The organism is Variovorax sp. 05T418, from assembly GCF_056396385.1.
This window is the reverse complement of record NZ_JBFTLJ010000003.1, coordinates 333,898-390,085: the sequence shown is the minus strand read 5'-3', so window position 1 is coordinate 390,085 and position 56,188 is coordinate 333,898. Positions and strand designations below refer to the sequence as shown.

Here is a 56,188-nt window from a genome sequence, read left to right as displayed (position 1 = left end):
GGCCGCGCCGAGCAGCGGATGGCCCGCATGGCGGCCCCAGCGCGCGCGGTCGATCAGGCCCTGCGGATGCTCGACGCGAAAGCCGATGGAAAAGGGCTTGGCCTCGATGTGCACGCCGCGCGCGTGCAGCATGGAAAAAGTGTCGCGCGAGCTGTGGCCGAGCGCCATCACCACGTGGTCGGCGCGCAGCTCGCTCGTTTGGCCGGTGGCCTGGTCGAGCACGGTGAGGCCGCGAATCTGGCCGTCTTCGATCTGCACGTCGGTCACGCGCTGCTCGAAGCGGATCTCGCCGCCGAGCGAGACGATCTGCTCGCGGATGTTCTCCACCACCTTCACCAGCTTGAAGGTGCCGATGTGCGGATGCGCGACGTAAAGGATCTCCGGCGGTGCGCCGGCCTTGACGAACTCTTCCATCACCTTGCGGCCGAGGAAGCGCGGGTCCTTGATCTGGCTGTAGAGCTTGCCGTCCGAGAAGGTGCCGGCACCGCCTTCGCCGAACTGCACATTCGACTCGGGGTCGAGCACGCTCTTGCGCCACAGGCCCCAGGTGTCGCGGGTGCGCTGGCGCACGGTCTTGCCGCGTTCGAGCACGATGGGCTTGAACCCCATCTTCGCAAGCATCAGCGCCGCGAAGATGCCGCAGGGGCCGAAGCCGATCACCACCGGCCGGGGCGCGCCTTCGGGTGCCTGCGCGGGCGGCGTGTAGCGCATGTCGGGCGCGGCCTGGATGTGCGGATGCGCAGCGTGCTTCGCGAGCAGTGCGGCTTCGAGCCCGGCGTCGGCCAGCTGCACGTCGGCGATGTAGACCGTGAGCAGGTCGGCCTTGCGCGCGTCGAAGCTGCGCTTGAAGACGGTGTGGGAAGCGATCGCTTCGAGCGGGACGTCCAGCGTCCGGGCGATCAGGGCGGCCAGCGCCTCGGGGGCGTGGTCCAGCGGGAGTTTGAGTTCGGAGATTCTCAGCATGTCATGGGGCTTGTGGTTATCAAGCAGGCCACGGATTTTACGCGCCGAGGCGCTATGAAAGAGATAGCTGGGTCAGGCCGGCAAAAAGCCTTCGACCGAGAGATAGCGCTCGCCCGTGTCGTAGTTGAAACCCAGCACCACCGCATCGGGTGCCAGCGAGGGCAGCTTCTGCGCGATGGCCGCGAGCGTGGCGCCCGAGGAAATGCCCACCAGCATGCCTTCCTCGACCGCGCAGCGGCGGGCCATTTCGCGCGCCGGTTCGGCGTCGACCTGCAGCACGCCGTCGAGCAGCGAGGTGTCGAGGTTCTTCGGGATGAAGCCCGCGCCAATGCCCTGGATCGGGTGCGGCGAGGGCTGGCCGCCCGAGATCACCGGCGAGGCCACCGGCTCCACCGCGAACACCTGCAGCTTCGGCCACTTCTTCTTGAGCACCCGCGCCACGCCCGTGATGTGGCCGCCGGTGCCCACGCCGGTGATCAGCACGTCGATGCCGTCGGGGAAGTCGGCCGCGATTTCCTCGGCCGTGGTGCGCACGTGCACGTCGATGTTGGCGGGGTTGTTGAACTGCTGCGGCATCCACGCGCCCGGCGTGCCGGCCACGATTTCCTCGGCGCGCGCAATGGAGGCCTTCATGCCGCCCGCGCGCGGCGTGAGGTCGAAGGTGGCGCCGTAGGCCAGCATGAGGCGGCGGCGCTCCACCGACATGCTGTCGGGCATCACGAGGATCAGCTTGTAGCCCTTGACGGCCGCGACCATGGCCAGGCCGATGCCGGTGTTGCCCGAGGTGGGCTCCACGATGGTGCCGCCGGGCTTCAGCGCGCCGGACTTCTCGGCGTCTTCCACCATCGACAGCGCGATGCGGTCCTTGATGGAGCCGCCGGGGTTGGCGCGCTCGGACTTGATCCACACCTGCTGCTTCGCATTGCCGAACAGGCGGTTGATGCGGATGTGCGGCGTGTTGCCGATGGTCTGGAGGATGTTCTGGGACTTCATGGGATCTCCTTGGGCTTTTGTCGGGGCAGTCGAAGCGCCATTGTGGAGCGGACGGCCGGCGCCCGCGAGGTATCGAGCGATAATCCCCGGCGTGAAGCACGCCAGACCGCCGCTGGTGCAAGCCCGCAAGGGGCGACGCCGCAAGGCGCCGCGTCGAAAGACCGCACTGGAGGAACGTCCGGACTGCACAGGACAGCGCAGGAGTTAACGACTCTCCACCGTGAGGTGAGGATCAGAGCAACAGAGACGAGCCGATTCAGTTCGGGTGAAACGGGCAATCTCTGCGCGCAGCAACACCAAGTAGGCCAGTATCGAGGTGGTTCCGCTGAGCTGGCGGGTAGGTGGCATCGAGCCGTTTGGCGACAAGCGGCCCAGAGTAATGGCGGTCACGTTGGGGGCAACTCCAACGCACAGAATCCGGCTTATCGGCGGGCTTCACACTTTTCTTCTTTCTTGATTTCCCCCTGGGGTTCTTCCATGGGGCGCTGCAGTGCTGCGGCTTTTCTCCTAAAATAGATAGCAAGCTAACTAATTTGAGAGAGCCATGGCCCACGTCTCGAAGACCCGCGAAGCCGCGCTGATGTCGCTCGGCATGGCGCTGTCGCCGCTGCAGCGCGGCTACCGGGCCGCGGCCGACAAGGCGGTGGCGCATGTCGGGCTTTCGCAGTCGCTGGCGTGGCCGATCGTGATGATCGGCCGCCTGCACGGCGGCGTGCGCCAGGGCGTGCTTGCCGAGGCGCTGGGCATCGAGGGGCCTTCGCTGGTGCGCTCGATCGACCAGCTGGTGGAGGCCGGCTTCGTGGAGCGCCGCGAAGACCCGGCCGACCGCCGCGCCAAGACGCTGCATCTCACGCCGGCCGGCGAGGCCGCCTGCCAGCCCATCGAGGCCGCGCTGCGCGGCATGCGCGCCACGCTGTTCGAAGGCGTGGCCGACGAGGACATCGCCGCCTGCCTGCGCGTGTTCGCGGTGCTGGGCGAGCGGCTCGGCCGCGCTGCGCCGGGGCCGCAGGAAGGACGCAGGTAGATGGCCGCCTTCCGGCTGCCGCGCTTCAGCCGCGCGGAGCTTCTCTTTTCTGCCAAGAGCTTTGCCGCCGCGATGCTGGCCATGTACCTGGCCAGCCGCGCCGGCCTGCCGCGTCCGTTCTGGGCCTTGATGACCACCTACGTGGTGGCCCATCCGCTGGCCGGCGCGGTGCGCTCCAAGGCGCTCTACCGCTTCTGCGGCACCTTGATCGGCTGCGTGGCCACGGTGCTGCTGGTGCCTGCCTTGTCGAACGCGCCGGAGCTGCTCACGCTGGTGCTCGCGCTGTGGGTGGGCCTGTGCCTGTGCATTTCGCTGTTCGACCGCACGCCGCGTTCCTATGTCTTCATGCTGGCGGGCTACACCGCCGCGCTGATCGGCTTTCCTTCGGTGCAGACGCCGCTCGCGCTGTTCGACACCGCGGTGGCGCGGGTGGAGGAAATCGGCCTGGGCATCCTGTGCGCCACGCTGGTCCACAGCATTGCGTGGCCCACGGGCCTGGCGCCGACCGTGCTGGGCCTGCTCGACCGCACGCTGCAGGACGCGCGCCAGTGGCTCGGCGACCTGCTGCAGTCCGCCGGACGCCGCGCCGATGCCGATCCGCAAACGCTCGCGGCCGACCGCCGCCGCCTGGCCGGCGACATCACCCAGCTGCGGCTGCTGTCCACCCACGTGCCGTTCGACACCACGCACCTGCGCTGGACCGCCGGCGCGATCCGCGCCATGCAGGACCGCGTGGCCGCGCTCACGCCCGCGCTGTCGGCCGTGGAGGACCGGCTGCTGGCGCTGGAACAGGCCGAAGGCGCGCTGGCGCCGGACGTCGCCGCGGTGCTCGCGCAGGCCGCGCAATGGCTGCAGGAAGACGATGCAGCGAGCGCGCAGTCGCTGCAGCTGCTGCGCCGCTCGATCCAGGCGCTGGGCGCGACGCCGCAGCACAGTCCCTGGAGCCGCGCCTTGCGCATCGGGCTCGCGGGCCGGCTTGAGGAACTGGTCGAGGGATGGCGTGCCTGCGCGCGGCTGCGCATGGACATCGACGAGGGCCTCCAGGGCGCGCTTGCGCCGCGCCGCACGGCCGCGCTCGGCAGCCGCGTGCTGCACCGCGACCACGGCATGGCGCTGCTGTCGGCGCTGGCCGCGGTGCTTGCCATCTGCCTGTGCGGCGCCTTCTGGATCGTGACGGGCTGGCCCATGGGCTCGGCCGCCACCATGATGGCCGCGGTCTTCTGCTGCTTCTTCGCGACCATGGACGACCCGGTGCCCGCGATCCACGGCTTCCTGAAGTACACGCTGTGGTCGATTCCTGTCTCCGCGCTCTATGTGCTGGTGCTGATGCCGCTGGTGCAGGACTTCGGCATGCTGGTGGCGGTGTGCGCGCCGGCCTTCCTGCTGCTGGGCGTCTACATGGCGCGGCCGGCGCATTTCATGGCGGCCATGGCGCTGCTGTTCGGCGTGGCCGGCACGCTGGCCATGCACGACACCGCCAATGCCGACCTGGTGAGCTTCATCAACAGCATGCTCGGGCAGGTCATCGGCGTGGTGGTTGCCGCGCGCGTCACGCGGCTGGTGCGCTCGGTCGGCGCCGACTGGAGCGCGCGGCGCATCCAGCGCGCCACCTGGCGCGAGCTCGGCGAGATGGCCGGCGCTGCGCAGCGCCAGGGCGCGCAGGGCGACGCCTACGCCGTGCGCATGCTCGACCGCATCGGCCTGCTCGCACCGCGCATCGCGCAGGCCGGCGGCAGCATCGAGGGCGTGGCCGCCAACGACGCGCTGCGCGACCTGCGCACCGGCGCCGACATCGACGTGCTGCAGCGGGTGCGCACGCAGCTGCCGCCGGCCTCGGCCTCGGCGCTCCTGGGCGGCATCTCGCAGTTCTTCCGCCAGCGCGGCAGGGGCCGCATGCAAGCGCGCCCCGCCAGCCTGCTGCCGCAGATCGACGAGGCGCTGTCGGCCGTGCTTGGCGCGCAGCATGCGCCGTCATCCGCATCGCGCAGCGCAGTGACCGCGCTGGTGGGCCTGCGCCGCAATCTCTTTCCCGATGCACCGCCGCGCCTGGCCGCGGCCGGACAAGGAGCCTCCAGATGATTGGCGAAGCAAGTTTCTACGGCCTCTACCTGCCATGGCTGCTGGTGCTGGCCGGCGTTGCGCTGGCCGCCCTCTGGGGCGTGCGCCATCTGCTGGCCCTGGCCGGCCTCTACCGCTGGGTGTGGCACCCCGCGCTGTTCGACATGGCGCTTTATCTGCTGCTGCTCTACGGCATCAGCCGTGCGGCGTCCTTCCTTCAATGACGAGATCCAGATGAAAGCCCCTCTTTCCACCGACAGCTCCTGGCCGATGCGCCTCGGGCGCATTCTTCTCACCGCGGCCGTGGTGGCGGCCGCCGCATGGGCCGGCTTGCAGCTCTGGGACCACTACGAGCTCGCTCCCTGGACGCGCGACGGCCGCGTGCGCGCCAACGTGGTCCAGATCGCGCCGGACGTTTCCGGCCTGGTCACCGCGGTGCCTGTGCGGGACAACCAGGCCGTGCAGGCCGGGGCCCTGCTGTTCGAGGTGGACCGCGCGCGCTACGACCTTGCCGTGCGCCAGGCCCAGGCCGCGCTGGCGGCGCAGCGTGCCGCCAGCGCGCAGGCGCAGCGCGAGAACGCGCGCAACACGGGGCTGGACGCGCTGGTGTCGCAGGAGACCCGTGAACAGACCCGCGCCCGCGCGGAGCAGGCGCGCGCCGCCGTCGCGCAGGCCGAGGTGGCGCTCGATGCGGCGCGCCTCAACCTGCAGCGCGCCGAGGTGCGCGCGCCGGCCGACGGCCTGGTGACCAATCTCGACCTGCGCACCGGCAGCTATGCATCGGCCGGACGGCCGGTGCTGGCGCTGGTCGATGCGCATTCGTTCTTCGTCGAGGGCTACTTCGAGGAAACCAAGCTGCCGCGCATCCACCTGGGCGACCGCGTGCGCGTGACGCCGATGGGCGGTGGCGCGGTGCTCGAAGGCGCGGTCGACAGCGTGGCCGCCGGCATTGCCGACCATGACCGCTCGACCAGCGCCAACCTGCTGCCCAGCGTGAACCCGACCTTCAACTGGGTGCGGCTCGCGCAGCGCATTCCGGTGCGCATCAGGCTCGATCCGCTGCCGCAGGGCGCACGGCTCGTGGCCGGCCAGACCGTGACCGTGCAGGTGCTCGAGCATCCGCCGGCGCGCAACGCCGGTGCACCGGCCGCCGAGCCGAAGAAGGGATGAGCGCCATGTGCCGTCTTGCATTTCGCATGGCTTCGCTCGCGGTTGCGGCGGGGCTCGCGGCTTGCGCGGCCGTCGGCCCCGACTACCGCCAGCCGCCCGAGGCACTGGCCAGCCAGCCCGGCGCCACGCGCCCGTTCGCCGAGGTGCCCGCCAACGCCGCGCCGCTGCCCGCGCACTGGTGGCGGCTGTACCACGACCCGCTGCTGGACCGGCTCGTCACGCAGGCCCTCGCGCACAACACCGACCTGCGGCAGGCGGTCGCAAACCTGGAGCGCGAGCGCGCCATCGAGGCCGAGGTTGCCGGCGGCCAGCGCCCCACGCTCGGCGTGAGCGGCGGCCCTTCGTTCGGCCATGCGTCGGGCCTGTCGATGCTGCAGAAGGGCTATGAGCCGCCGAGCCGCTTCAACTACAGCGCGGCTGCCTCCCTGTCCTACCAGGTCGACCTGTTCGGCCAGATACGCCGCAGCATCGAAGCCGCGGGCGCCAACGCCGAGGCCGCCGCGGCCGCGCTCGACCTCGTGCGCGTGAACGTGGCCGCGGGCACCGCGCGCGCCTACGCGCAGGCCTGCTCGACCGGACTGCGCCTGCAGATCGCGCAGAAATCCGTCGCGCTGCAGCAGGACGCCCTGAACGTCACCGAGCGCCTGCAGCGCGCGGGCCGCGCCGGTGCCATCGACGCCAACCGAGCGCGTGCGCAGCTGGAGCAGCTGAATGCCGCGCTGCCGCCGCTGCAGGCCGAGCGCCAGGGCGCGCTCTACCGCCTGGCCACGCTGACCGGCGCCCTGCCGCAGGACTTCCCGCGCGAGGTGGCCGGCTGCACCGTGCCCCCGCGCGTGGCCGGCACGCTGCCGGTGGGCGATGGCGCGGCCCTGCTGCGGCGCCGCCCGGACATCCGCCAGGCCGAGCGCAGCCTGGCGGCCTCCACCGCACGCATCGGCGTGGCCACGGCCGATCTCTATCCGAAGGTGACGCTGGGGCTCTCGGCCTCGTCGGCCGGGCCAGCCAGCGATTTCGGCCGCAAGGACACCATTGGCTGGAGCATGGGCCCGCTGATCTCCTGGACCCTCCCCAACACCGGCATCGCGCAGGCCCGCATCGCCCAGGCCGAGGCCGGCACGCGCGCCGCGCTCGCGAAGTTCGACGGCACCGTGCTGACCGCATTGCGCGAAACCGAGACCGCGCTCGGCACCTATGCGCGCGAGCTCGACCGCCGCGCCGCGCTGCAGGCTTCGCGCGACGAAAGCGCCAAGGTGGCCGCGCAGGCGCGCCAGCTCTACCAGGGCGGCCGCACCGCGTACCTCGAGGCGCTCGATGCCGAACGTTCGCTGGCCGCGAGCGACGCGGCGCTCGCGGCCAGCGAGGCGCAACTGGCCGACGACCAGGTGGTGCTGTTCATGGCGCTTGGCGGCGGCTGGGAGCCGGACGATGGCACCGGCCTTGCGGCCAACGAAGCCGCGCCCGCGTCCACCTCCGTCAAGGCCCGCTGACCATGGCCGCTGCCGCACTTTCCTCCACGCCGCGCCGGCATGCGCCGCTGTGGCTGCTGGCGCTCGTCACCTTCAGCGGCACGCTCGCCATGCACATCTTCGTGCCCGCGCTGCCCGTTGCTGCGCAGGGCCTGGGCGCCGGCATGGGCGCGATGCAGATGACCGTGAGCCTCTACATCCTCGGCCTGGCCGTGGGGCAGCTCGCCTACGGCCCGCTGGCCGACCGCTACGGCCGCCGCCCGGTGCTGCTGTGCGGGCTTGCGCTCTATTCGGCCGCGGGGCTTGCTGCGGCGCTCGCACCCGATGTCCATGCGCTCATCGCCGCGCGGCTGTTCCAGGCCATGGGCGGCTGCGCGGGGCTGGTGCTGGGGCGCAGCATGGTGCGCGACACCGCCGAGCCGCAGGAAGCCACGAAGCGCCTCGCGCTCATGAACCTCATGGTCACGGTCGGCCCGAGCATTGCACCGCTGCTCGGCGGCGCGCTGGCCAGCGCTTTCGGCTGGCGCTCGATCTTCCATGCGCTGTTCGCGCTCGGCCTCACGGGCCTCGTGTTCGCATGGAGGCTGCTGCCCGAGACCGGCATGCCGGGCATGCGCGTCGAAGGCCGGGTGTTGGCGCGCAACTACCGCCTGCTGCTCGCGTCGCCCGCGTTCCTCGGCTTTTCGATCGGCGGCGGCTGCGCCACCACGTCGATGTATGCCTTCATCGCGTCGGCACCCTTCATCTTCGTCGACCAGCTGCATCGCCCTGCGCACGAGGCCGGCATCTACCTTGCGATATTGGTGTCGGGCGTGTGGCTTGGCAGCTTTCTCACCAGCCGCCTGATCGTGCACGCGAACCTCGACCGGCTCATGACGCGCGCCAACCTGCTGAGCTGCGCTGCGGCCTTCGTTCTGCTGGGCGCAGCGCTCGCGCAGCGGCTGTCGGTGCCGCTCATCGTGGCGGCGATGTTCCTCTACACCGTGGGCGCGGGCATGGCTTCGCCGGCCGCGCTCACGCGCGCCATCGGCGTCAATCCGCTCGTGATCGGCTCGGCTTCAGGGCTCTATGGCGCCACGCAGATGGCGGTGGGCGCCGCATGCACCGCGCTGGCGGGGCTGGGGCACCGCAACCCCGCGATGGCGGCGGCGCTGGTGCTGGCCGGTGCCAGCATCGTGGCGCAGGCCTCATTCGCGGTGGCGCTGCGCGCGCAGAAGAGGGCGGAGGCGGCTGCGTAGCCTGCGCGCGTCAGCGCGTGAAGAGCCAGCCGCCCCTGGGCTGGCGCGTCAGCTCATGCCGCCGGACCGAGCGCTCCTCGCCGTCGTCGCCCACGTACACCACTTCGAAGCGCAGCCGCTTCGGCGACACCATCTTCCAGTTCTGGATGCGCTTGACCGTCACGCAGGCGGTCTTGTCGTGGTACTGCATATCGGCCATCGGCCCGCCCTGGAAGCCGGTGCCGTCGAACAGCCGGCCCGGCGCCGCGAACGGGCTGAGCACGGCGCCGTTGCGCGCGGTGATGCAGCCTTCGGTCCGCACGAAGGATTCGATGGTGGGCGCCGCGCTTTGCACCACCTTGGCCACGGCCGGCGTGGGCGGCTTGGTCACGATGGCTTCGCGGATGCGTTCCACCTGCTCCTCGGTGATCGGCGCGAGCCCGCTGGGCGACACGACCGGCGGCGGTGCCGGCGGTGGCGGCGGCGCGTACGAGGGCAGCAATGGCGCGAGATAGCTGCAGCCTGCCAGCGCCAAAGGGGCGGTGCAGGCGAGTGCGGCGGTCCGGGTTCCGAACTTCATGGATGGGTCTCCTGTCGTCGATTCCTCTTCGGGCCTCTTGCGTGCCTCTTCTTCGATGTCAAAAGCGTTCGTGCGGTGAAAGATAGCGCCACTGGCCGGGCTCCAGCCCCGCCAGCGGCACGCGGCCGATGCGGATGCGCCGCATGGCCAGGATGCGCAGGCCGGCTTCGTCGCACAGGTGCGCGATCTGCCCGGGCCGCGCGCCCTTGAGCGCAAAGCGCAGGCCGGTCTGCTCGTCGGCCTGGCGGCCGATGCTCACGCGCGCGGGCGACCGCTCGAAGCGCGCGAGCTGCTCGGGGCTGAGCTTGCCGGCCACGTCGACCATCACCTCGTGTTCGAGCACGCCCGCGTCCTCCTGCAGCTTGCGCTCGATGCGCCATTCCTGGGTGTAGACGACGAGGCCGCTGGCGCCGGTTTCGAGTGGCGTCATGCAGCGCTGCGCCTTGGCGTGCGCGGGCAGAAAGCGCATGCCCGCGCGCTCGGGCTCGTGGTGGTTGGCGGCCACCAGCAGCCGGTGCGCGGTGTCGGTGGCCATGCCGGCCGGCTTGTGCAGCAGCAGGGTGACGGGCACCACCGGCTCCGGCTTGGCGCCGGGCTCGATCTCGACCTTCTGACGATCGTGCACGCGCGACTGCGGCAGCAGCGCCGGCACGCCGTCGACACGCACCGCGCCGTTCTCGATCAGCAGCTCGGCCTCGCGCCGCGAGCAGCCCGCGATGGCGGCCACGCGCTTGGCCAGGCGGATGCCTTCTTCTTCGGCCGCGCGGCTCATGGCGCGGAGGCCCGTTGCCGGATGCGCGCCACGTGCGCGGCCAGCGATCGGGCGGCCACCGGCCACATGCGCTCGGGCACGTCGTCGTAGGCCAGCGGCAGCCAGTCGTCCGGCGTGCCCTGGGGCAGCCTTTGCATGGCCGCGGCGATCTTGGCTTCGCGCTTCAGGCGGTGCGCCTTCAACTGCGCGATGGCGCTGCGTGCGCTGCCGATGACATGGCCGTGCGCGGGCAGGATGAAATCGATGCCGCCGGCCTCGCAGGCCGCATCGAGCTTGTCGAGCGAATCGAGGTACGCGTTCATGTCGCCGTCGGGCGGATCGACCACCGTGGTGCTGCCGTTCAGGATGTGGTCGCCGGAGAACAGGAGTCCGTCTTCCTCGAGCACCAGGCACAGGTGGTTGGCGGCGTGGCCCGGCGTGTGGATGGCGCGCAGCGTGTGGCTGACAGGTTCGCCTTCGGCCGTGGTGCCGCTGAGCACCAGGCGCTCGCCGTCGCGCAGTTCGCGCTCCGCGGCAAAGCGCGCCGACGAACGCGCGGTGGGCGCCGAAGACAGCCCGAGGATCGGCGGCTTCTGCTTGCACAGCGCCTGCAGCGGCGCCGCGCCGGGCGAATGGTCGGCATGCGAATGGGTGCACACGATCATGCGGATGTTTCCTTCGGTGGCACGCCACAGCCGGTCGATGTGGGCCGCGTCGTTCGGGCCCGGGTCGATCACGAGGTAGCCCGTGGCCGCATCGCCCACGATGTAGCTGTTGGTGCCCGGGCCGGTCATGGCGCCGGGGTTGGGCGCGGTCAGGCGCTGCACGTTCCTGAGCAGCGGCACGGCGCGCTCGCTCTGCCAGTCGAGCGCATGCAGCAGCTGCCCGTCGGGACACACCAGCGCGAGCTCGCCGTACGGCGAATCGCTTTCCATGTAGCGCGCGTCCTGGCCGCGCAGCAGGCCCGCGCGCGGGCAGCTGGTCCACAGCGGCTGCTCGGCGCCGCCCCGGGGAGCGCAGGCCTGCAGCACCGCGTCCACGCTGGCATAGGCCGCGAGCCGCTGCAGCGTGCGCACGGTCGGAAAGATCATGAAGAAGCTGCCTGCCGCGTGGCGCGCCAGCGCATCGGCCGGCCGCACCCAGCAGGGCTCGAACTGCTCGCTCTCGTCGGCCGTGGGCACCTGGCCCTCGGGCATGCGCGCCACCAGGAAAGGCACGTCGAAGCGCTTGGGCAGGTCGCGGTCGGTGATCCAGTGCGCGAGGGTGAACACCTGGTCGCAGGCAAGCACCAGCCCGCGCGTGGCGCATTGCTCGGCAAAGGACACGGGCGACGCGGTGCTGCGGTCCATCGAGGCGATGTCCTGCGCGCTCACGGGCCGGCCGTCGGCATGGCGCGCGAGCAGCACGCCAAGCTCCTCGAAGCCTTCGCGGATCGCCGCAATGGCCTGCGTGAGCTGCAGGCTGCTCTGGGTGGGCCGCCGTGCGGCGATGCGCGCGGCGGCTTCATCGGCTGCATCGATCTGCCCGCCGGGGAACACATAGGCGCCTGGCGCGAAGCTTGCGGTGCCGGAGCGGCGCGTCATCAGCACTTCGATGCCGGCCTCTGAATCGCGCAGCAGCAGCACGGTGGCTGCCGCGCGCACGGGCGCGGGCTCGCGTGCGGGGTGGAGTTGTTGGGTGGGACGGACCATGCGGCGATTATGGAGAGATCGCTCGATGCGGTTGCGTGCCGCATAAGCTCATACCGGATCGGGCATGAACCGCGCGCCACAATCCCGGGCTGCACCGCCCGCATCGAGGAAAGACATTCATGATCCATTCTCCCTTCACTCGCCACCTCAGGTTCTCGTCGTCGTTCTTCGCGCGGCGCCTGCGCCCGGCCTTGCTGCTGGCAGGCGCCGCCCTGGGTGCGGCCGCATCGTCCGCTGCGTTTGCGCAGGGCGACTGGCCGCAGCAGCCGGTCACGCTGATCATGGGTTTTCCGGCCGGCTCGGGCGTCGACGTGGTGGCCCGCGCCATCCAGGAGCCGCTCGCGCGGCAGCTCGGAAAGCCCGTGATCATCGACTACAAGTCAGGCGCGGCCGGCAACATCGCGAGCGAGTACGTGGCCCATGCCAAGCCCGACGGCTACACGCTTTCGTTCGGCACCGCCGCCACGCATGGCAGCAACGCCGCGCTCTACAAGAAGCTGCCGTTCGACGTGGAGGCCGACTTCGTGCCGGTGGCGCCGGTGCTCGACGTCTCGAACGTGCTCACCGTCAACCCGGAGGTGATCAACGCCAGGACCTTGAAGGAGTTCGTTGATCTCGTCAAGGCCAACCCCGGAAAGTACAACTATGCGTCTACAGGCAACGGCGCCGGCACGCACATGGCCTTTGCCGAGTTCAATTCGCGCCTCGGATTGAACATGGTGCACGTGCCCTACAAGGGCGGGCCCGAGGCCATCACCTCCGTGGTGCGCGGCGAGACCTGCTGCATCATGAACCAGGTGCAGACGGTGCTGCCGCACTACAAGGCCGGCAAGGTGCGCCTCCTGGGCGTGACCACCGCCGCGCCGGTGGCCGCGGTCAAGGAGGTGCCGACCATCGCCTCCAGCGGCCTTCCGGGCACCAAGGGCTTCGACAGCTCGATCTGGTTCGGCATCTTCGCGCCCAAGGGCACCGACGCGCAGATCGTCGACAAGCTCAACGCCGCCGTGAAGGCGGTGCTCGAGCAGCCCGAGATCCGCGAGCGCTTCGAAAGCCAGGGCAACACCGTGCGCATCGAATCGCCCGCGCAGTTCAAGAAGACGGTGCACGACAACCGCGTGAAGTGGGCCGAGGTGGCCAGGGCTGCGAACATCAGCATCGATTGAGGGGGCGCCGCGGCTGCGGCGCCGGGGTGCCGCCGCGTGCTGGCACCGTCATCGCGACCACGCCCGCCACGATGCACGCGAGCCCGGCCCACGCGGTGGGCGAGAGCGCTTCGCCCAGGAACACCACGCCGATCATCACGCCGATGGGCACGCGCAGGTAGGCCTGCGCGGCGGTCGACATCGGCCCCAAGGTCTTGATGAGCCGGAAGTAGATCGTGAAGGCGAGGGCCGTGGAGAGCACCGCGAGCGCCAGCACGGCAATCATCGACGCGGCCGATGGCGCGAGCGTCCACGGCCGGTCGATCGCGAGGCTCGCGGGCAGCAGCATCGCCGCGCCGCAGAGCAGCGAGCCTGCGGCGGGCACCATCGGATCGAGTCCCTTGAACACGCGGCCGAACATGGCCGCGCAGCCGTAGCAGACGGCTGCCGCCACCAGTCCCAGTTGGGCGAGCAGCGAATGCCCGAGCCCGTGCAGCGCCTCGACGCCGACGATCATGCAGATGCCCGCGAGGCCCGCCGCCACGCCGAAGAGCCGGCGCAGCGTCGGCTTCTCCGCACCGCCCACGCCCAGGCCCAGCAGGAAGATGAAGATCGGCGAGGTCGAGTTGAGGATGGTGGCAAGCCCGGCATCCACGCTGCGCTCGGCCCACGCGATGAGCGTGAACGGCAGCACGCTGTTGAGGCAGGCCTGCAGCGCGAAGCGGCGCCACATTGCGGGCTCCCGCGGCAGCCGCACGCCGCGCAGGCGCAGCAGCGCGAGCAGCAGCAGGCCGGCGATCAGCGTGCGCGCCGCGATCAGCGTCACGGGCGGCAGCGTCTGCACGCCGATCTTGATGAAGGTGTAGGAGGCGCCCCAGCAGGTGGCGAGCACGGCGAGCAGCATCCATTCGAAGGCGATGCGGGGAGCGGGCTTGGCGGCGGCGGCGAGCGGGGTCGTTGGCATGGTGCGTCGATCATCGAGCGTTCGCAGCGCGGACACTTCGGCCTGCAACGAAACGTGCGCGTGGTGACCGCGGGCCCGAATCTGGGTACGCTGCGCACGGCCCTGATCCCCACGCATTCAACGACCGACCGACCTTCCATGCCTTCGCTCCTGATCCGCAACGTGCGCCCCATGGGCGCTTCCCCCGTCGATGTGCTGGTGCGCGATGGCCGCATCGCGAAAGCCGGCGCCGCGCTGTCCGCGCCCACCGATGCAACGGTCGAGGAGGGCGGCGGCGCCTTGCTGCTGCCCGGCCTGGTCGAAGGCCACACCCACCTCGACAAGACGCTGTGGGGCATGGACTGGTACCGCAACGAGGTCGGCACCAAGCTCATCGACAAGATCGAGAACGAGCGCGCCTTCCGGCATGCGAGCGGGCATGACGCGGCCGCCCAGTCGCTGGTGCTGGCCAAGGCCTTTCTCGCGCGCGGCACCACGCGGCTGCGCACGCATGTCGACGTCGACACGCAAGCAGGCCTGCGCCATCTCGAAGGCACGCTGCGCACGCGGCAGACGCTCTCGGAGGTGCTGCAGATCCAGGTCGTCGCGTTTCCGCAGTCGGGCCTGCTGGGCCGGCCGGGCACGGCCGAGCTGCTTGGCCAGGCGCTCGCGCAGGGCGCGGATGTGCTGGGCGGCCTTGACCCCTGCGCGATCGACGGCGACCCGGTGCGCTCGCTCGATGTGCTCTTCGGCATTGCCGACAGGCACCAGCGCCCGCTCGACATCCACCTGCACGAGCCCGGCGCCATGGGCGCGTTCTCGCTCGAGCTGATCCTGCAGCGCACCGAGGCGCTGGGCATGCAGGGCAAGGTCGCGGTGAGCCACGGTTTCTGCCTGGGCGACCTGGCCGAGCGCGAGCGCGACGCATTGCTCGCGCGCATGGCCAGGCTCGGCGTGGTGCTGGTCACCAGCGCGCCGCCATCGCGCAGCGTGCCGCCGCTCATGGCCTGCCGCAAGGCCGGCGTGACGGTGCTCGGCGGCAACGACGGCATCCGCGACACCTGGTCGCCCTACGGCAACCCCGACATGCTGGAGCGCGCGATGCTGATCGGCATGCGCTACAACCTGCGCCGCGACGACGAGATCGAGGTGGCGCTCGACACCGTCACCCACGCCGGCGCGCGCGGCTGCGGCTTCGAGGCCTATGGCCTGGACGCCGGTTGCCGCGCCGACCTGGTGCTGGTCGATGCGCAGACGGTGGCCGAGGCCGTGGTCGCGCGGCCGGTGCGCAGGCTGGTGGTGGCGGGCGGCCGTGTCGTGGCGCGCAACGGCGTGCTGCAGGCCGAGGTGGCGTCGTTGTAGCCGCGCCGCCATGTGCGCCCTCGGCCTACGCGAAAGTCCGCTGCCGGCTGTAGGGCGCCGGGCCGACGCCGGGAGAGTCTTCGCGGCCAACCCCATCCTCGAACGAAAGGCTTTCCATGCGCGCCAATGACAAATTGCTGTCCGGACCCGTTGCCGATCAACTGACGCCGCTGGAAATTTCCCAGGCCGTGCTCCAGGGCGAAGAAAACCCGAACACCGCGCGGCCGCTCACGCCGCTCGAGCAGGCCGCCACGGGCATAGCAACGGGCAGCGGACAACGCTCGCCGCTGGCCCGCATGCTGTGCAGCCCCGCGGTGGCCTGGGGTGCCGCAGCCATGGCGGGCCTGGGCCTGCTCGCCGCGCTGGCCCATGCGAAGCGGGAGCCCACGCTCCGGCCCTGACGCCGCCGGCGGCGACCGCGGGCAGGCGCAACCCGCCTCACTACACTGCTGCGGATGAGCCTTTCCCCTGCACCGCATCGCGTGCGAGAAGACCGCCTCGTTTCCTACTTCCTGAGCGGCGATGCCATGCGCAGCCGCAGCGTGAGCGATGTGGTGCTGTCGGGCAGGGTCGACGTGCCCGTGCCTCCCGCGCGCCTGGTCGCGGATTGGGAGCGCGAGGTGTCCTCGCGCCTGGCGCTCGAACCCGGCGACGTCGAGCCCTTGCCGCTGGCGCGCGCGCGTGCGCGCTGGCCGGACTACCGGCGCTGCGTGCAGGCGATGTCCGACTGGACGCGCACCATCGGTTGGCCCGAAGCGCTGCTTGCCTCCAGCGAAGTCGCCCTCATGGCCTGCCGCGGCGCCCGCTACCACCATGACGGCGCGCAGTACGGCGGCGCGGCCTTCTGCAATCTGTTCCTCAGCGAAGACAGGCAGCTGGATGTGCACTTTCCGTTGACGGGCCACCGGATTCCGCTCGCCCGCGGCACGGTCCTGGTGTTCGACACCGGCCAGCCGCACGCCGTTGTCGAGCGCGGCCGCAGCGGCTTCGACGCGGCACGCTTCGCGCCCGGGCGCGACTGCACCCAGGTGTTCCTGAGCTGGGAGCTTCCGATCGAGGATGCGCATGTCGGGCGCGCGCTTCGCATTGCCTTCGACGTCGATGCGCCGACCGCCTCGCAGCTTGATGAAGAGCAGGTCCGCGTCAACGGCGAGCCGGCGAGTCTCTGCCCCGAGTCCGGCCGCTGGCGCCGCGGCTGAGCATCGCGCGAGCGCGGGCCCGGCTGCAGTTTTTCGTAGTCCTTCGCACGGGCTGTAGAACGTTTGGATTCGGCGGGTTTTCCTTGTAGACGATGCAGGCGCCGAGCGCAGAGACTGCGCCCGCGCGTACGAAAAGAAGCTTGGCAGGCACGCCGTCATCGCCGCTACATCGCGATGTCACAGCTCTTTCTTACGCTGGAGGCCATCCCACCGCCTCGAGAAAAAAGGAGTGTCCTCATCCATGCATCCACGATTCATCCTGCGCGCGCCGCTCGCACTGTCGGTACTGGCCCTTGCATTGACCGCCTGCGGCGGCGGTGATGGCGGAGGCGGCAGCAGTGGCTTCAGCGGCGGCGCCGCCGCTTCGGGCAAGGCGCTCGCCTCCGACCAGCCCAATGCAGGCACCGCCGGCAAGACCGATGCCGCCTCGTCCGGCGCGGGCAGCGAGCCCAGCGTGAGCTACGCGCCCTGACGCCACCCGCGTCCCGGCATTCCCACGACCAAGAACAAACCCCATGACCACACGCCGCAAGTTCCTCCAGACTGCCACCGGCTCCGGCATTGCCGCTGCCACGCTGGCCACCTTTCCGCCCAGCATCCGCCGCGCGCTGGCCATTCCCGCGCACCACGAGACCGGCACCATCAAGGACGTCAAGCACGTCGTGCTGCTGATGCAGGAGAACCGTTCCTTCGACAGCTATTTCGGCACCTTCAAGGGCGTGCGCGGCTACGGCGACCGCTTTGCCGTGCCCGCGCCCAACGGCAAGACCATCTTCCACCAGACCTACACCAAGACCACGCCGCCCAGCACCTACACGCCCTACCGGCTCGACGAGAGCAAGGGCAACGCGCAGCGCGCGGGCAGCACGCCGCACGGCTGGTCCGACTCGCAGGCCGCGTGGGACCACGGCCGCATGTTCAAGTGGCCCGACATCAAGAACCTGCTGTCGATGGGCTACTACGACACCGCCGAGGTGCCGTTCCAGCGCGCGCTGGCCGAGGCCTTCACGCTGTGCGACCACTACCACTGCGGCATGCACACCGGCACCATCGCGAACCGGCTGTTCTACTGGAGCGGCACCAATGGCCCCAACGGCATCAGCCCCGCCGACGGCAGCCAGGTGCAGCTCGCGGTGCTCAACAACCAGTTCAATGCCGGCAACGACATCGGCGCTTCCACCGAAGGCTGGACCTGGACCACCTATGCCGACCGGCTCGAGAAGGCCGGCGTGAAGTGGAAGGTCTACCAGAGCCTGATCGACAACTTCGGCTGCAACGAGATGATGAGCTTTCGCCACTGGCGCACCGCCATCGAGCAGATGCCGGCGGCGCGCCGGCCCGTGTACGTTCCCGCGACCGACATCACGCAGCCGGTGACCGCCGCCGGCCCGTTCTACGACCCGGCCATCGACGATGCGCTCAGCCCGCTGGCCAAGGGCTTCGGCAACACCATGCCGCAGGGCTTTCTCGAAACCTTCCGCGAGGACATCCGCAACGGCACCCTGCCCGCGGTGTCGTGGATCATCTCGCCGTCGGCCTACAGCGAGCACCCCGGTCCCTCGAGCCCGGCCAAGGGCGGCTGGTACGTGCAGGAAGTGCTGGACGCGCTGACCTCCAACCCCGAGGTCTGGAGCAAGACCGTGCTGCTCATCAACTTCGACGAGAACGACGGATTCTTCGACCACCTGCCGTCGCCCGCGGTGCCGTCGCGCAACCCCGACGGTTCGCTGGCCGGCGCCACCACGCTGGCCGAGGCCGACACGGCCGTCGAGTACCACAACTACACGCCGGCCACGCCCAAGCAGCCCGCCATGGACGGCCGCCCCTACGGCCCCGGCCCGCGCGTGCCGATGTGGGTGGTCTCGCCCTGGAGCCGCGGCGGCTGGGTCAACTCGCAGGTCTGCGACCACACCTCCACGCTCATGTTCCTGGAGAAGTGCTTCGGCGTGGCCGAGCCGCAGATCAGCAAGTACCGCCGTGCCGTCTGCAGCGACCTCACGAGTGCCTTCAACTTCGAGCGCCCCAACGACGAGCCGCTGCCCGTGCTGCCCGGCCGCAAGACCAAGGCCGAAGCCGATGCGCTGACCGCCGCGCAAGAGGCGCTGCCCAAGATCGTGCCGGCGGCCGACGCCGAGCTGCCGGTGCAGGCCACCGGCGTGCGCCCTTCGCGCGCGCTGCCCTACGAGCTGCACACCAGCGCGCGCAGCGACGCCCTCAACGGCCGCGTCCAGCTGCTGTTCGCCAACAGCGGCCGCGCCGCCGCCGTGTTCCACGTCTACGACAAGCTGCACCTGTCCGACCGCCTGCCGCGCCGCTACGTGGTCGAGCCCGGCAAGCAGCTCGACGGCCACTGGAACGCCATGGCCGACGACGCGGGCCTGTACGACCTGTGGGTGCTCGGCCCCAACGGCTTTCACCGCCAGTTCAAGGGCGACCTGAACCGGCTGCGCGCCGGCAGCGCGCCCGCGCCCGAGATCCGCGTGGGCTACGACGCGCGCCGCGGCGACCTCTACCTGCAGTTGCGCAACGACGGCCGGCGCGATTGCCGCTTCACCGTGCAGCCCAACAAGGCCTACCCGCGCCCCGACGCCTACCAGGCCGGCGGCAGGGACCGCAACGGCAACAACGGCCATGGCAACGATGGGCACGGCAATGGCGACAACGGCACCTACGGCCACAACCCCGACGGCTCGTGGAGCATCCGCGTCAAGGGCGGCGGCGAGACCGGCATGCGCTGGAGCCTGGACGCGAGCGGCCAGTGGTACGACTTCGTCGTGACCTGCGATGCCGATCCTTCCTTCTACCGGCGCCTGGCCGGCCGCATCGAGACCGGCCGGCATTCGGTGAGCGATCCGGCCATGGGGCTGCAGGACCGCTTCTGAGCTGGCAAGGGGCTGCTTGCCGCTAGGGCAGCAGCCTGGCGATCGCGTCGGCGAACGACGGGATGTCGGTCTGGGTGTGCGTCGTCGAGTAGGTGGTCTCGGTGATCGACAGGCCCGGGTAGCCGCGCGCCACGAGCCGCGCATGCATTCGGCCCACCGGTTCGAAGTTGCACTCGTCCCGGTTGTCGCAGCGCGTGAGAACCAGCGTTGCGGGCAGCGGCCGGTCGCCCAGCGCATCGTGCATTCGCTGCTCGAGGTCTTCGTACTCGGCTGTCTGGAAGTCGAACGCGGCCTCGAACGCCAGGAAGTCCGAGAACACCAGGCTGCCCGCCGCGCCTTCGAGGAACAGCGCAATGCCGGCCATGCTCCCGCTCAGCGAAAGCCCGGTCAGCATGCGCTGCTTTGGATCGGCGCGGTACTTCGCTTCGATGAACGGCACCAGTTCGAGCGCGAGGAAGTCGTGGTAGGCCACGGCGCCCGGCATCGTGTAGTCCTGCTCGCGGCGGGCCGTGCCGCCGATGCCGACCAGGATCGCTTCGGTGCGGCGCTGCTCGAGGATGTTCCTGAGGTCCGAAAACCGCGTGTCGGGCGGATTGAAGACCCCGTCCGCGTCCATTGCGTAGATGACCGGATAAGCCGCCGAGCTGCCATCGTAGGAGGCCGGCAGGTAGATCTCGAGCGCGTAGCTTGCGCCTGTCTTGGCCGAGCTGATGGTGTCGGAAACGACGCGGCTGGCGGCGGGCGGCGATTCGGCAGGCGTCGCGTTGGGCTCGGGCACCGGTGCTGGCGCAGGCTCGGGTGGCGCGGCCGGCGCATCGGTGGCAGGCGGCGTGGCCGGCGGATCGGCCGGCGGCGTGGCAGTGGCCACCGGCGCGACCGGCACGAAGGCGCCGCCACCGCCGCCTCCACCTCCTCCGCCGCAACTCCACATTCCGAGCGCGAGCGCCCAGCTTCCGACCCATACGAACGCACGCGTCCTTTGCCCAAGCTGCATCGGAGTTTTCCTTGAAGCTGGTGGCCTGAAGAGACGCATCAGGGCGTGGCGCCAGGAAAAAAGCGCGCCGGCCCGATGCGGACTTTTTCAGGATGCCACGGGAAGCCGTGGGTGCGGCGCTCTTCGGGGTAGATGGAAAACGAAAAAGTCGTATCTGTCCCAATCCTGAAGAGACAGAAGAAAGAAGCGTCCATTCCCAGTGGGCGAGACTTCGAGCTTGGACGCAGGAGCGCGGCACAAGATACTGGGCCTCCGCCCGGCATTCGATCGCAATGGCCCCGGGCTTCTGAGTCAACAGGGAGCCGATCGATGAGTGTCCAGCGCGAGCCGCGTGGAGAAGAAAGCGCGTGGCTGATCCGGGCGATGGGAGTCCGCCCATCCGGTCCCTGCCTCATGGACATGATCGGCTTCCTGGCAGGCGACCATTCGCTTTCCATCCTGTGCATCCTTGCCGGGGTCGCATTCATTGCGGGGGCGTTCGACGCCATCGCAGGTGGCGGCGGATTGGTGACCGTGCCCGCGCTGGTGATCGCGGGGCTCGACCCGGTCTCGGCCATCGCAACGAGCAAGCTGCAAGCGACCCTGGGGGCGGTCTCCGCGACCACGAGCTTCGGGCGCGCAGGCCTGATCGAGTGGCGGCGGATCTGGCCCGCGGCCCTCCTGGCTTGCGTGGGTTCGGTCCTTGGCGCGCTGGCGGTCAGTTCGGTTCCGCAGCAGGTGGTGAAGACCGGTTTGCCCTTTCTCCTGATTGCCATGGCGCTGTATTTCGCCCTGTCGCCCAAGATGACCGACGAGGACGCCGGGCAGAGAATTTCGATGGCGGCCTTCTGCGCGACTGCCGCGGTCGTGATCGGGTTCTACGACGGGGCCTTCGGTCCGGGCACCGGCTCCTTCTTCATGATCGCGTTCGTCCTGCTGCTGGGCTGGGGCGTGGTGCGGGCCACCGCGCACACCAAGCTGCTCAACCTCGCGTCGATCCTGGGGTCGCTTTCCATCTACCTCTTTCACGGGCTTGTGCACTGGCGCATCGGCGTGGTGATGGGCCTGGGAGCATTCATCGGTGCGCTGGTGGGGTCCAGGTTGGCAATCCGTGCCGGCGCCAGGCTCATCCGGCCGCTGCTCATGGTGGTTTGCTGCGCCATTGCCTTCAAGCTGATGCTGGCTCCGGCGCACCCCATTCATCAGTGGCTTGCGGGCAGGATGTGAGAGCCCCCACTGCGTTCGCATGCACGTGGTTGCCGGCCTAGGGGGCACTTACACTCCGGCCATATGAGAAGCGCAAGGGACGTTCAATGCGGCCTGCAGCCCGTGGTGGAGCTGCGGAAAGAGGCTGCGTCGTACGCCTATTCCGTTCGCGCGCCGCGTTCGAAGGGCGTGATCCCGCCCAGCTCCTACAGCAACGGCGGCTTCTCGACGCTCGCCGACTGCCTGCTCGACGTGGCGCGCGCACTCGGCGGCGACTTCAAGCGCATCTACGTGCGCCTCGACGGCTACTGCGTTGGAGAGCGCGACATCGTTGAACTGCGCCGCGGGCCGCAAGAGGTTGCGGCCGCATTGAGGGCCGCCTGCGACGCGGTTGCGAGCGCCGCCGAAGCGGGTGCTGCCGCATCGGAAGCCAACGATCCCTGAGCTCGCGGCTATGGCTTGATGGTGAGCCTGTCAGCTGCCATTGCGACGAACTTTGATGTGTGCGCTGGGGCGGGAGCGATGCACCTCATCTTGGGGTGCCGCTCGGGCGAGCCGCTGCGTTCTCCCCGGATTCCTTCCACGCCGCCCAGCACTGCTGGCTGCAGCATGGCCACCAACCGAGCGGGCCGCATTCCGCGGCCTCTCCGCAGCCGGTTCGGCACCAGACGGTGAGCCGCCGCGACGCGGATGCGCCGGCTTGATCCGGCCTTCGTCCCAACTGCCTCACCGCCAACGCGAACGGTGTTCCATCGACTGGCTGGTCCATCACTTGTCGTCCTTGGGATCGCCCGTCTGCTGCCAGTACGTGCCGCCGAAGGAACTGCGCTTGATGATGGGCAGGATCACGCGCCTTCTCATGGACGCGGGCGACCTACGGGCGCGGGCGAGCGAGCTCGCACGATCGAACATTGACATGAAAGCTCCCTGGCCGCCCTCAGAAGCTGGGGGGCCGTTTTGTCGGGAGATTATGTAAGCCGCTGTTGCAGGCCAGGAAGCTGCCCAAAGTAGTCATCGCAAACGCATCCGCCCAAAGCGTGAACGAATGCACGGCGCCGTGTGGCGCGAGTCGCGTATCGGCACTCGGTGGACAGCCGCTCTGCTAGATTCCGCCCCGGTAGCCATCCATTCGAAGAGTCTTGACTCTGTTCTCCCTGAACCCTTCAATGAAGGTTTTTTTGGCTACCCCTCAACCCGCTTCGGCGGGTTCTTTTTTGGGCAGAACAGTCCCGCAGGAAGCCTCCTTAACCATCGGTTAAGACCGGCTAAACCAGACGCGAATTGCCGTCATGCCCTCGAATCGTGAGGATGCACAGCGCCGGCGCCGTCGGATCCGCACAAAAAAGACAGGAGACAACATGCATCCCAGAAGCCCGATAGGGCGCCAGCCGCGCCTGCACTGGCTCGCGGCGGCGATGGCCACGGCGGCAATCGTCATTGTTGCCGCGCCGGCCGAGGCACGCGTCACCCGCATCGTGATCGACAGCGTCGCGCCGCTCGCGGGCCAGTCGATTCCATATGAGCAGATTCGCGGCCGCGCCTTCGGCGAGCTCGACCCGGATGATCCGCACAACAGCGTCATCACCGACATCAAGCTGGGCGCAGACGCCGACGGCAAGGTGCGCTACGAAACCACGTTCAACCTGGCGAAGCCGGTCGACATGAACCGCGCGAGCGGCTTCCTCTGGCATGACGTGCCCAACCGCGGCGGTGCCGGCACGCTCGCCGTCGAGGAACGCGAGCTGGGCGACGTCGGCCTGCGCAGCGGCTGGCAGGCGGACAACGCTGGCAACACGGGCGTTCCCGCCAACCAGGCCGAGGGCACGAATCACTGGGTGGCCGTGCCCATCGCCAAGGTCGATGGGCTGGCCGTCACGGGCCAGGTGTTCGCGCGGATCATCAACCAGGGCGGCGCGGGCTCCCAGCCGCTGATCGTGCAGACCAACCCCGTGCCCTACCTTCCGGCCACGCTGGACACGGCCAAGGCAACGCTGAAGACGCACACCAAGGAAACGGTCGATGGCGTTGTCACCGAAGGGCCCGCCATCGCGGCGGGCGACTGGGCCTTTGCCAAGTGCGATGCGGGCAATCCGTTTCCCGGCACGCCGATCGACAACAACCCAGCCCATGCGCCCGGCAACCTGCCGGTGCACATCTGCCTGCGCAACGGCTTCGATTCCAAGCTGCTCTACCAGGTGGTGTACCCCGCGCACAACGCCTACATCCTGGGCGTGGGCATGGCGGCGTTCCGCGACGTCGGCGCCTTCTTTCGCCACGAGGCGGCCGACGACTTCGGCACGCGCAATCCGGTGGCCAGTTCCATCAAGGGCACGGCCGTGCGAGGCGTGTCGCAGTCCGGGAACATGGTGCGGCAGTTCATCTTCATGGGCCTGAACCAGGACGAGCGCAATCGCAAGGTCTACGACGGGGCCTGGCCGATCATCGCGGGCCGCCGCGTGGCCGCCAACTCGCGCTGGGCCCAGCCGGATGGCGTGCTGGAGCTCTACCAGCAGGGCAGCGAAGGTCCGCAGTGGTGGGTGGACTGGCCGGACCCGGTGCGCAATCAGCCGACCGGCAGCATCTTCTCGCGCTGCGATGCCAACGACACCTGCCCGAAGGTGATCGAGCATTTCGGATCGGCCGAGGTGTACGCGCTGAAACTCACGCCCGAGTGGATCGGCACGGCCGGCGACGCGGACATTCCGCTGCCGCGCAACGTGCGGCGCTACTACGTGCCGAGCAGCCACCATGGCGGCGGCGCGGGCGGCTTCGCGCACATGCCCGCGGCCGCCACCGGCCCCACCTGTCCCGGCAACAGCTTCGGCCGCGGCACGCTGGCGGCCAACCCGGTGCCGCACACGGAGATCACCAACGTGCTGCGCCTGGCCATGCGCGACTGGGTGCTGAACGGCACGCCGCCGCCGCCCAGCCGGTGGCCCACGCTCGCGGCCAAGACGCTGGTCGACGCCAACATGAAGGCGATGGGCTTTCCGGGCGGCGTGCCCGGCATTCCGGATTCGATCTTCCTGCCGCAGAACTTTGCGTTTCCGGTGTTCGACTACGACTGGGGGCCGCAATTCAGTCATTCGGAAGCGTCCGGCGTGCCCACCAACGTGCCGCCGATCATCAGGAAAGTGATCCCGATGAAGGTGCCGAAGGTCGATGCCGACGGCAACGAGATCGACGGCGTTCCCACGGTGCTGGTGATGGCGCCGCTGGGTACCTACCTGGGGTTCAACATCACTGCCGAGGGCTTCCACCGCGGCCAGGTGTGCAACTACGTGGGCGGCTATGTGCCGTTCGCCCGCACGCGCGCCGAGCGGGCCGCAAGCGGCGACCCGCGCCTGTCGCTCGAGGAGCGCTACGGCAGCCACGAGGGCTACGTCGCCGCAGTGCGGGCCGCCGTCGCAAAGGCCTTCGCCGAGGGCTTTCTTCTGTCCGCGGACCGCGACCGTCTCATTCGCCAGGCCTCGGAGAGTGCCGTGCTGCGCTGAAGGGCGCCGCGCTTTCGATCATGTCCACCAGGGCAGCCGCCGGCGTCGAGAGTTCCGCGCGGCTGCGCATGGCCAGCAGCAGCACGCGTTCCATCTCGATGCCTTCAAGGCCGACCTGCACCAGGCCGAGGGCCTGGGCATAGAGCGCCGCCGCCGCGCGCGGCAGGATCGCCAGGCCAAGCCCGAACGAGACCATGCGGCACATCGAATCGAAGCTGCGCACCTGCACTCGGATGCGCGGCGTGCGCTTGGCCGCGTCGGCCGCCGCCATCACCTTGCGCGTGAGCGATGCGCTGCGTGCCAGCGTGACCAGGTCGTGGTCGAGCACGTCCGCGAGGCAGGCGTTCTGCCGGCCGTCCAGCGCATGGCCCGCCGGCACCAGCAGCACCAGCTGGTCGACATTGCAGACGAGAGTCTCCAGGCCTTCGTGCGGCACGTTGTCGCCGATGACGGCCAGTTCCGCCGTGCCTTTCTGCACGGCGCGGATGCCGTCTTCGCTCAGGGCATCTTCCATGTCGATCAGTACCTGCGGATAGCGGCGGGCGTACGCGGCCAGCACGCTGGGCAGGAAGCCGCCGAAAGCGGAAGGATTGGCGCACAGCCGCAGGTGGCCGGTGGCCCCCGATTGAAGATCGTCGACCGCCTGCACCAGCTGTTCCAGGCGTGCGATCACCTCGATCGCGTGCCGGTGCAGGGTCTGCCCCTCGGGCGTGGCGGTCACGCCGCGCTGGCCGCGCTGCAGCAGCGCCATGCCGCAGTGCTGCTCGAGATCGGTGATGCGCTTGCTCGCCGCCGGAAGCGAGACGCCGAATCGATCCGCGCCCGCCGTCAGGCTTCCACCATCGACGACCGCGACAAAAAGCCGCAGGGAAGTGAGATCGAAACGGTTCAGATTGATCATGGCCGGTGGATTTGACCACTGGCGACGCTACGATCCATTGAAAGAAGGAAGACACCACACCATGCCCATCCTCCCTCCATCCGGTTTCATTTTTTTCCCTCGTACCCGCGGCATCCTGGCGGCCGCCGTTTGCGCCGCGTCGATGTTTATCGCGGGCTGCCAGACACAGCCCGAATTCCGCCCGCTCACCTCCGAGGCGCCGCCGCCGCCCACCTTCGTGACCGTGCCCAGCGAAGAAACATGCCAGGCCGCGCAGGCGCGCTACGCGCTCGGCCAGGCGCTCGATCCGCTGCTGCTGGAGCAGATGCGCACGCGCACCGGTTCCAAATCGGCGCGCACCTCGGCCGTCGGCGCGCCGCTGCCGGTGCCTGCCGATCCGGGGCGGCTCAATGTCGACGTCGATCCGCAGGGCCGCATCACCGCCGCGCGCTGCGGCTGAAGGAAGTTATCAATAATTCCGCGATGACCACCCCTCCGACCCCCACCGCCATCGCGCTCGACTGCTACTACAGCCTTTCCTCGCCCTGGGCCTACCTGGGCGGGCCGCAGCTGCAGGACATCGTGCGGCGCCACCATGTGCGGCTCACGCTCAAGCCCTACGACTTCCAGGCCGTGGTGCCGCAGACCGGCGGCATTCCGCTGAAGACGCGGCCCGAACCGCGCCGCAGCTACCACGCGCTCGAACTGGCGCGCTGGCGCGACTACCTCGGCATGCCGCTCAACCTGGAGCCCGCGTACTACCCCAAGGGTGCGCCGGTCGATCCGAACTGGAACAAGTACCCGGGCTGGATGGTGATTGCCGCGCAACTGCAGGGGCTCGATGCCCAGCCGCTCTCGCATGCGCTGCTGCGCGCGCTGTGGGCCGAGGAACGCGACACCTCCGAAGCCGCGGTGCGCATCGCGGTGGCCGAGGAAAACGGCTACGACGGCGCGGCGCTGCAGGCACTGGAGCAGGCGCCCGAGACCTTGGCGATCTACCGCGCCAACAGCGCCGACGCCATCCAGGCCGGCGTGTTCGGCGCGCCGACCTTCGTGCTCGACGGCGAGCGCTTCTGGGGCCAGGACCGCCTGGCCTTTCTGGACCGGGCGCTCGACAGGCGCCGCCAAGCCACGGGCGGATAATCGCCCGATGCGAATCCGCTTTACCAAGATGCAGGGTGCCGGCAACGATTTCGTCGTGCTGGACGAAACGCGCGGCACGCTGGGCCTCACGGCCGCGCAGTACCGCTTCCTGGCCGACCGCCATTTCGGCGTCGGCGCCGACCAGATCCTCACGGTGCGCCCGCCCTCCAAGGGCGCGGCCGAGGGAGTCGATTTCCAGTACGTGATCCACAACGCCGACGGCGGCGAGGTGGAGCAGTGCGGCAACGGCGCGCGCTGCTTCATGCGCTTCGTGCGCGAGCACCACCTGACCGACAAGGACACGGTGCGCGTCGAAACGCTGGCCGGCATCATCGAGCCGCGCATGGGCGAGGACGGCCGCGTCACGGTCGACATGGGGCCGCCCATCTTCGAGCCCGCGCGCGTGCCCTTCGACACCGCCGGCCTCGATCCGCAGCCCACGGGGTCGTGGCACACCTGGCACCTGGCCCTCGGCACGCATGCCGACTCGGCCATCGTGTCGGTCGCGGTGCTGTCGATGGGCAATCCGCATGCGGTGCAGGTGGTCGACAACGTCGACACCGCGCCCGTGGCCCGGCAGGGCCCGCTGATCGAGCACCACCCGCGCTTTGCGCAGCGCGTGAACGCAGGCTTCATGCAGGTGGTCGACCGCTCGCACATCAGGCTGCGCGTGTTCGAGCGCGGCGCCGGCGAAACGCTGGCCTGCGGCACCGGCGCCTGCGCGGCGGTGGTGGCGGGCATCCGGCTCGGCCTGCTGGAGCGCCGGGTCGACGTGCAGACGCATGGCGGCGTGCTCACGATCGGCTGGGAAGGCGAGGGCCATCCGGTGCTCATGACCGGCCCGGCCACCACGGTTTTCGAGGGAGACATCGAGGTGCCCGAGCTGCCATGACCCACTTCAGAAACAACAAAGACGACGCCATGAACCCGATCACCGAAGACGACATCGCCAACTACCTGGCGAACACGCCCGACTTCTTCGAGCGGCACGCACAGCTGCTGGCGCAGGTGCAGCTCACCAGCCCGCACGGCAACCGCGCCGTGAGCCTGCAGGAGCGCCAGGCCGAGATGCTGCGCGAGAAGATCAAGGCGCTGGAGCATCGCCTGATGGACATGGTGCGCCACGGCACCGAGAACGTGGTCATCGCCGACCGGCTGCAGCGCTGGACCAGCGGCCTGCTCACCACGCGCGATCCGCGCAGCCTGCCCTACCGCATCGCGGTCGACCTGCAGTCGCTGTTCCTGGTGCCGCAGACCGCCATCAAGGTGTGGGACTGCAGCGCCGACTACCTCAACGAGGCTTATGCCCAGTGGGTGAGCGACGACGTGAAGGCGCTGGCCACCTCGCTGACCTCGCCCTACTGCGGGCTCAACTCGGGCTTCGAGGCGGCCAACTGGCTGCCCGAGCCGGCCGGCGCGATGTCGATCGCGCTGATCCCGCTGCGGCCCGATGCCGAGTCGCCGGCCTTCGGCCTGCTGGTGCTGGCCTCGCCGGACGCGCAGCGCTTCAACGCCGAAATGGGCACCGACTTCCTCGAACGCATCGCCGACCTGGCGTCGGGCGCGCTGTCGCGGCTGCGGCCTTGAGCGGGCAGCGCCGGTCCTGGCGGGCCACTGCGTGGCCCGTGCTGTGGACGGTGCTGCTGGCCGGACTGCTGGCCTACCTCGTCATTGCCGCCGTCATCTGGCGGCGCGCGGCCGAGGCGCTGGCCAACCCGCCCGGGCGGCCGGCCGACGCCGCGCTGGTCCTGGGCAACCGCGCCTTCCTCGATGGCAAGCCCAATCCCTGCCTGACGGGCCGGGTCGATGCCGCCATCGCGCTGGCCGATGCGGGCCTCGCGAAGCAGCTCGTGCTGTCGGGCGGCGTCGACAAGGAAGACGGCCGCATCGAGGCCGAGGTGATGCAGCGGCATGCGCGCGCCCAGGGCTACGCCGGGCCGCTGCTGCTGGAGCCGGCATCGACCTCGACGCGCCTGAATCTTGCGATGTCGCGTCCGCTGCTGAAGGCGGCCGGCATCCATGGCGTGATCGTGGTGTCGGAGCCCTACCACCTGTGGCGCGTGGAGCGCCTCGCGCGGGCCAGCGGTTTCGACAAGGACTTCGACGTGCAGTACGCGGCAGCGAGCACGCGCTGCTGGCGCCGCTGGGGCATGGTCTTCAAGGGTGCGTTGCGCGAGCCTCTGGCTGTCGTGAACAATGCGTTCAATGGCTACCTCCACTGAGACGGCGGGGACCGGCTGGGTCGACAAGTACCTGGAGCATGTGCGCGTCGAGCGCCGGCTGGCGGTGCGCACGGTCGAGCTCTACGCCATCCACCTGCAGGCGCTCGCGGCCAACGCCGCCGAGGCCGGGCTCCCGCTCGACCGCGTGCAGATCGCGCACATCCGGCGCTGGATGGCGCAGCTGCACGGCGCGGGACGCGAGCCGCGCGGCATTGCGCTGGTGCTCTCGTGCTGGCGCAGCTTCTACCGCTGGCTCGGCAACGAGGGGCTGGTGGGCTTCAACCCCGTGAAGGACGTGCATGCGCCCAAGGCCGCGCGGCCGCTGCCCAAGGCGCTGGCGGTCGACGACGCGGTGCGGCTCGCCGAACTCTACGACCCCGAGGCCGACCCCTGGACCGAGGCGCGCGACGGCGCCATCGTCGAGGTGCTCTACGGCTGCGGCCTGCGCGTGAGCGAGCTCACCGGCCTCGATGCGCGCGCCAGCAGCACCGCCCGCGGCTGGGTCGATCTCGACGCGCTGGAAGCCAACGTGCTCGGCAAGGGCAGCAAGCGGCGCATCGTGCCGATCGGCAGCAAGGCGGCCGAGGCGCTGCGCGACTGGTTCGCGGTGCGCGGCGATTGCGCGGCGCTGTCGACGGCCGCGCTGCGCGACCCGGCGGGCGCGGCGGCGCTCTTCATCAGCGCCAAGGGCGTGCGCATGTCCTCGCAGGCCGTGTGGAAGCTGCTGCGCGAGCGCAGCCTCAAGGCCGGCCTTGCGGCGCCCGTGCATCCGCACATGCTGCGGCACTCGTTCGCAAGCCATGTGCTGCAGTCGAGCAGCGACCTGCGCGCGGTGCAGGAACTGCTGGGCCACGCGAACATCGCCACCACGCAGGTCTATACGCGGCTGGACTTCCAGCACCTGGCCAAGGTGTATGACGCGGCACATCCGCGCGCGCAGGCGCGCCCCGAGGGCACGCGCGCGCGGGCGCGCCCCGAGGGCACGCGCGCGCAGCCGCGCCCCGAGGGCACACGCGCCAAGCCGAAGAACGACGACAACAAGCCAACCAAATAAATGAAAACCCTCCGCCTCAAGCCCGGCAAGGAGCGCTCGCTGCAGCGCCGCCATCCCTGGATCTTCGAATCCGCCATTGCACGCGGCGGTGCCGATTCGGGCGAGACGGTGCGCGTCGAATCCCATGACGGCGCCTTCCTGGCCTGGGCCGCCTTCAGCCCGGTTTCGAAGATCCGCGCGCGGGCCTGGAGCTTTGTCGAAACGCAGCGCATCGATGCCGCCTTCCTGGCCTCGGTGTGCGCCCGCGCGGTGGCGGCCAGGACGCTTTTCGACCTGCAGAGCGACGGTGTCCGGCTGGTCCACGGCGAGGCCGATGGGCTGCCGGGCCTGATCGTCGACCGCTACGGCGATACGCTGGTCGCGCAGTTCCTGTCGGCCGGCGTCGAGCGCTGGAAGGCCGCGATTGCCGATGCGCTGCTCGCGGCAACCGGCCTGCACAAGCTCTACGAACGCTCCGATGCCAGCGGCCGCGAGCGCGAAGGCCTCAAGCCGGTCACCGGCTGGCTGCGCGGGGAGGGCGCCACCGAGATCACGATCCGCGAGCACGGCTGGAAGCTTTCGCTCGATATCGCCACCGGCCACAAGACCGGCTTCTACCTCGACCAGCGCGACAGCCGCCAGCGCTTTGCCGAGTTCGCGCAGCATCGGCGCTTCCGGCGCGTGCTCAACTGCTTTTGCTACACCGGCGGCTTCACGGTGGCCGCGCTCGCAGGCCTGCGCGCGGCCGGCGCGGTGGAGGGCGCCGAGCTGGTGTCGGTCGATTCGTCGCAGCCGGCGCTCGAGCGGGCGCGCGCGCACCTGGCGCTGAACGGCTTCGGCGCCGAGGGTTCGGGCCTGAAGACGGAATTCCTGGACGCTAACGTCAACACCGTGCTGCGCGAATTCATCGAGCAGGGCCGAACATTCGACGCCATCGTGCTCGATCCGCCCAAGTTCGCGCCCACGGCGGCCCACGCCGAGCGCGCCGCCCGCGCCTACAAGGACATCAACCGCCTCGCGCTCAAGCTGCTGGAGCCCGGCGGCGTGCTGCTGACTTTTTCGTGCTCGGGCGGCATCAGCGCCGATCTTTTTCACAAGATCGTGGCTTCGGCGGGCATCGACGCGCAAGTGGACGGCTACATCAGCGAACGGCTGGGCGCCGCGCCCGACCATCCGATGACCATCGAGTTTCCAGAGGGCGAATACCTCAAGGGCCTGGTGGTGGTGAGAAAACCCGCTTGACCCCGCGCCAACGCAACTGAGTGGCATTGGCTAAACTGCCGGCCCATCCCCTTTTTCTTCCTGTTTTCCGCTTCCGGAGCACACCATGGCCCTCATTCCCGCCACCATCCTCACCGGCTTCCTGGGCTCGGGCAAGACCACGCTGCTCAAGCGCATCCTGACCGAGGCCCATGGCCAGAAGATCGCGGTGATCGAAAACGAGTTCGGCGAAGAGAACATCGACAGCGACATCCTCGTGACCGAATCGAAGGAGCAGATCGTGCAGATGAGCAACGGCTGCGTCTGCTGCACCATCCGCGAAGACCTGCGCGAGGCGCTGCAGCTTCTGGCCGCCAAGAAGCGCCAGGGCCTGCTCGACTTCGACCGCGTGGTGATCGAGACCACCGGCCTGGCCGACCCCGGCCCGGTGGCGCAGACCTTCTTCATGGACGACGAGATCGCCGAGAGCTACCTGCTCGACTCCATCCTGACGCTGGTCGACGCCAAGCATGCGCCGCAGCAGCTCAACGACCGCCAGGAGGCGCGCCGCCAGGTGGGCTTTGCCGACCAGATCTTCATCAGCAAGAGCGAGCTGGTGTCGGCCGAGGAAACCGATGCGCTCATCCACCGCCTCAAGCACATGAACCCGCGCGCGCCGCAGCAGAAGGCGCATTTCGGCGACGTGCCGCTCAAGGACATCTTCGACCTGCGCGGCTTCAACCTGAACGCCAAGCTCGACATCGACCCCGACTTCCTCAAGGAAGAAGAAGACCATCACGACCATGATCACGCGCATGGCGAACATTGCGACCACCCCTCGCACAAGCACGAGGGCCACGGCCACCACCACCACACCGACGACGACGTCAAGAGCTTCGTCTACAAGGCCGACCGGCCCTTCGACCCGGCCAAGCTGGAAGACTTCCTGGGCGCCATCGTCAACATCTACGGCCCGCGCATGCTGCGCTACAAGGGCGTGCTGAACATGAAGGGCACCGAGCGCAAGGTGATCTTCCAGGGCGTGCACCAGCTGATGGGCAGCGACCTGGGCCCGGAATGGGGCAAGGACGAAGCCCGCCAGAGCCGCATGGTGTTCATCGGCATCGAGCTGCCGCGCGAAATTCTCGAGCAGGGGCTCGAGCAGTGCCTGGTCTGAGGCCCTGACTTGCTCCTTCCCCCGCCGGGGGAAGGCGGGGATGGGGGCAGGCCACCGATCAGGCGCCGTGCTTTTTTGGGGCTCCCGTGCCCCCACCCCGGCCCTCCCCCGAAGGGGAGGGAGGAATTACCGGCCCGGCGCGCCCAGCGGCTTGCCGTTGAGCTTCAGGCTGCCTTCGGCATATTCGATCTGCGTGGTGACGTCATCGCCGTCGCGCTTGACGAAGCCCTTTTCCTCGCCTTGCTCGACCAGCCCCGCCATCATCTCGGGCGGCGGCGTCTGGCCGCTGCCGGCGCCGGCGGCGGCCATCTGCTCCAGCCACTGCATCGGCAGCCGCGCGCTGGCCTTGAGCACGCCGCGCTTCATGAGCAGCGCCATGCCGGGCGCCTGCAGGTCTTCGTCGGTGACGCCGGCCATGCCGGCCGTGTAGCTGAGCTCGCCGCGCTTGCCGCCGATTTCGACCAGCATCCTGTCGAGCCCGAATTCGGGGCTGTACTTGGCCATGGCCTTGAGGTCGGGCGCCAACTGGTCGAACAGCACCTTCATGGCCGCCTGCGAGGCCTTGTTGCCGCCCTTGCCGCAGCCGTTCGCGGCGCTCGACTGCATCCAGGCATCGGCCAGCTTCTTGTAGCCGGCGGCGTGGATGCGGCGTCCGCCGCTGCTCATCTCGAACTTGTCGATCTTGGTGTCGCCGATCTTGCCGGTGCCCTTGACCGTGCCGGTCGATGCGTAGAGCCCGTCCGCGATGCTGGCTTCGGCGAGCATGTCGATGTTCTGCAGCAGCACCGCCGGCAGGGCCTTGCCTTCGCCGCCCGCGGCGCTGCCCAGGCCCTTGGGAGCTGCGAATTCGAGGCTGTCGAGCCGGGCCTCGGTCTTGCCCGTGGCCAGGATCCAGCCGTCGCTCTTGTCCATGTCGGCCTTGCCGGCCAGCTTGCCCATCTTGAGCGTGGCGCCGGTGCGCGCATCGCTGACATCCAGCCCCGGCATCGCCAGTTCGTAGCGCACGTGGGTGCGGGCGCCGTTCATCTCGGCGCGGACCTGCGCGCCCTGCCAGGCGAAGCGGGCCTTGCCTTCCTCGGCCAGGCTGGCGGGCGCCACCGCCAGGTCGGTGGTGTAGCCGCCGTCGAACGCCACCTTGGTGTGCGCCGTCAGGGGCTTGGCCTTGCCGAAGATCTGCTCGGCCTTGGCCTGGCCCTTCACGTCGAACACCAGTTCGCTGTCGATGGTGGCCGCCGCCAGCGCGCCACCGGCCAGCGGGCCGTGGCGGATGGTGTCGCGGAAGGTGATGCGCACCGCCTTGAACGGCGTGGCGGCTTGCTCCACTTCTTCCTCATCCTCTTCCTCGCCGGGCTTGGCGGCAGGCACCTGCACCGCGGCGGCGGCATCGGCTGCGCAGCCGAGCTCGATCGTCACGGTGCTGACGGCGCCGAAGAAGCCGCGTTCGTAGCTGCGCTCGACCACGCGCACCAGCGCAGTCTGCTTCGGCACCTCGTCCAGCGCGGCTTCGTAGCTGGACTTTACTTTTGCGCCGGCCAACCACGTGCCGCCGCCATAGGCAAGTGCGATGGCCGCAGCCAGCACGCCCAGAACTGCTTTTTTGCTCAAGATTGATTTCTCTTTTGTATGAATGAGGTCGACCTGCATCGCTCCCCCGGCGATTCCGGCAGGTCTTGCTGCCCCCTCCGGCAGCGCTGGCGATGCTACCGGAGGCAAGGGGGTGCAGGCACATCACCCTTCGATTCGAGTTCTCTATACAATCGCGCGCCTGTTCCGGCAGCCACGCCTTCGTCCGATGGGGCGGGATGTGGTTGACGGTGCGGGGCGCCGCAGGTTCCTGGCGGGCTTTCGGGGGTATAACCCCGGGGTTCGTCACTGCGAGCACTCCGACGAGTGGAGCCCGCGCGGCCTGAAACCCGCGGTGGTTCCCTTGGGAGGAGACACCCAGTGAAAGCGCGTTCCAGTTCGTTCAAGGAGCCAGTCACCGTGAAGAAGCCCGCCGCCAAGGCTACGCCAGCAACCAAGCCCGCCGCCAAGAAAGCGGCGGCTGCAAAGCCGGCTGTACCCGCGGCAAAAAAGAGTTCTTCCGCTGCAAAGGCCCCGGCCACGAAACCAAAAAGCGCTCCAAAGAAGCCAGCAACGCCATCGGCCAAGGCCGCGACCGTTGCAAAGAAGCCCGTCAAGCCTGCAAAGTCTGCTGCGCCGTCGGTGGCATCCGCCCCGGACAAGAGCGCAACCAAAACTGCAGTTGCGGGTCAACTGCCATCCAAAACCGTCGGCCGCACTGCTGCCGTTCCTTCTGCCCCTCCGATCCCAATGAAAAAAACGGCTGCCGCCTCTTCTTCCGCCACGGCGACACCTTCGATGCCCGCTCAGACCGCCGCACCCGCCCCCGCGCGAGGTGGCCGCGTGTCCCGGCTGTCGCAGCTGACCGTGCCTTCCATGCCGCAATCGGTGGCTTCCACCGCGGCCAAGTCGTCGTTCTCGCAGGCGCCTTCCAATGCGCTGGTGCCGCCGCCCCCCGTCGCGGTCAAAAAAGACCCGAAGCTCGCCAACAACTGGAAAGCCAAGTCGGCTGCCGAGTTGACCGATGCCGAGGTGATCGCCATGCCCGACTCCGAGTACATGAATGAAAAGCAGATGGCGTTCTTCCGCCTGAAGCTGGTCGAACTCAAGCGCGGCATTCTCGAAAACGCCGGCGAAACCACCGAGCACCTGCGCGAAGACACCGTGGTGGTGCCCGATCCGGCCGACCGCGCCACCATCGAGGAAGAGCATGCGCTCGAGCTGCGCACGCGCGACCGCGAGCGCAAGCTGCTCAAGAAGATCGAGCAGTCGATCCAGCGCATCGATGCCGGCGACTACGGCTACTGCGACGAAACCGGCGAACCCATCGGCGTCGGCCGCCTGCTGGCGCGTCCCACCGCCACGCTGTCGCTCGAAGCGCAGCAGCGCCGCGAGCTCAAGCAGAAGATGTTCGGGGACTGAGCCAGCGGCCAAAGAAGAGAACCTGTTCGCCTCGAAACCTCGTCGATGCCAAAGGAAGAGTCGGGCCGCCTTTTTTCCAAGGTGGCGAAGTTCGTCCGCAATCCGCTCAAGGATTGGTCCGAGCTGAATGCGACTGCGGATTCCACGCTGCCCGAGCAGGCCTACAGCCGCGAAATGCTCAAGGAGATGATCGAGCGGCGCCAGCGCAACGATTTCGTTCGCCGGCGCGAGTTCGACATGCTGCGCAAGCTTCGCCAGCGCGAAGCCGCCGCCCACGCCTTCGAAGGAACGGTCACGCCGTCTTCCTTCAACCTGAACAGCACCACGGAAAAGTCCGAGGGGCGCGCGCTCACGCTCAAGAAGATCGACGAGATCGAGGAGCAGATGTCGCAGCAGTGGTGGAAGGGCCGCGGCCCCAACGGCGAGGTGCTGTCCAATGCGCCGCCCGATGCCGGCGCCGAGACCCTGCCGCCGCCCGTGGACGCGGCCGAGCTGGCCAGCCTGCTTGCCGCACCGGCCTACGGCTCCGCGCCGGCGCCTGCCGTCGTGCCGGCACCGGCGGTGGTTGCCGCGGCTGCGCCTGCCGCGCCCGCCGCAGGCGGCCCGGCGGCCAGCGGCACCTCGCTGCTGTCGGCGCGGCTCGCGCGCGACGGCGCGCTCGAAGAAGCCGTGATCCGCTTCGCGCACGGCGACGATGCCGGCGCCGAGGCCATTCTTCTCCAGGCCCTGGCCTCCGAAAGCGCGGCGGCCGAGGGCGACCACGCCACCGCCGAGCGCGACGACGCGCGCTGGCGCACGCTGTTCGACCTGTACCGCGCCACCGGCGATGCCGCCAGGTTTGCCGCGGCGCGCATGCGCTATGCCCAGCGCATGAAGCGCATGGGGCCCGACTGGGTCTCGTTCGACGAGCTGGCGCGCAGCGTGAAGGCAGTGGCCGCCAGCGAACTCGCAGAACTGGCGCCGGCCGGCGCCAACTGGGCCAGCCCGGCACGCCTGGCGCGCGACGGCTTGATCCAGCTCACGCGGGCGCTGTCGCAGGCCGGCTCGGTCTGGACGCTCGACTGGCGCGCGCTGGTCGCCATCGAGGCCGATGCCGCCGCGCCGCTGCGCGTGCTGTTTGCGCACTGGGCCGATTCGCCGGTCCAGCTGCGCTTCATCGGCGCCGCGAAACTGCTGGCCGTGCTGGCCGAGGCCACGCCCAACAGCGAGCGCGGCACGCCGGACATCTGGTGGCAGCTGCACCTGGCTGCGCTGCGCATGATGAACATGCCCGACGACTTCGAACTGGTGGCGCTCAACTACTGCATCACCTACGAGGTGTCGCCGCCGGCCTGGCAGGACCCCAAGGGCGCCTGCACCTCGGTGGCCGCACCGGCGGCAAGCCGTTCGAATTCCGTGTGGTCGCTGCTCTCGGTCAATGGCGAATCGGAGAGCTTTCCCACCACCGACACCGGCTTTGCCGCGCTGGCAGGCGATCTGCGCGGCGAGGCGCATTCGAGCCTGCAGCGGCTGGACACCGACCTGCGCAACACCACGGCGCCGGTCATCTCGTGCGCCGCGCTGCTGCGCATGGACCTGGCCGCGGCTGGCACGCTGCTCGGCTGGGTGCGGGCGCGCGACGCCGAGGGCGAGCGCGTGCAGTTCGTGGACGCCCACCGCCTGATCGCGGTGCTGTTCGACCTGGTCGGCATTGCCGACCATGCGACGGTGGCCCTGCGCAAGAACTAGGGCGCCTTGGCGCTTCGCACATTCGGTAGCAGCCCCGGGCTTGCATTGCCCTCTGGCATCCCCAGATGGCTTCGATGGAACAGTTTCACGGCACCACCATCGTGAGCGTGCGCCGCAAGACCCCCCAGGGCGACCAAGTCGCCATTGGCGGGGACGGGCAGGTCACTCTCGGCAACATCGTCATCAAGGGCACCGCGCGCAAGGTGCGGCGGCTCTATCACGGCAAGGTGCTCGCGGGCTTTGCCGGCGCCACGGCCGACGCCTTCACGCTCTTCGAGCGCTTCGAGGCCAAGCTCGAAAAGCACCAGGGGCACCTCACGCGCGCCGCCGTCGAACTCACCAAGGACTGGCGCACCGACCGCGTGCTGCGCAAGCTCGAGGCCATGCTGGCCGTGGCCGACGCCACCACCTCGCTCATCATCACCGGCAACGGCGACGTGCTGGAGCCCGAGGACGGCGTGATCGCCATCGGCTCCGGCGGCGCCTATGCGCAGTCCGCCGCCAAGGCGCTGATCGACAACACTGACCTCACTGCCGAACAAATTGTGCGCAAATCGCTGGCGATAGCCGGTGAAATCTGCATTTACACGAATATGAACCACACGGTGGAAGCGCTCTGACCATGTCCATGACCCCGCAGGAAATCGTCTCCGAGCTCGACAACCACATCGTCGGCCAGCCCGCCGCCAAGCGCGCCGTGGCCATTGCGCTGCGCAACCGCTGGCGCCGCCAGCAGGTCGAGGAAAAGCTGCGCACCGAGATCACGCCCAAGAACATCCTCATGATCGGCCCCACGGGCGTGGGCAAGACCGAGATCGCGCGCCGCCTTGCGCGCCTGGCGGATGCGCCGTTCATCAAGGTGGAGGCCACCAAGTTCACCGAGGTGGGTTATGTCGGCAAGGACGTCGATTCGATCGTTCGCGACTTGGCCGAGATCGCCGTCAAGCAGACGCGCGAGGCCGAAAGCGCCAAGGTGCGCGCGCGCGCCGAGGACGCCGCCGAAGACCGCATCCTCGACGTGCTGCTGCCGCCTGCGCGCGGTGCCGAGGGCGCCACGCCGGCGCTGGACGGCCCCAACCCCACGCGCCAGGCCTTCCGCAAGAAGCTGCGCGAGCACCAGCTCGACGACAAGGAGATCGAGCTCGACCTGGCCGAAGCCCGCGCGCCGCTCGAGATCATGGGTCCGGCCGGCATGGAGGAAATGACCGAGCAGCTGCGCGGCATGTTCGGCCAGCTCGGCGGCGGCAAGCGCAAGACGCGCAAGCTCAAGATCGCCGAGGCGATGCGCCTCCTGATCGACGAGGAAGCCGCCAAGCTGGTCAACGAGGACGAGATCCGCACGCAGGCCATCACCAACGTCGAGCAGAACGGCATCGTCTTCATCGACGAGATCGACAAGGTCGCCACGCGCAGCGAGGCCCAGGGCTCCGACGTGTCGCGCCAGGGCGTGCAGCGCGACCTGCTGCCGCTGGTCGAGGGCACGGCCGTGAGCACCAAGTACGGCGTGGTGCGCACCGACCACATGCTCTTCATCGCGAGCGGCGCCTTCCACCTGAGCAAGCCCAGCGATCTGATCCCCGAGCTGCAGGGGCGCTTTCCGATCCGCGTCGAGCTGCAGTCGCTCTCGGTGTCCGATTTCGAGAGCATCCTCACGCAGACCCGCGCCTCGCTCGTGAAGCAGTACCAGGCGCTGCTCGCCACCGAAGGCGTCACGCTCGAATTCACGCCCGAAGGCGTGAACCGCCTGGCCACCATCGCGTACGAGGTCAACGAGCGCACCGAGAACATCGGCGCACGCCGTTTGTCGACCGTGATGGAGCGTCTGCTGGATGAGGTAAGCTTCGACGCGACCCGCATCGAGGGGCAGACCATCCGCATCGATGCCGCCTATGTCGACGAGCGCCTTGCGGCACTAAGTCACGACGAAGATCTTTCGCGCTTCATCCTCTGAAGCCCGCTTTGCGGCCCCTGTAACGGCGGCCGCGCTTCACGCATCACATTCATTGCGTGAGCTAAGTGCTTAATTCTCAACGAAATTCGCCGATTTCCAGGTTTGGAAATCGGCGCTAAGTCGTTGATTCCATTACAAAAAATAGCACCAACGGCCAGTTGCGTCTGAAGTGTTTCCTGCTACAGTGCAAAAAAGTGCAGTTAAGTGGGAAAAAGTGCGGGTGGTGCCTCTTTCAGGTGCCGCGGCATTCCCAATACAGGGGTTCTGGTCGTGTTTCAAGGCGCTTCATCGCTCAGTCTGGATGCCAAGGGGCGGCTCTCCGTGCCGACCCGGCATCGCGACGTCCTGAGCGCCACGGCGGGCGGCCAGCTCACGATCACCAAGCATCCGCACGGCTGCCTCATGGTGTTCCCGCGTCCCGAGTGGGAGAAATTCAGGGAGCGCATCGCCGCGCTGCCGATGTCGGCACAGTGGTGGAAGCGCGTCTTCCTCGGCAACGCCATGGACGTGGAGATGGACGGCACCGGGCGCATCCTGGTGTCGCCCGAACTGCGTGCCGCCACGGGCATCGTGCGCGACACGCTGCTCCTGGGCATGGGCAACCACTTCGAGCTCTGGGACAAGGCGACCTACGAGGCCAAGGAGGCCGAGGCCACCCAGGGCGAGATGCCGGATGTGTTTCAGGACTTCGCGTTCTGAGGACCGACGTGAACACTCCATGGACCCATACGACCGTCTTGCTGAACGAAGCGGTGGAAGCCCTTCTTTCCGGCAGCACGGCAGCCACCGGCACCTACGTGGATGCGACCTTCGGGCGCGGAGGGCATGCGCGCGCGATCCTCGCGCGGCTGGCACCGGAAGGCAGGCTGATCGCATTCGACAAGGATGCGGAAGCGGTGGCCGAAGCAGCGCGCATCTCGGATGCGCGTTTTTCCATCCGGCACCAGGGATTCCGTTCGCTGGGCGAATTGCCCGATGCCAGCGTGGCGGGTGTGCTGATGGACCTGGGCGTGAGTTCGCCGCAAATCGACAACCCGGTGCGCGGTTTCAGTTTTCGTTTCGACGGTCCGCTCGACATGCGCATGGACACCACGCGCGGCGAGAGCGTGGCCGATTGGCTGGCAACGGCCGAACTCCAGCAGATTGCAGAGGTGATCCGTGACTATGGCGAAGAACGGTTTGCTGTTCAGATTGCAAAGGCGATTGTTGCTCGCAGACAAGAACGGGGCGCAATTTCAACCACCACCGAACTGGCCGAGCTCGTGGCTGGCACGGTCAAAACCCGCGAGCCGGGCCAGAACCCTGCAACGCGCACATTTCAGGCTTTTCGGATTTTCATCAACGCCGAGCTTGAAGAGCTGCAACAGGCGCTAGAGGCGAGCCTTTCCGTGCTGCAACCCGGAGGCCGGCTCGCGGTGATCAGCTTCCATTCGCTGGAAGACCGCATCGTGAAGCAGTTCATCGCCAGGCACTCGAAGGAGGTGTACGACCGCCGTGCGCCCTTCGCCGCCCCGAAGGCCATGAAGCTGCGCGCGCTCGAGCGCATCAAGCCGTCCGACGCCGAAGTGCACGGCAACCCGCGCTCGCGCAGCGCGATCCTGCGCGTGGCCGAGCGCACCCAGGAAGTCTGACGTGGCGCGCCTGAACCTGCTCCTGCTGCTCGCGGTGGTCGCCTCCGCGCTCTACCTCGTGCACACGCAGTACCTGTCGCGCCAGCTCTACACCGAGCTCGACCGCACCCAGCAGGAAGCCCGGCGGCTCGAGCTCGACCACGACCGGCTGCAGGTGGAAAAGCGCGCGCAGGCCACGCCGCTGCGCGTGGAAAAGCTGGCCAAGGAGCAGCTGCAGATGCGCACCACCACGCCGGCCATCACGCAGTACGTGCGGCCCGACGGCACCGTGATTCCGGCCGTGGTGGCACCGCCGCCCGCGCCGCCCGCAACGCCGGCGCCCAAACCCGTCGCGAGGACCCAGCGATGAGCCGCCGCAGCGTCCGCTACACCACCAGCCCCTTGCTCGCGAGCAAGACGCCGGTCTGGCGCAGCAAGTTCATCGTCGCCGGCATCGCCTTCGGCTTCGTGGTGCTGGCGGGCCGGGCCGCCTACGTGCAGGTGTTCAACAACAGCTTCTTCCAGCGGCAGGGCGAAGTGCGCTTTGCGCGCACGCTCGAGCTGCCGGCCAACCGCGGGCGCATCCTCGACCGCAACGGCCTCATCCTGGCGTCCAGCGTGGTGGCGCCGAGCATCTGGGCCATTCCGGAAGACATCGAGCGCGACGACCCCGAGGTGCGCGCCAAGCTCAAGCAGGTGGCCAAGCTGCTCGAGATGCCGCAGAAGGACTTCGACAAGAAGCTCGAGGACGAGGACAAGACCTTCGTCTGGATCAAGCGCCAGGTCGACGAGCCGATTGCCAAGCAGATTGCCGCGCTCAACCTCAAGGGCATCTACCAGCGCAAGGAATACAAGCGCCAGTACCCCGAGGGCGAGGCCGCGGCGCACGTGGTGGGCTTCACCAACGTCGAGGACAACGGGCAGGAAGGCATCGAGCTTTCCTTCAACAAGGAACTGGCCGGCAAGGCCGGCTCGCGCCGCGTCATCAAGGACCGCCTGGGCCGCGTGGTCGAGGGCGTGGGCGAGCAGGTGCCGCCGGTCGACGGCAAGGACATCCAGCTCAGCGTCGACAGCAAGGTGCAGTTCTTCGCCTACCAGAAGCTGCGCGACGCCGTGACCGCGCGTCGTGCTAAGGCCGGCAGCGTGGTGGTGCTGGACGCGGTCACCGGCGAGGTGCTGGCACTGGCCAACTACCCGAGCTACGTGCCCGACAAGCGGCAGAACCTCACGGGCGAGCAGCTGCGCAACCGCGCGCTCACCGACACCTTCGAGCCCGGCTCGACCATGAAGCCGATCACCGTGGCCATGGCGCTGGAGGCCGGCCGCGTGAAGCCCTCGACGCTGATCGAGACCTCGCCCGGCCGCTTCCAGCTGGGCGGCTTCACCATCAGCGACACGCACAACTACGGCACGCTCACGGTCGAGGGCGTGATCCAGAAGTCCAGCAACGTGGGGGCGCTCAAGATCGCGCAGAAGATGACCCCGCACGAGATGTGGGACACCTACACCGCGCTCGGCTACGGCCAGAAGCCGCAGATCCAGTTCCCCGGCGCGGTCACGGGGCGCCTGCGCCCCTGGAAGACCTGGAAGCCCGTGGAGCAGGCCACCATGGCCTATGGCTACGGCCTGTCGGCGTCGCTCTTCCAGATGGCGCATTCGTACACCGCCTTCGCGCACGACGGCGCGATCATTCCGGTCACCATCCTCAAGAGCACCGAGTCGCCCGCGGGTGTGCGGGTGTTCTCGCCGTCGAACGCGCTGGCGGTGCGCAAGATGCTGCAGATGGCGGCAGGTCCGGGCGGCACCGGCACGCGCGCGCAGACCGTCGGCTATTCGGTCGGCGGCAAGTCGGGCACCGCGCACAAGCAGGTTGGCAAAGGTTACGCGAGCAACAAATATCGCGCGTGGTTCACCGGCATGGCACCGATCGAAAAGCCGCGCATCATCGTCGGCGTGATGATCGACGAGCCGAGCGACGGCCAGTACTTCGGCGGCGTGGCCGCCGCGCCCGTTTTCAGCGAGGTCGTGCAGCAGACCCTGCGCATGATGAACGTTCCGCCCGACCTCGCGGTCAAACCGCTGGTGGTGACGCAAGGCGTCGACGAGAGCTTCTGAGCATGCTGACACTCACTTCCCCTCAACTCGCCGCGCTCTGGCTCAAGGAGCGCGTGCAGGGTGCGCTGCATGCGGACAGCCGGCCGGTGGGCGCGGGCGACGGCTTCATTGCCTGGCCCGGCGCGGCCACCGACGGGCGCAGGCACGTGGCTTCGGCACTGGCGCAGGGCGCCGCGGCCTGCCTGGTCGAGCAGCAGGGCGCCGAGGCCTTCGGTTTCGATGGCGACGAGCGCATTGCAAGCTATCCGGGGCTCAAGGCCGCCACCGGCCCGATCGCATCGGCTTTCTACGACAACCCCTCGGCCGCGCTCGAAGTGCTGGCCGTGACCGGCACCAACGGCAAGACCTCCACCGCATGGTGGCTCGCCGAATCGCTTTCCACGCTGGCCGTGCCCGGCGGCGTTCGCGCGCCGCGGCTGGACGGCAGCGCCGAGCGCGGCGTGCCTTCGCCCTGTGCGGTGATGGGCACGCTGGGCATCGGCATGCCGCCGGAGCTCGTCTACACCGGCCTCACCACGCCCGACCCGGTGATGATGCAGCGCGAGCTGCGCGCGCTGGTCGAGCGCGGCTTCGGCGCCTGCGCCATCGAGGCCTCGTCGATCGGCATCGCCGAACGCCGGCTCGACGGTGCGCGCATCGCGGTGGCGGTGTTCACCAATTTCACGCAGGACCATCTCGATTACCACGGCAGCATGGATGCCTACTGGCAGGCCAAGGCCGAGCTGTTCCGCTGGCCCGGGCTGCGCGCCGCGGTGATCAACATCGACGACGTGCATGGCGCGAGCCTGTGCGCGAACCTGCTCGAGGCCGGCATCGGTGCGCTCGACGTCTGGACCGTGTCGGCCGCCGGCGCGCCGGCGCGGCTCATGGCGCGCGACGTCGGCTACGACGCGCAGGGCCTGCGCTTCTCGGTGGCCGAGCACGACAACGATGCGGTGGAGCGCATGTCGACCGGCCTGATCGGCCAGTACAACGTGGCCAACCTGCTGGGCGTGCTCGGCACGCTGCGGGCCCTGGGGCTGTCGCTCGCGCAGGCCGTGGCGGCCTGCAGCAGGCTCACCAGCGTGCCGGGCCGCATGGAGCGCGTGGGCGCCGCCGATTCCAACGCGGCTGCGCCGCTGGCGGTGGTCGACTATGCCCACACGCCCGACGCCCTCGACAAGGCGCTGGCCGGCCTGCGCCCGCTTGCGCAGCAGCGCGGCGGCGCGCTCTGGTGCGTGTTCGGCTGCGGCGGCGACCGCGATCCGATCAAGCGCCCGATGATGGCCGCGGTGGCCGAGCGCCAGGCCGACCGCGTGGTCGTGACCAGCGACAACCCGCGCAGCGAGAACCCCGACGCGATCATCAGCCAGGTGCTGCTCGGCCTCGCGCGCCCCGAAGCGGCCCAGGTGCAGCCCGACCGCGCGGCCGCCATTGCCGACGCCATCGCGCAGGCCGCGCCGCAGGACGTGGTGCTGCTCGCCGGCAAGGGCCATGAAGCCTGGCAGGAAATCGCCGGCCAGCGCATACCGTTCTCGGACCGCATCCACGCGCTCGATGCGCTTTCGAAGCGGGGTGCCGCATGAGCCACTCGCCGATGATGTTCACGCTGGCCCAGGCGCAGCAATGGATTCCAGGCGCGCGCCTGGTGGGCGACGGCGCTACGGCCATTGCCCGCGTCCATACCGACACCCGCACGCTCGCGGATGGCGACCTGTTCGTGGCGCTCAAGGGCGAACGCTTCGACGCCAACGAATTCCTGGCCGATGCCAAGGCGCGCGGCGCCGTCGCCGCCATTGCACACGGCGGTCTCGAGGCGGCCGGCCTGGCGGGCCTCGAAGTGCCCGATTCGCTGGCCGCGCTCGGCGCGCTCGGCGCCGGCTGGCGCGCGCAGTTCGATCTGCCGCTGATCGCCGTGACCGGCAGCAACGGCAAGACCACCGTCACGCAGATGATCGCGGCCGTGCTGGTCGCCTTCAGGGGCGATCGCGCGCTCGCGACGGCCGGCAACTTCAACAACGAGATCGGCGTTCCACTGACTTTGCTGCGCCTGCGCGCGAAGCACCAGCATGCGGTGGTCGAGCTGGGCATGAACCATCCGGGCGAGATCGCGCGGCTCGCGGCCATTGCGCGTCCGACCGTCGCGCTGGTCAACAACGCGCAGCGCGAGCACCTGGAGTTCATGGCCACCGTGGAAGCGGTGGCGCTCGAGAACGGCGCGGTGTTTTCCTTCGTGCCGGAGGACGGCACCGCGGTGTTCCCGCACGGCGACGAATTCGCTCCTCTGTGGAACGACATGGCGCACGACGGCGCCACGCGCCGCTGCATGACCTTCGGCGAGCATGAAGACGCCGATATTTCTCTGGTGGGCGCCGAATGGCAGCAGGGCGCATGGCAGGTCCGCATCCGCACGCCGCTGGGCGACTTCGATGCGCAGTTGCACATCGCGGGCCGGCACAACGTCGTCAATGCGCTGGCGGCGACCGCGTGCGCGCTCGCTACCGGCATTCCGCCCGAGACCATTGCGCGCGGCCTCTCGGCCTTCGAACCGGTGAAGGGCCGCTCCAAGGCGAGCGCGGTGCTGCTGCCCGGCGGCCATTCGCTCACGCTGGTGGACGACAGCTACAACGCCAATCCCGATTCCGTGCGCGCGGCCATCGACGTGCTCGCGGCCTTGCCCGGTCCGCGCCTCCTGGTGCTCGGCGACATGGGCGAGGTCGGCAACCGCGCGCCCGAGTTCCATGCCGAGGTCGGCGACTGGGCGCGCCAGCGCGGCATCGAGGCCGTGTATGCGCTCGGCGCCGAAACCGCGCACAGCATCGCGGCCTTCGACGGCGGCGACAACGGCCGCCATTTCCCGGACATCGAGACGCTCGGCGCCGCGGTGCTGGCGCGGCTGCCCCAGGTGGGGAGCGTGCTCGTCAAGGGCTCGCGCTTCATGAAGATGGAGCGCGTGGTGCAGGCGATCGAGCAATCACGACAACAACAAAAGGAGGCCGGTCATGACGCATGAGCCGCGCGACACCACATGCTGATGAGCCTGGCCCAATGGCTGCAGACACTTTCGCCCGAGTTCGGGTTCTTGCGCGTTTTCCAGTACCTCACCTTCCGTGCGCTGATGGCTGCGCTGACGGCGCTGGTGGTCGGCCTGGTGGCCGGGCCCTATGTGATCCGCCGCCTGGCCGCGCTCAAGATCGGCCAGCCGGTGCGCGGCTATGGCATGGAAACGCACCTCACCAAGAGCGGCACGCCCACCATGGGCGGCGTGCTGGTGCTGTTCGCCATTGCCTTCGCCACGCTGATGTGGTTCGACCCCTCCAACCGCTTCGTGTGGATCGTGCTGTGGGTCACGCTGGGCTTCGGCGCCATCGGCTGGGTCGACGACTGGCGCAAGGTGGTGCGCAAGGACCCGGAGGGCATGCGCTCGCGCGAGAAGTATTTCTGGCAGTCGGTGGTGGGCCTGATCGCGGGCTTCTACCTGCTCTTCAGCATCTCGGAAAGTTCGAACTGGCGCGTGCTGCAGCTGTTCTTCGCCTGGGTGCAGTCGGGCTTCGACCTGGACTTTCCGCCCAAGATCAACCTGCTGGTGCCCTTCTTCAAGGAAGTGAGCTACCCGCTCGGCGGCATCGGCTTCGTGATCCTCACGTACCTGGTGATCGTGGGCGCGAGCAACGCGGTCAACCTGACCGACGGCCTGGACGGCCTGGCGATCATGCCGGTGGTGATGGTGGGTTCGGCACTGGGCGTGTTCGCCTACGTGACGGGCAGCGCGGTGTATTCCAAGTACCTGCTGTTTCCCAACATCCCGGGCTCGGGCGAGCTGCTGGTGTTCTGCTCGGCCATGGCCGGCGCAGGGCTCGCGTTCCTCTGGTTCAACACCCATCCGGCGCAGGTCTTCATGGGCGACGTGGGCGCGCTCGCGCTGGGCGGCGCGCTAGGCACCATCGCGGTCATCGTGCGCCAGGAGATCGTGTTCTTCATCATGGGCGGCATCTTCGTGGTCGAGGCGATCTCGGTGATGGCGCAGGTCATGTACTTCAAGTACACCAAGAAGCGCTACGGCGAGGGCCGCCGCGTGCTCAAGATGGCGCCGCTGCACCACCACTTCGAGAAGAGCGGCTGGCGCGAGACGCAGGTCGTGGTGCGCTTCTGGATCATCACGATGCTGCTGTGCCTCATCGGCCTGTCGACGCTGAAGCTGCGGTGAGAAGAAAAAACACATGCGGCACCTGAAAGACCTCCCCGTATTGATCCTCGGCCTCGGTGCGTCCGGGCTGGCGATGGCGCGCTGGTGCGCGCGCCACGGCGCGGTCGTCACGGTGGCCGACACGCGCGAGGCGCCGGCGCTGCTTGCGACGCTGCGGGCGGAATGGCCCGAGGTGGCGTTCATCGGCGGGCCGTTCTCGGCCGCGCTGGTCGAAGGCACGCCGATCCGCGCGGTGTACCGCTCGCCGGGCCTGTCGCCCGCCACCATCGCACCGGTCGTCGATGCGGCGCGGGCCGTGGGGCTCGCGGTCGGCGGCGAACTGGATCTGTTTGCGCGCGCGCTGCTGGACCTGCGGACCGTCGAGGTGCCGGTGGCCGAGGCGGCGCCTGAAGTGCCGGAAGACGAGCCTGCGGTGGAGGTGCCGGCGGAGCCCGTCGCGGAACCCGATGCGCAAGGCGAATTGCCGCTCGCTGGTGAGCCGGCGGAAGCTGCGGACGCCGCGGCACCGGAAGAGCCGGCAACGCCCGAGATGCCGCAAGCGGCCGAGCCCGTGGCCGATGCCGCTGCCGATGCGGCAGAAGCCGAGCCCGCACCGCCCGCCGCGCAGGCCGAAGCCATGCCGCGCGACCCGTCGCTGAGCGTTCCCGCCGCGCCGCCGCCAGGCGACGAGCAACAGCCAGCGCAGGAGCAGGCGCCGGCAGCCGAGACGCAGGACGCCGCCGAACCGGCACCCGCGCCCGCGTCCGCGCCTGCCACCGTGTCTCGCTTGCCGACCCCCGGCCAGCCCTACGTCCCCACGGCCGCCAGGGAGGCCGCCGAGTTCGTCGCCAAGATCGCCGAACTCTCCGCCACCAACCCGGCCTCCGCCGCAGTCGAGGAAGAAGACACGCCGCAGCTCAAGCTCGTGCCGATCGAGGAGCCGCCGGCGCCCAGGGGCTACACGCCCGCGGTGCTCGCCGTCACCGGCACCAACGGCAAGACTACCGTCACCGCGCTCACCGGCCAGCTGGTCGAGCGCGCGGGCAAGAGCGTGGCCGTGGCCGGCAACATCGGCCCGACGCTGCTCGACACCCTGGCCGCACACATCGATGCCGAGACGCTGCCCGATGTCTGGGTGCTCGAGCTCTCGAGCTTCCAGCTCGACGGCGTGCAGGGCTTCGAGCCGACTGCCGCCACCGTGCTCAACCTCACGCAGGACCATCTCGACTGGCATGGGGACATGCAGGCGTATGCATCGGCCAAGGCGCGCATCTTCGGCACGCAGGGCCTCATGGTGCTCAACCGCGACGACCCTGGCGTGATGGCCATGCTGCCCGCGCCCGTCAAGGTGAAGCTGCAGCGCCCGCAGGTCCGCGCCCATGTCACCTTCGGCGCGTCGATGCCGCTGCGTCCGGGCGACTACGGCATCGAGCGCGTCAACGGCATGGCCTGGCTGGTGCGCGCACTCGAGGCCGACGAAACGCAGAAGCGCAAGCGCGGCGCAGTGGTCGAGGAAGAAATCTTCCTGCAGCGCCTGCTGCCCGCCGACGTGCTGCGCATCCGCGGCCGCCACAACGCGATGAACGCGCTGGCGGCGCTCGCGCTGGCCAGCGCCGCCGGCTGCCCGCTCGGGCCGATGCTCTACGGCCTGCGCGAATACCGCGGCGAGCCGCACCGCGTGGAGCCAATCGCCATCGTCGATGAGGTCGAGTACTTCGACGACAGCAAGGGCACCAACGTCGGCGCAACGGTCGCCGCGCTCAACGGCCTGGGCGAAGACCGCCGCGTGGTTGTGATCCTCGGCGGCGAGGGCAAGGGCCAGGACTTCGAACCGCTGGCCGCGCCCGTCGCGCAGTACGCGCGCGCCGTGGTGCTGATCGGCCGCGATGCGCCGCTGATCGAGCAGGCGCTGGCCGCCACCGGCGCCTCGCTGATGCATGCGGGCTCGATGCAGGAGGCCGTCAAGCTGGCCGCCGCGCGCGCCAACCCCGGCGATGCCGTGCTGCTGTCGCCGGCCTGTGCGAGCTTCGACATGTTCAAGGACTACGAGCACCGCGCGGCCGTGTTCCGCGAGGCCGTGCAGGCGCTCGAGGACGAGCCTCGCATGGCCGGCCCGTCGTCGAACGATGCCGATTTTTCTTCGGGAGGTCCGGCTTGAACACCACGGCCGCAGGCGCCACGCCCAACGCGAAGACCAGCCGTTTCGGCGGCTGGTTCAGCCGCGCGCGCAGCGGCATCGACTCGCTGCCCGTGCACCTGCCGGTGCGGCTGGGCGGCGCCGGTGTCACGCAGACCAAGGCCGCGCCGATGCGCGTGCTCGGCTTCGACCAGGCGCTGGTCTGGGTCACGGTCGCGCTGCTCACCTGGGGCCTGGTGATGGTGTATTCGGCCTCCATCGCGCTGCCGGACAACCCGCGCTTCGCGCGTGCGGGCTACAGCGCATCTTTCTTCCTCACGCGGCATGCGGCCTCGGTGGTGTTCGCGTTCATTGCGGCGCTGCTGGCCTTCCAGATTCCCATGAAGACCTGGGAGCGCGCCGCGCCCTGGCTCTTCGTGGCCTCGCTGCTGCTGCTGGTGGCGGTGCTCATTCCGCACATCGGCATCAACGTCAACGGCGCGCGGCGCTGGCTGCCGCTGGGCTTCATGCGCTTCCAGCCGTCCGAGCTTGCCAAGCTCGCGATGGTGCTCTATGCCGCCAGCTACATGGTGCGCAAGATGGAGATCAAGGAGCGCTTCTTCCGCGCCGTGCTGCCGATGGGCGTGGCGGTGGTGGTGGTGGGCATGCTGGTGATGGCCGAGCCCGACATGGGCGCGTTCATGGTGATTGCCGTGATCGCCATGGGCATCCTGTTCCTGGGCGGCGTGAACGCACGCATGTTCTTCGTGATCGCGGCGCTGGTGGTGGTGGCCTTCGGCACCATCGTCGCCTCCAGCTCGTGGCGACGCGAGCGCATCTTCGCGTACCTCGATCCGTGGAGCGAGGAGCATGCGCTGGGCAAGGGCTACCAGCTGTCGCACTCGCTGATCGCCATCGGGCGCGGCGAGATCTTCGGCGTCGGGCTGGGCGGCAGCGTCGAGAAGCTGCACTGGCTGCCCGAGGCGCACACCGACTTCCTGCTCGCGGTGATCGGCGAGGAGTTCGGCCTGGTCGGCGTGTTGCTGATCATCGGCCTGTTCCTCTGGCTCACGCGCCGCATCATGCACATCGGCCGCCAGGCGATTGCGCTGGACCGCGTGTTCTCGGGCCTCGTGGCGCAGGGCGTGGGCGTGTGGATCGGCTTCCAGGCCTTCATCAACATGGGCGTGAACCTCGGCGCGCTGCCGACCAAGGGGCTCACCTTGCCGCTGATGAGCTTCGGCGGCTCGGCCATCCTGATGAACCTGGTGGCGCTGGCGGTGGTGCTGCGTATCGACTACGAGAATCGTGTGTTGATGCGGGGAGGCCGCATATGACCGGGCGCACCGCACTCGTCATGGCCGGCGGCACCGGCGGCCACATCTTTCCGGGGCTCGCGGTGGCCGAGGCGCTGCGCGAGCGCGGCTGGCGCGTGCACTGGCTGGGCGCGCCCGGCAGCATGGAAGAAAAGCTCGTGCCGCCGCGCGGCTTCGCCTTCGAGCCGGTGCAGTTCGGCGGCGTGCGCGGCAAGGGGCCGCTCACGCTGTTCCTGCTGCCGCTGCGGCTCCTGCGCGCGTTCTGGCAGAGCATCGGCGTGGTGCGCCGCGTGCAGCCCAACGTCGTCGTGGGCCTGGGCGGCTACATCACCTTTCCGGGCGGAATGATGAGCGTGCTGCTCAACAAGCCGCTGGTGCTGCATGAGCAGAACTCGGTGGCCGGCCTTGCCAACAAGGTGCTGGCGGGTGTGGCCGACCGCGTGTTCACGGCTTTCCCCAATGTGCTGAAGAAGGCGCAGTGGGTAGGTAATCCGCTGCGCGCGGCGTTCACCTCGCAGCCCGAACCGGCCGTGCGCTTCGCCGGCCGCAGCGGGCCGCTGCGTCTGCTGGTGGTTGGCGGCAGCCTGGGCGCCAAGGCACTCAACGCCGTGGTGCCGCAGGCGCTGGCGCGTATTGCGCCGGCCGTGCGCCCGCAGGTGCTGCACCAGAGCGGCGCCAAACAGATCGACGAACTGCGCGCCAACTACGCGGCAGCCGGCGTCGAGGGCGAACTCACGCCCTTCATCGAAGACACCGCGCAGGCCTACGCCGACGCCGACATCATCGTCGCGCGCGCCGGGGCCAGCACCGTAACAGAAATCGCGGCCGTCGGCGCAGCAGCGCTGTTCGTGCCTTTTCCCTCGGCGGTCGACGACCACCAGACCACCAACGCGCGCTTCCTCGTCGACGCGGGCGGCGGCTGGCTGGTGCAGCAGGCCGACCTCACTCCTGAATTGCTGGCTGATTTGCTACAGAAAACCGAGCGCACCGCGCTGATCGACAAGGCCGCCAAGGCCAAAACCATGCAGAAGACCGAAGCAGTGGAAGCGGTCGTCCGCGCCTGCGAGGAGCTTGCCAGATGAAGCACGCGATTCGTCACATCCATTTCGTGGGCATCGGCGGCTCGGGCATGAGCGGCATCGCCGAAGTGCTGTTCAACCTGGGCTACCGCATCACCGGCTCCGACCTGGCCGACAGCGCCACCTTGCGCCGGCTTGCCGGCCTGGGCATCGGTACCTTCGTGGGCCACGCCGCCGCGCACATCGACGGCGCGGATGCGGTGGTCACTTCCACCGCGGTGCAGTCGGACAACCCCGAGGTGCTGGCCGCGCGCGAGAAGCGCATTCCGGTGGTGCCGCGCGCGCTGATGCTGGCCGAGCTGATGCGCCTCAAGCAGGGCATCGCGATTGCGGGCACGCACGGCAAGACCACCACCACCAGCCTGGTGGCGAGCGTGCTCGATGCGGCCGGGCTCGACCCGACCTTCGTGATCGGCGGGCGCCTGAACAGTGCCGGCGCCAATGCGCAGCTCGGCAGCGGCGACTACATCGTGGTGGAGGCCGACGAGTCGGACGCCTCGTTCCTGAACCTGCTGCCCGTCATGGCGGTGGTCACGAACATCGACGCCGACCACATGGAAACCTACGGGCACGACTTCGCGAAGCTCAAGAAGGCTTTCGTCGACTTCCTGCACCGCATGCCGTTCTATGGCGTGGCCATCCTGTGCACCGACGATCCGGCGGTGCGCGACATCGTGGCCGAAGTCACCTGCCCGGTGACGAGCTACGGCTTTGGCGAAGAGGCCCAGGTGCGCGCGATCGACGTGCGCGCAGTGGGCGGCCAGATGCACTTCACCGCGCAGCGGCGCAACGGCGTCACGCTGCCCGACCTGCCGATCGTGCTGAACCTGCCGGGCGAGCACAACGTGCGCAATGCGCTCTCGGTGATCGCGGTGGCGGTGGAACTCGGCATTCCCGACGAAGCGGTGCAGCGCGGCCTGGCCGGCTTCAAGGGCGTGGGCCGCCGCTTCCAGAGCTATGGCGAGGTGGCCGCGCAGGGCGAGCCGGCCGGCAGCTTCACCGTGATCGACGACTACGGCCACCACCCGGTCGAGATGGCCGCAACCATTGCCGCCGCACGCGGCGCGTTTCCGGGGCGACGGCTGGTGCTGGCCTTCCAGCCGCACCGCTACACCCGCACGCGCGACTGCTTCGAGGACTTCGTCAAGGTCATCGGCAATGCCGACGCGGTGCTGCTGGGCGAGGTCTATGCCGCGGGCGAGCCGCCCATCGTGGCGGCGGACGGCCGCACGCTGGCGCGCGCCCTGCGCGTGGCCGGCAAGGTGGAGCCGGTGTTCGTCGACGACATCGGCGCCATGCCGCAGGCCATCCTGGACAACGCGCGCGCCGGCGACGTGGTGCTTTGCATGGGCGCCGGCTCCATCGGCGCCGTGCCGGGCAAGGTGGTTGAAATTGCAGCCGCGGCATCGCTGCCGCAACAAACAACGCGCACCAGGCGCAAGGGGGAGGCATCATGAGCCTTCAGGATCCAAAGCAGTTCGGCAAGGTGGCCGTGCTGTTCGGCGGAAGCTCCGCCGAGCGCGAAATCTCGCTCCTGTCCGGCAACGGCGTGCTCGAGGCGCTGCGCTCGCGCGGCGTCGATGCGCATGCCTTCGATCCCGCCGAGCGCGACCTCGTCGAGCTGCGGCGCGAGGGCTTCGCGCGCTGCTTCATCGCGCTGCATGGCCGGCATGGCGAGGACGGCACGGTGCAGGGCGCGCTCGAGCTGCTCGGCATTCCCTATACCGGCTCGGGCGTGATGGCTTCGAGCGTGGCCATGGACAAGGTCATGACCAAGCGCATCTGGCAGGCCGACGGCCTGCCGACGCCCCGGTACGTGCGCCTGGCGTTCGACCAGCAAAGCCGCGAGCAGGTCCGCGCCGTGCCCGACGTTCTGGGCCTGCCGCTGATCGTGAAGCCGCCGCGCGAGGGCTCGTCGATCGGCGTGACCAAGGTCGAGGGCTATTCGCAGATGCAGGACGCGGTGACGCTGTCGGCCAGGTACGACGCCGACGTGCTGTGCGAGGAATTCATCGAAGGCGAGGAAGTGACTTGCGCCGTGCTCGGCCAGGGGCTCGACGCGCGCGCGCTGCCGGTGGTGCGCATTGCCGCACCCGAAGGCGCCTACGACTACCAGAACAAGTATTTCACCGACGACGTGAAGTACCACTGCCCGAGCGGGCTGCCCGAAGCCGAGGAGCACGAGATCCAGCGCATCACGCTGGCCGCGTACCACACGCTCGGCTGCCGCGGCTGGGGCCGCGCCGACGTGATGATCCGCGCGAGCGACCGCAAGCCCTTCCTGCTCGAGATGAACACCTCGCCCGGCATGACCAGCCATTCGCTGGTGCCCATGTCGGCGCGCGCATCGGGCATTGCCTACGAAGACCTGTGCCTGCGCGTGCTGGCCTCGGCTTCGCTGGATGCCGCGGGGGGAGCGCAATAGCCATGGCCGACAGCATTCCCGTGCCCTTCGACGTCAAGCTCATGAACATCGTCTCGAACCTGGCGTTCGTGGTGGTGGCGCTCATGCTGCTGGCGGCAGGCGCATGGTGGGTGCTGCGCCAGCCGTTCTTTCCCATCGGCGGCATCAAGGTCGACGGCGACGTGACGCACAACAACGCCGTGACGCTGCGCGCCAACGTCGCGCCGCAGCTCGCGGGCAACTTCTTCACCGTCGACCTGGCGCGTGCGCGGACGGCCTTCGAGTCGGTGCCGTGGGTGCGCAAGGCGGTGGTGCGGCGCGAGTTCCCGAACAAGCTGCGCGTGACGCTGACCGAGCAGGTGCCGGTGGCCAACTGGGGCGACGAGGCCGGCTCGAAGCTGATCAACGGCTTCGGCGAGGTGTTCGAAGCCAACGTGGCCGAGGTCGACGACCGGCTGCCGCGGCTCGACGGTCCGATCGAGCAGGCCGGGCAGGTGCTTGGCATGTACCGCGTGATTGCGCCGCTGTTCCCGCCCTACGACTTCAGCGTGGAAGAACTCACGCTGTCGAGCCGGGGCAGCTGGAAGGCGGTGCTGGACACCGGCGCCGAGATCGAGCTGGGCCGCGGCCAGGCCGAGGAAGTGACGGCCCGCACCCAGCGTTTCCTGAAGACCGTGACCCAGGTCGCGGGCCAATACCGTCGCACCGCGGCGGACGTCGAGGGGGCCGACCTGCGGCACAACGACGCCTATGCGCTGCGTCTTCGCGGCGTCACCACGGTCGTTGCCGACCCCAAGACCAAGAAGAAATAGATAGCGAATACCGAGGACATTCAATGCCCAAAGAATACAAAGACCTGGTTGTCGGACTCGACATCGGAACCGCCAAGGTGATGGTGGTCGTCGCCGAGGTGCTGCCCGGCGGCGAACTCAAGCTCGCGGGGCTCGGCATCGCGCCGAGCAACGGCCTCAAGCGCGGCGTGGTGGTGAACATCGACGCCACGGTGCAGAGCATCCAGCAGGCCTTGAAGGAGGCCGAGCTGATGGCCGACTGCAAGATCAGCCGCGTCTACACCGGCATCACCGGCAGCCACATCCGCGGCATCAATTCGAGCGGCATGGTGGCGGTGAAGGACAAGGAAGTCACGCCCGCCGACGTGGCCCGCGTGGTGGAGACCGCGCGCGCCATCAACATCTCGAGCGACCAGCGCCTGTTGCTGGTGGAGCCGCAGGAGTTCGTGATCGACGGCCAGGACGTGAAGGAGCCGATCGGCATGAGCGGCATGCGGCTGGAGGCCAAGGTGCACATCGTGACCGGCGCCCAGAGCGCGGCCGAGAACATCATCAAGTGCGTGCGCCGCTGCGGCCTCGAAGTTGACCAGCTGATGCTCAACCCGCTGGCCTCGAGCCAGGCGGTGCTGACCGAGGACGAGCGCGAGCTCGGCGTGGTGCTGGTGGACATCGGCGCGGGCACCACCGACGTGGCCATCTTCACCAACGGCGCGATCCGCCACACGGCGGTGATCCCGATCGCGGGCGACCTCATCACCAGCGACATCGCGATGGCGCTGCGCACGCCCACCAAGGACGCCGAAGACATCAAGGTCGAGAACGGCTACGCCAAGCAGCTCCTGGCCGATCCCGACACGCAGGTGGAAGTGCCCGGCCTGGGCGACCGCGGCCCGCGCATGCTGAGCAAGCAGGCGCTGGCCGGCGTGATCGAGCCGCGCATCGAGGAGATCTTCTCGCTGGTGCAGCAGGTGGTGCGCGAGTCGGGCTACGAAGAAGTGCTCTCTTCGGGCGTGGTGCTCACGGGCGGCAGCGCCGTGATGCCCGGCATGGTCGAGCTCGGCGAGGACATCTTCCTGAAGCCGGTGCGCCGCGGCATTCCGAAGTATTCGAGCGCGCTCTCCGACATGGTGGCGCAGCCGCGCGCGGCCACCGTGATGGG

51 protein-coding genes and 1 other RNA gene (2 of these 52 running past the window's edge) are annotated in these 56,188 nt (G+C 69.1%); 42 read left to right on the top strand and 10 right to left on the bottom strand.

Annotated elements, in window-relative coordinates; genetic code table 11:
• A protein-coding gene (locus AC1DMS_RS07815; RefSeq protein WP_369664215.1) for an NAD(P)/FAD-dependent oxidoreductase crosses the window boundary here: on the bottom strand, positions 1-963 show its 5' portion. It extends 678 nt beyond the left edge of the window; only the first 963 of its 1,641 coding nucleotides appear in the window; its start codon is at positions 961-963; its stop codon lies off the left edge, out of view.
• A 72-nt stretch (positions 964-1,035) separates the two neighbouring features.
• Positions 1,036-1,956 (bottom strand): cysteine synthase A, encoded by a 921-nt coding sequence (gene cysK / locus AC1DMS_RS07810; protein WP_018903667.1) that lies wholly within the window; start codon positions 1,954-1,956, stop codon positions 1,036-1,038.
• 93 nt (positions 1,957-2,049) lie between these two features.
• Here cysK and rnpB point away from each other — a divergent pair.
• The 7 genes from rnpB (at position 2,050) to AC1DMS_RS07775 (ending at position 8,912) form a co-directional block, all read left to right on the top strand.
• Positions 2,050-2,397, top strand: an RNA gene (gene rnpB, locus AC1DMS_RS07805) — RNase P RNA component class A.
• A 103-nt stretch (positions 2,398-2,500) separates the two neighbouring features.
• A complete protein-coding gene (locus tag AC1DMS_RS07800; RefSeq protein ID WP_018903666.1) occupies positions 2,501-2,980 on the top strand; it encodes a MarR family winged helix-turn-helix transcriptional regulator in 480 nt (159 codons plus the stop codon).
• Positions 2,981-5,059: an FUSC family protein gene (locus AC1DMS_RS07795; protein WP_018903665.1), complete on the top strand. Its 2,079-nt coding sequence runs from the start codon at positions 2,981-2,983 to the stop codon at positions 5,057-5,059.
• Positions 5,056-5,262: a DUF1656 domain-containing protein gene (locus tag AC1DMS_RS07790; RefSeq protein WP_018903664.1), complete on the top strand. Its 207-nt coding sequence runs from the start codon at positions 5,056-5,058 to the stop codon at positions 5,260-5,262. The genes AC1DMS_RS07795 and AC1DMS_RS07790 overlap by 4 nt, the downstream gene beginning before the upstream one ends.
• A gap of 10 nt (positions 5,263-5,272) precedes the next feature.
• Positions 5,273-6,208 (top strand): efflux RND transporter periplasmic adaptor subunit, encoded by a 936-nt coding sequence (locus tag AC1DMS_RS07785; protein WP_018903663.1) that lies wholly within the window; start codon positions 5,273-5,275, stop codon positions 6,206-6,208.
• Positions 6,205-7,695: an efflux transporter outer membrane subunit gene (locus AC1DMS_RS07780; protein ID WP_018903662.1), complete on the top strand. Its 1,491-nt coding sequence runs from the start codon at positions 6,205-6,207 to the stop codon at positions 7,693-7,695. Before AC1DMS_RS07785 ends, AC1DMS_RS07780 begins: the two co-directional genes overlap by 4 nt.
• 2 nt (positions 7,696-7,697) lie before the next feature.
• Positions 7,698-8,912: a multidrug effflux MFS transporter gene (locus AC1DMS_RS07775; RefSeq protein ID WP_018903661.1), complete on the top strand. Its 1,215-nt coding sequence runs from the start codon at positions 7,698-7,700 to the stop codon at positions 8,910-8,912.
• 10 nt (positions 8,913-8,922) lie between these two features.
• On the opposite strand, the gene AC1DMS_RS07770 is transcribed toward AC1DMS_RS07775, so the two are convergent.
• From AC1DMS_RS07770 to AC1DMS_RS07760, 3 genes are read right to left on the bottom strand one after another with little or no spacing between them, the layout of a single operon-like run.
• Complete coding sequence (locus tag AC1DMS_RS07770; RefSeq protein ID WP_012746025.1) at positions 8,923-9,471, bottom strand: hypothetical protein; 549 nt, start codon at positions 9,469-9,471, stop codon at positions 8,923-8,925.
• A gap of 58 nt (positions 9,472-9,529) precedes the next feature.
• Complete coding sequence (locus AC1DMS_RS07765) at positions 9,530-10,243, bottom strand: RNA pseudouridine synthase (RefSeq protein WP_018903660.1); 714 nt, start codon at positions 10,241-10,243, stop codon at positions 9,530-9,532.
• Complete coding sequence (locus AC1DMS_RS07760) at positions 10,240-11,913, bottom strand: MBL fold metallo-hydrolase (RefSeq protein ID WP_018903659.1); 1,674 nt, start codon at positions 11,911-11,913, stop codon at positions 10,240-10,242. The genes AC1DMS_RS07765 and AC1DMS_RS07760 overlap by 4 nt, the downstream gene beginning before the upstream one ends.
• Positions 11,914-12,032: 119 nt before the next feature.
• Between AC1DMS_RS07760 and AC1DMS_RS07755 the strand changes: the two genes are divergently transcribed.
• Positions 12,033-13,076 (top strand): Bug family tripartite tricarboxylate transporter substrate binding protein, encoded by a 1,044-nt coding sequence (locus AC1DMS_RS07755; RefSeq protein ID WP_012746028.1) that lies wholly within the window; start codon positions 12,033-12,035, stop codon positions 13,074-13,076.
• Here the strand turns inward: AC1DMS_RS07755 and AC1DMS_RS07750 are convergent.
• A complete protein-coding gene (locus tag AC1DMS_RS07750; protein WP_051127990.1) occupies positions 13,063-14,019 on the bottom strand; it encodes a DMT family transporter in 957 nt (318 codons plus the stop codon). The genes AC1DMS_RS07755 and AC1DMS_RS07750 overlap by 14 nt on opposite strands.
• A 138-nt stretch (positions 14,020-14,157) precedes the next feature.
• Between AC1DMS_RS07750 and AC1DMS_RS07745 the strand changes: the two genes are divergently transcribed.
• The 5 genes from AC1DMS_RS07745 (at position 14,158) to AC1DMS_RS07725 (ending at position 19,441) form a co-directional block, all read left to right on the top strand.
• Positions 14,158-15,360: an amidohydrolase family protein gene (locus tag AC1DMS_RS07745; RefSeq protein ID WP_369664218.1), complete on the top strand. Its 1,203-nt coding sequence runs from the start codon at positions 14,158-14,160 to the stop codon at positions 15,358-15,360.
• A gap of 116 nt (positions 15,361-15,476) precedes the next feature.
• Positions 15,477-15,761, top strand: a complete 285-nt coding sequence (locus tag AC1DMS_RS07740; RefSeq protein WP_018903656.1) for a hypothetical protein — start codon at positions 15,477-15,479, stop codon at positions 15,759-15,761.
• Between the two features lie 54 nt (positions 15,762-15,815).
• Positions 15,816-16,559 carry a hypothetical protein gene (locus AC1DMS_RS07735; protein ID WP_018903655.1) on the top strand — a complete coding sequence of 248 codons (744 nt, stop codon included), beginning with the start codon at positions 15,816-15,818 and terminating at the stop codon, positions 16,557-16,559.
• 241 nt (positions 16,560-16,800) lie between these two features.
• Positions 16,801-17,031, top strand: coding sequence for a hypothetical protein (locus AC1DMS_RS07730; RefSeq protein ID WP_018903654.1), 231 nt, complete (start codon positions 16,801-16,803; stop codon positions 17,029-17,031).
• Between the two features lie 43 nt (positions 17,032-17,074).
• Positions 17,075-19,441 (top strand): phosphocholine-specific phospholipase C, encoded by a 2,367-nt coding sequence (locus AC1DMS_RS07725; RefSeq protein WP_018903653.1) that lies wholly within the window; start codon positions 17,075-17,077, stop codon positions 19,439-19,441.
• Positions 19,442-19,463: 22 nt separating this feature from the next.
• Here the strand turns inward: AC1DMS_RS07725 and AC1DMS_RS07720 are convergent, their stop codons facing one another.
• A complete protein-coding gene (locus tag AC1DMS_RS07720) occupies positions 19,464-20,435 on the bottom strand; it encodes an alpha/beta hydrolase (protein WP_018903652.1) in 972 nt (323 codons plus the stop codon).
• A gap of 309 nt (positions 20,436-20,744) precedes the next feature.
• Here AC1DMS_RS07720 and AC1DMS_RS07715 point away from each other — a divergent pair, with 309 nt between their 5' ends.
• A complete protein-coding gene (locus tag AC1DMS_RS07715; RefSeq protein ID WP_478180842.1) occupies positions 20,745-21,641 on the top strand; it encodes a TSUP family transporter in 897 nt (298 codons plus the stop codon).
• Between the two features lie 63 nt (positions 21,642-21,704).
• A complete protein-coding gene (locus tag AC1DMS_RS07710; RefSeq protein ID WP_062363167.1) occupies positions 21,705-22,064 on the top strand; it encodes a hypothetical protein in 360 nt (119 codons plus the stop codon).
• A 324-nt stretch (positions 22,065-22,388) separates the two neighbouring features.
• Here AC1DMS_RS07710 and AC1DMS_RS07705 read toward each other — a convergent pair whose 3' ends face one another.
• Complete coding sequence (locus AC1DMS_RS07705; protein WP_412510422.1) at positions 22,389-22,538, bottom strand: hypothetical protein; 150 nt, start codon at positions 22,536-22,538, stop codon at positions 22,389-22,391.
• A gap of 440 nt (positions 22,539-22,978) precedes the next feature.
• On the opposite strand from AC1DMS_RS07705, the gene AC1DMS_RS07700 reads away from it, so the two are divergent.
• Positions 22,979-25,114, top strand: a complete 2,136-nt coding sequence (locus AC1DMS_RS07700) for an alpha/beta hydrolase domain-containing protein (protein WP_436299550.1) — start codon at positions 22,979-22,981, stop codon at positions 25,112-25,114.
• On the opposite strand, the gene AC1DMS_RS07695 is transcribed toward AC1DMS_RS07700, so the two are convergent.
• Positions 25,077-26,015 carry a LysR family transcriptional regulator gene (locus AC1DMS_RS07695; protein WP_062363161.1) on the bottom strand — a complete coding sequence of 313 codons (939 nt, stop codon included), beginning with the start codon at positions 26,013-26,015 and terminating at the stop codon, positions 25,077-25,079. The genes AC1DMS_RS07700 and AC1DMS_RS07695 overlap by 38 nt on opposite strands.
• 61 nt (positions 26,016-26,076) lie before the next feature.
• Between AC1DMS_RS07695 and AC1DMS_RS07690 the strand changes: the two genes are divergently transcribed.
• From AC1DMS_RS07690 to AC1DMS_RS07655, 8 genes are all read left to right on the top strand, one after another.
• Positions 26,077-26,454, top strand: coding sequence for an I78 family peptidase inhibitor (locus AC1DMS_RS07690; RefSeq protein ID WP_244883411.1), 378 nt, complete (start codon positions 26,077-26,079; stop codon positions 26,452-26,454).
• Between the two features lie 23 nt (positions 26,455-26,477).
• Positions 26,478-27,137: a 2-hydroxychromene-2-carboxylate isomerase gene (locus AC1DMS_RS07685; RefSeq protein WP_062363154.1), complete on the top strand. Its 660-nt coding sequence runs from the start codon at positions 26,478-26,480 to the stop codon at positions 27,135-27,137.
• 7 nt (positions 27,138-27,144) lie between these two features.
• The gene (dapF, locus tag AC1DMS_RS07680) at positions 27,145-28,029 is read left to right on the top strand and encodes a diaminopimelate epimerase (protein WP_027730781.1); all 885 of its coding nucleotides are present in this window, start codon (positions 27,145-27,147) and stop codon (positions 28,027-28,029) included.
• Entirely contained in the window at positions 28,026-28,724 is a 699-nt protein-coding gene (locus tag AC1DMS_RS07675; protein ID WP_012746050.1) for a DUF484 family protein, read from the top strand. Before dapF ends, AC1DMS_RS07675 begins: the two co-directional genes overlap by 4 nt.
• Positions 28,721-29,359: a YdcF family protein gene (locus AC1DMS_RS07670; protein ID WP_049810466.1), complete on the top strand. Its 639-nt coding sequence runs from the start codon at positions 28,721-28,723 to the stop codon at positions 29,357-29,359. The genes AC1DMS_RS07675 and AC1DMS_RS07670 overlap by 4 nt, the downstream gene beginning before the upstream one ends.
• Complete coding sequence (locus tag AC1DMS_RS07665; protein WP_478180841.1) at positions 29,343-30,413, top strand: tyrosine recombinase XerC; 1,071 nt, start codon at positions 29,343-29,345, stop codon at positions 30,411-30,413. Before AC1DMS_RS07670 ends, AC1DMS_RS07665 begins: the two co-directional genes overlap by 17 nt.
• Positions 30,414-31,634: a class I SAM-dependent rRNA methyltransferase gene (locus AC1DMS_RS07660; protein ID WP_027730784.1), complete on the top strand. Its 1,221-nt coding sequence runs from the start codon at positions 30,414-30,416 to the stop codon at positions 31,632-31,634.
• A gap of 85 nt (positions 31,635-31,719) precedes the next feature.
• Positions 31,720-32,769 carry a CobW family GTP-binding protein gene (locus AC1DMS_RS07655; RefSeq protein WP_018903644.1) on the top strand — a complete coding sequence of 350 codons (1,050 nt, stop codon included), beginning with the start codon at positions 31,720-31,722 and terminating at the stop codon, positions 32,767-32,769.
• Positions 32,770-32,895: 126 nt separating this feature from the next.
• Here AC1DMS_RS07655 and AC1DMS_RS07650 read toward each other — a convergent pair whose 3' ends face one another.
• A complete protein-coding gene (locus tag AC1DMS_RS07650; protein WP_230537744.1) occupies positions 32,896-34,374 on the bottom strand; it encodes a YdgA family protein in 1,479 nt (492 codons plus the stop codon).
• 756 nt (positions 34,375-35,130) lie between these two features.
• On the opposite strand from AC1DMS_RS07650, the gene dksA reads away from it, so the two are divergent.
• The 18 genes from dksA to ftsA all read left to right on the top strand — a co-directional run.
• On the top strand, positions 35,131-35,754 hold the full coding sequence (gene dksA / locus AC1DMS_RS07645; protein ID WP_012746056.1) for an RNA polymerase-binding protein DksA: 624 nt from the start codon (positions 35,131-35,133) through the stop codon (positions 35,752-35,754).
• Positions 35,755-35,799: 45 nt separating this feature from the next.
• Positions 35,800-37,482, top strand: a complete 1,683-nt coding sequence (locus AC1DMS_RS07640) for an STAS domain-containing protein (RefSeq protein ID WP_012746057.1) — start codon at positions 35,800-35,802, stop codon at positions 37,480-37,482.
• 74 nt (positions 37,483-37,556) lie between these two features.
• Positions 37,557-38,102 carry an ATP-dependent protease subunit HslV gene (gene hslV / locus AC1DMS_RS07635; protein ID WP_026283873.1) on the top strand — a complete coding sequence of 182 codons (546 nt, stop codon included), beginning with the start codon at positions 37,557-37,559 and terminating at the stop codon, positions 38,100-38,102.
• A 2-nt stretch (positions 38,103-38,104) separates the two neighbouring features.
• On the top strand, positions 38,105-39,433 hold the full coding sequence (gene hslU, locus AC1DMS_RS07630) for an ATP-dependent protease ATPase subunit HslU (protein WP_478180840.1): 1,329 nt from the start codon (positions 38,105-38,107) through the stop codon (positions 39,431-39,433).
• 270 nt (positions 39,434-39,703) lie between these two features.
• Complete coding sequence (mraZ, locus tag AC1DMS_RS07625) at positions 39,704-40,132, top strand: division/cell wall cluster transcriptional repressor MraZ (RefSeq protein WP_012746060.1); 429 nt, start codon at positions 39,704-39,706, stop codon at positions 40,130-40,132.
• Positions 40,133-40,140: 8 nt separating this feature from the next.
• Positions 40,141-41,064, top strand: coding sequence for a 16S rRNA (cytosine(1402)-N(4))-methyltransferase RsmH (rsmH, locus tag AC1DMS_RS07620; RefSeq protein ID WP_018903640.1), 924 nt, complete (start codon positions 40,141-40,143; stop codon positions 41,062-41,064).
• 1 nt (position 41,065) lies between these two features.
• The gene (gene ftsL / locus AC1DMS_RS07615) at positions 41,066-41,413 is read left to right on the top strand and encodes a cell division protein FtsL (protein ID WP_012746062.1); all 348 of its coding nucleotides are present in this window, start codon (positions 41,066-41,068) and stop codon (positions 41,411-41,413) included.
• Complete coding sequence (locus AC1DMS_RS07610; protein WP_012746063.1) at positions 41,410-43,158, top strand: peptidoglycan D,D-transpeptidase FtsI family protein; 1,749 nt, start codon at positions 41,410-41,412, stop codon at positions 43,156-43,158. The genes ftsL and AC1DMS_RS07610 overlap by 4 nt, the downstream gene beginning before the upstream one ends.
• Positions 43,159-43,160: 2 nt before the next feature.
• Positions 43,161-44,723, top strand: coding sequence for a Mur ligase family protein (locus AC1DMS_RS07605; RefSeq protein WP_436035128.1), 1,563 nt, complete (start codon positions 43,161-43,163; stop codon positions 44,721-44,723).
• Positions 44,720-46,150: a UDP-N-acetylmuramoyl-tripeptide--D-alanyl-D-alanine ligase gene (locus tag AC1DMS_RS07600; RefSeq protein ID WP_028254045.1), complete on the top strand. Its 1,431-nt coding sequence runs from the start codon at positions 44,720-44,722 to the stop codon at positions 46,148-46,150. The genes AC1DMS_RS07605 and AC1DMS_RS07600 overlap by 4 nt, the downstream gene beginning before the upstream one ends.
• 15 nt (positions 46,151-46,165) lie before the next feature.
• On the top strand, positions 46,166-47,344 hold the full coding sequence (mraY, locus tag AC1DMS_RS07595) for a phospho-N-acetylmuramoyl-pentapeptide-transferase (protein WP_012746066.1): 1,179 nt from the start codon (positions 46,166-46,168) through the stop codon (positions 47,342-47,344).
• Between the two features lie 13 nt (positions 47,345-47,357).
• Positions 47,358-49,481, top strand: coding sequence for a UDP-N-acetylmuramoyl-L-alanine--D-glutamate ligase (gene murD, locus AC1DMS_RS07590; protein ID WP_012746067.1), 2,124 nt, complete (start codon positions 47,358-47,360; stop codon positions 49,479-49,481).
• Entirely contained in the window at positions 49,478-50,776 is a 1,299-nt protein-coding gene (gene ftsW, locus AC1DMS_RS07585; RefSeq protein ID WP_012746068.1) for a putative lipid II flippase FtsW, read from the top strand. Before murD ends, ftsW begins: the two co-directional genes overlap by 4 nt.
• Positions 50,773-51,837: an undecaprenyldiphospho-muramoylpentapeptide beta-N-acetylglucosaminyltransferase gene (gene murG / locus AC1DMS_RS07580; protein WP_018903637.1), complete on the top strand. Its 1,065-nt coding sequence runs from the start codon at positions 50,773-50,775 to the stop codon at positions 51,835-51,837. The genes ftsW and murG overlap by 4 nt, the downstream gene beginning before the upstream one ends.
• On the top strand, positions 51,834-53,291 hold the full coding sequence (gene murC / locus AC1DMS_RS07575; protein WP_012746070.1) for a UDP-N-acetylmuramate--L-alanine ligase: 1,458 nt from the start codon (positions 51,834-51,836) through the stop codon (positions 53,289-53,291). The genes murG and murC overlap by 4 nt, the downstream gene beginning before the upstream one ends.
• A complete protein-coding gene (locus tag AC1DMS_RS07570; RefSeq protein WP_012746071.1) occupies positions 53,288-54,259 on the top strand; it encodes a D-alanine--D-alanine ligase in 972 nt (323 codons plus the stop codon). Before murC ends, AC1DMS_RS07570 begins: the two co-directional genes overlap by 4 nt.
• A 2-nt stretch (positions 54,260-54,261) precedes the next feature.
• Positions 54,262-55,050: a cell division protein FtsQ/DivIB gene (locus AC1DMS_RS07565; protein WP_012746072.1), complete on the top strand. Its 789-nt coding sequence runs from the start codon at positions 54,262-54,264 to the stop codon at positions 55,048-55,050.
• 23 nt (positions 55,051-55,073) lie between these two features.
• A protein-coding gene (ftsA, locus tag AC1DMS_RS07560; protein ID WP_007832444.1) for a cell division protein FtsA crosses the window boundary here: on the top strand, positions 55,074-56,188 show its 5' portion. The gene runs 115 nt beyond the window's last position; the window shows 1,115 of its 1,230 coding nt (coding positions 1-1,115); its start codon is at positions 55,074-55,076; the stop codon falls past the right edge of the window.

Excerpts from the sequence above, each read along its gene's own strand:
- cysK (WP_018903667.1), bottom strand. The coding sequence starts at position 1,956 with ATGAAGTCCCAGAACATCCTCCAGACCATCGGCAACACGCCGCACATC.
- AC1DMS_RS07800 (WP_018903666.1), top strand. The coding sequence starts at position 2,501 with ATGGCCCACGTCTCGAAGACCCGCGAAGCCGCGCTGATGTCGCTCGGC.
- AC1DMS_RS07795 (WP_018903665.1), top strand. The coding sequence starts at position 2,981 with ATGGCCGCCTTCCGGCTGCCGCGCTTCAGCCGCGCGGAGCTTCTCTTT.
- AC1DMS_RS07790 (WP_018903664.1), top strand. The coding sequence starts at position 5,056 with ATGATTGGCGAAGCAAGTTTCTACGGCCTCTACCTGCCATGGCTGCTG.
- AC1DMS_RS07785 (WP_018903663.1), top strand. The coding sequence starts at position 5,273 with ATGAAAGCCCCTCTTTCCACCGACAGCTCCTGGCCGATGCGCCTCGGG.
- AC1DMS_RS07780 (WP_018903662.1), top strand. The coding sequence starts at position 6,205 with ATGAGCGCCATGTGCCGTCTTGCATTTCGCATGGCTTCGCTCGCGGTT.
- AC1DMS_RS07775 (WP_018903661.1), top strand. The coding sequence starts at position 7,698 with ATGGCCGCTGCCGCACTTTCCTCCACGCCGCGCCGGCATGCGCCGCTG.
- AC1DMS_RS07770 (WP_012746025.1), bottom strand. The coding sequence starts at position 9,471 with ATGAAGTTCGGAACCCGGACCGCCGCACTCGCCTGCACCGCCCCTTTG.
- AC1DMS_RS07765 (WP_018903660.1), bottom strand. The coding sequence starts at position 10,243 with ATGAGCCGCGCGGCCGAAGAAGAAGGCATCCGCCTGGCCAAGCGCGTG.
- AC1DMS_RS07760 (WP_018903659.1), bottom strand. The coding sequence starts at position 11,913 with ATGGTCCGTCCCACCCAACAACTCCACCCCGCACGCGAGCCCGCGCCC.
- AC1DMS_RS07755 (WP_012746028.1), top strand. The coding sequence starts at position 12,033 with ATGATCCATTCTCCCTTCACTCGCCACCTCAGGTTCTCGTCGTCGTTC.
- AC1DMS_RS07750 (WP_051127990.1), bottom strand. The coding sequence starts at position 14,019 with ATGCCAACGACCCCGCTCGCCGCCGCCGCCAAGCCCGCTCCCCGCATC.
- AC1DMS_RS07745 (WP_369664218.1), top strand. The coding sequence starts at position 14,158 with ATGCCTTCGCTCCTGATCCGCAACGTGCGCCCCATGGGCGCTTCCCCC.
- AC1DMS_RS07740 (WP_018903656.1), top strand. The coding sequence starts at position 15,477 with ATGCGCGCCAATGACAAATTGCTGTCCGGACCCGTTGCCGATCAACTG.
- AC1DMS_RS07735 (WP_018903655.1), top strand. The coding sequence starts at position 15,816 with ATGAGCCTTTCCCCTGCACCGCATCGCGTGCGAGAAGACCGCCTCGTT.
- AC1DMS_RS07730 (WP_018903654.1), top strand. The coding sequence starts at position 16,801 with ATGCATCCACGATTCATCCTGCGCGCGCCGCTCGCACTGTCGGTACTG.
- AC1DMS_RS07725 (WP_018903653.1), top strand. The coding sequence starts at position 17,075 with ATGACCACACGCCGCAAGTTCCTCCAGACTGCCACCGGCTCCGGCATT.
- AC1DMS_RS07720 (WP_018903652.1), bottom strand. The coding sequence starts at position 20,435 with ATGCAGCTTGGGCAAAGGACGCGTGCGTTCGTATGGGTCGGAAGCTGG.
- AC1DMS_RS07715 (WP_478180842.1), top strand. The coding sequence starts at position 20,745 with ATGAGTGTCCAGCGCGAGCCGCGTGGAGAAGAAAGCGCGTGGCTGATC.
- AC1DMS_RS07710 (WP_062363167.1), top strand. The coding sequence starts at position 21,705 with ATGAGAAGCGCAAGGGACGTTCAATGCGGCCTGCAGCCCGTGGTGGAG.
- AC1DMS_RS07705 (WP_412510422.1), bottom strand. The coding sequence starts at position 22,538 with ATGTCAATGTTCGATCGTGCGAGCTCGCTCGCCCGCGCCCGTAGGTCG.
- AC1DMS_RS07700 (WP_436299550.1), top strand. The coding sequence starts at position 22,979 with ATGCATCCCAGAAGCCCGATAGGGCGCCAGCCGCGCCTGCACTGGCTC.
- AC1DMS_RS07695 (WP_062363161.1), bottom strand. The coding sequence starts at position 26,015 with ATGATCAATCTGAACCGTTTCGATCTCACTTCCCTGCGGCTTTTTGTC.
- AC1DMS_RS07690 (WP_244883411.1), top strand. The coding sequence starts at position 26,077 with ATGCCCATCCTCCCTCCATCCGGTTTCATTTTTTTCCCTCGTACCCGC.
- AC1DMS_RS07685 (WP_062363154.1), top strand. The coding sequence starts at position 26,478 with ATGACCACCCCTCCGACCCCCACCGCCATCGCGCTCGACTGCTACTAC.
- dapF (WP_027730781.1), top strand. The coding sequence starts at position 27,145 with ATGCGAATCCGCTTTACCAAGATGCAGGGTGCCGGCAACGATTTCGTC.
- AC1DMS_RS07675 (WP_012746050.1), top strand. The coding sequence starts at position 28,026 with ATGACCCACTTCAGAAACAACAAAGACGACGCCATGAACCCGATCACC.
- AC1DMS_RS07665 (WP_478180841.1), top strand. The coding sequence starts at position 29,343 with ATGGCTACCTCCACTGAGACGGCGGGGACCGGCTGGGTCGACAAGTAC.
- AC1DMS_RS07660 (WP_027730784.1), top strand. The coding sequence starts at position 30,414 with ATGAAAACCCTCCGCCTCAAGCCCGGCAAGGAGCGCTCGCTGCAGCGC.
- AC1DMS_RS07655 (WP_018903644.1), top strand. The coding sequence starts at position 31,720 with ATGGCCCTCATTCCCGCCACCATCCTCACCGGCTTCCTGGGCTCGGGC.
- dksA (WP_012746056.1), top strand. The coding sequence starts at position 35,131 with ATGCCCGCTCAGACCGCCGCACCCGCCCCCGCGCGAGGTGGCCGCGTG.
- AC1DMS_RS07640 (WP_012746057.1), top strand. The coding sequence starts at position 35,800 with ATGCCAAAGGAAGAGTCGGGCCGCCTTTTTTCCAAGGTGGCGAAGTTC.
- hslV (WP_026283873.1), top strand. The coding sequence starts at position 37,557 with ATGGAACAGTTTCACGGCACCACCATCGTGAGCGTGCGCCGCAAGACC.
- hslU (WP_478180840.1), top strand. The coding sequence starts at position 38,105 with ATGTCCATGACCCCGCAGGAAATCGTCTCCGAGCTCGACAACCACATC.
- AC1DMS_RS07610 (WP_012746063.1), top strand. The coding sequence starts at position 41,410 with ATGAGCCGCCGCAGCGTCCGCTACACCACCAGCCCCTTGCTCGCGAGC.
- AC1DMS_RS07605 (WP_436035128.1), top strand. The coding sequence starts at position 43,161 with ATGCTGACACTCACTTCCCCTCAACTCGCCGCGCTCTGGCTCAAGGAG.
- AC1DMS_RS07600 (WP_028254045.1), top strand. The coding sequence starts at position 44,720 with ATGAGCCACTCGCCGATGATGTTCACGCTGGCCCAGGCGCAGCAATGG.
- mraY (WP_012746066.1), top strand. The coding sequence starts at position 46,166 with ATGCTGATGAGCCTGGCCCAATGGCTGCAGACACTTTCGCCCGAGTTC.
- murD (WP_012746067.1), top strand. The coding sequence starts at position 47,358 with ATGCGGCACCTGAAAGACCTCCCCGTATTGATCCTCGGCCTCGGTGCG.
- murG (WP_018903637.1), top strand. The coding sequence starts at position 50,773 with ATGACCGGGCGCACCGCACTCGTCATGGCCGGCGGCACCGGCGGCCAC.
- murC (WP_012746070.1), top strand. The coding sequence starts at position 51,834 with ATGAAGCACGCGATTCGTCACATCCATTTCGTGGGCATCGGCGGCTCG.
- AC1DMS_RS07570 (WP_012746071.1), top strand. The coding sequence starts at position 53,288 with ATGAGCCTTCAGGATCCAAAGCAGTTCGGCAAGGTGGCCGTGCTGTTC.
- AC1DMS_RS07565 (WP_012746072.1), top strand. The coding sequence starts at position 54,262 with ATGGCCGACAGCATTCCCGTGCCCTTCGACGTCAAGCTCATGAACATC.